Below are 57,671 nucleotides of genomic sequence, written 5' to 3'. Positions count from 1 at the left end.
GATGATTAGTCACTTCAACATGCGCCTCACCATAAGAGCGAAATCTCTGCTTTTCTTCTTCAAAACGAAACTCCGAGGCAATATCATCTAATAGAATGACAAAGGTTCTTACACCGATATCATAGAAGGATTTAAATTTGGTCTTAATCACATTCATATCTTGTTCAGAAGCATAGTTCATGGACACACCTGAACCTATGGAATAACAGAATTCCACGCCAACTTGTTTAGAGAGACTAACAGTCTGAGCAAACTCGTCCATTATTTCCTCTGGATAAGGCTCCCGCCATCTGGCCCGATGTTGACGATCATTTTTCGGACCGTAAATATACAAATTATACCCATGTTTTCCAATAAAAGAGATAAGATCATTTCGTTCAGGGGCGGTATAAAACAACCCATAAAACCCTTCTATCACACCACGAACTTGGAATGGGGAATGACTCATAACACCTCTCCTTTCTATCACCGACTCGGACAGTTTTTTCATCAACCGACATAGATGTTTCTATTTAAAGTGTGAATGCTGAAGCCCGCCCAGCACTGCCTAAAAAGTTCTCTATTTTTTCAGTGACTGTCGCTTCTACGGCCGCTTGTGCCACCTTTAAATCTTCTTCAGAAAGTGCTTGACATTCAGCATTGGTCATTCTCTCTTCGCGTCCAAGTGCCTTAAGAAGAGCAACCTCTAAGTCGGTGGCAATATTGACCTTGCTCACGCCGCCATTCGGTAATTGAATAGCATCCTTCACCATATAAGCCGGAACCCCTGAACCGCCATGTAAAACTAAGTGAACATCTGTTAAATCACGAATGGCATTTAAACGATCAAGATCTACCTTTGGTTTTCGGACTTCATAAACGCCATGTGCCGTCCCAACGGAAACAGCGAGGGCATCGCATCCCGTCTCATTCACAAATCTTAAAGCCTCTTCAGGGTCTGTATATAATTCTTCATCCTTATCCGTTTCAACAAAATCCGTTGTTCCAATTTTCCCTAATTCAGCTTCCACTGAAATGCCCTTTTCATGAGCATACTTAACGACTTCCTTCGTGATTTCTATGTTCCTATCAATCTCTTGCTCTGATGCATCAATCATGACAGAAGTAAACCCAGCACGAATACAGTCTTTTATAATAGAAAATTGCTTTGTATGATCAAGATGAAGGACAACAGGGACAGTGATCTTTTCGTCACTCATTGCTTGATAAAATGCCTCAGCAAATTCAAACGGTGTAATATGATAGCGATCCAATTCCTTTTGAGAGATTTGTACAATCAATGGTGACTGTGTTTTTTCTCCTGCACGTAAGATGGGTCGAATCATCGGTGTATATCGCGGTGAAAACGAACCGATGGCAAATCCACCTCTTTCAGCCGTTTCTAAGCCCCTTTTTAAAGAAATTACATTTGGATTCCCGATTTTGTTCGTCATTTATCCCATCTCCTGTTCGTTGGATCCCTTTCTTTAATGAAAGGACTTTTGTTTGTTATAAAACATTCTTAATGAAGTTTGCAGGAACTTATAACCTTCCTCATACAACACCTTATAGGCCATAGAATGCTCTTGATTCGGTGTTATGATGTTTCTCGGTATCATGTGTACTTTTGACATTGCCGCCTCTAAGTCTTGATAAATCTCGCAACCGATAGCAGCGACGATGGCAGCGCCCAATAATGTTGCCTCAGTGACTTGAGGAATCACCAACTCACATTGCGTAATGTCTGCCTTGATCTGTAACCAACTTGCATTTCTTGTTCCACCGCCAACGGCGATTAATTGCTTAATCGATAAACCCGTGCTTTCCTCAGCAACTCTTCGGATCGATTCAATCTCATAAGCGGTGCCTTCCAATACCGCCTTTAATAGCTCTCCACGGCTATGTGTTGAGCTAAGGCCAACAAAAGCGCCCTTAGTATGATGATCAGGCTGTGGAGCGCCACTCCCTGAAAGATAAGGATAATATAATATCCCCGTTGGCCCCTGTTTCGTTGCAGAAACAAGCTGTTGCATATACTCATAGGACATTTTTGGCTCTGCTAATTGCGCTCTCATCCATTCCACAGATCCCCCGGAGGAAGGTAGGCCACCCATCCAAAAATATTGACCCTTAATGACATTGCACCCATAGGATAGGCCCGAATGAAACTCAGACTGCCCTAGCGGTTTTTCAGAAAATGTACCACTTAAAGTTTCCGCAGTGCCCATGGAATCAAAAACCCTTCCCGGTTGATGAACGCCAACCGCTAGTGCCGCACAGACATGATCATGGCCTGCAATAGCAACCGGAATGCCTTCAAGAAGACCGAGGGGTTGACTCACTTCAAGTGAGACTTCTCCAATCTTGGTTCCACTAGGGTAAGCGGGTGGAAATAAATCCTTCGGCAACCCAAAACTTTTGATCCATAAATCATCAAACGTTTTCGTGTCGATACGAAAGGTGAATGTCCTGGCCGCTAAAGAGTAATCCGTGGCCATATTACCTGAAAGTTTATAGGCAATAAAATCTGCAGCAGAGAGCCAAACGGCATTTTTCAAAAGTTCAGGCTGCTTCCTCTGTAACCATAGAATTTTTGCTAAACCATACTTATAACTATTATGAAGTCCTGTTTTTTGAAATCGACTTAAGGGCGTATCCATCGCTGCAATTTTATGTAATTCACTTTCGCCACAACGACTATACCAAGGGATAATAGCCGTTTTCGTCTGTCCTGAGCCTCGATCGACCAACAGGCCTGTTTCGGCCATACTCGCAATACCAATCACATCGATCTTCTCTTTACAGTCGGTCGTTATTTCTTTTATACATGCTCTCACCTGCGTCCATAACTGATCAGGAGAGATGAAGGGATGTCCTTCTTGGTCTATAAATGACTCAGTAGGTCGAACCGCGATCTGTATTTCGGTGCCTTCATTATTAAAGAGTCCAACCTTTGTATGTGTCGTTCCTATATCAATCCCAAGAAGTGCCATACCTGCTTATCCCGTTCCTTTCATAGTTTGAGCTAACCGCTCCATTCCCAGTTCTGGACTTGTAATGAATTTATGCCTTTTTTCTACCGGAAGACTTTCCACCACTCTTGCCATCGACGCTTGGGCAAGTACAACAATATCTGTACGGTCACCCAACGCACTTAACACTTCAGCTAAGATGCGATCATGACCCTTGCTATCACCATTAATTAAGCATTTATATGCTTCTTCAGCTAATGCTGATTCAATGTCTACTTCCTTATTAATCCTTTTAGCCTCATTTTCTATCAACCTAAGTGTAGGATTCAGTGTTGTCGCTAACGTGGCTACAACCCCAATTCGCCCAGCATTCTGAACAGCGACTTCAGCCATGGCCTTGTCAATCCGAATGATCGGTATATGAACCGCTTCTGCCATGTGCTGAACCACTTCGCCTACAGAAGAGCAAGCATTAAGAATGACGTCTGCACCCACATGCTCAGCATTCTTGGCATACTGAATCAGACGGTCTTGAACAGCCGTGATGTCCCCACCATTCTCCCCTAATTCGGGTAAAATCGAATCATCAACGATATTAATTACTTTATAATCAGGAAGATATTTGGAAGCCAACGCCTTTAGGGAATCAATAGTGACTGGTGTTGTGTGAATAATCGCTAATTTCTTCTCCAAACCCCTCACTCCTTCTGTTCGATTACCTTTAAAATATTGTTCCAATCACCACATCATTTACAATGAAGACCTACGCTAAACCGTTAACCTTTGGTTCCTGCTGTAATATTCATTCCTTCGATGAAATAGCGTTGGAATATAAAGAACAGCACAAGTACCGGTAACAAGACTAAGAGTGAACCTGCCATTAAGTAGTTCCATTGTGTGGAGACCTGACCCTTAAATACGGATAATCCAATTTGCAAGGTATAGAGTTTCTCGCTGTTGACATATAACAATGGCCCTAGAAAATCGTTCCACGCACCATTGAAAGAGAAGATGGCCACTGTGGCAATAGCGGGTTTTGATAAAGGAACAACGATCCTCGACCAAATATAAAAGTGATTCCCACCGTCTATTTTGGCTGCCTCAATCATTTCATTAGGAATCGTCATGAAAAACTGACGAAGGAGAAAGATAAAGAAGGCATTACCAAAAAAGGCCGGAACAATTAGTGGGAAATAAGTATTCAACCATCCTAATTTTGAAAACACAACGTATTGTGGAATCATCGTAACAAAGCCCGGGATCATCATCGTGGCTAACACGATGGCAAAGAGGACATTACGTCCTTTAAATTGAATCTTCGAAAAGCCATAGGCGATAAATGTATTGGCTAGTACGTTTCCTAATACGACAAAAAAGGTGATGAAAATAGTATTAAGGAGATACCTTGTAAACGGAGCGGCCTTCCATGTCTCAATATAATTTTCAAAGTGCCATTTATGAGGCCACAACGTCGGAGGATACTGCATCGCTTCTGTCATACTCTTGAAGGATGTCGCTAACATCCACCATACAGGCGATAGAATTAATATGGCTCCTAAAATGAGTACGATGAGGATAATCGTTTGTTTAATACGTTTTTTCACCTTAACACTTTGGAAGTAATTGGCCTCCTTACTCATTTTTGATCGCCTCCTTGATAGTGAACCCAACGTGGTGCCAGCTTCAGATTAATTAATGTTAGGATGAGAATGATGATAAAGAGGACCCATGACATCGCCATTGCGTATCCCATATCAAACACATTAAAGGCTTTATCCCACATGTGGAGATTGAAGAAAACAAGTGAATTGGCAGGACCGCCATCACCATTATCCGTCATGACATAAGCCTCCTGGAAGACTTGAAACCCTCCAATAATGCCTGTAACAAATTCAAAGAAAATAACGGGTGAAATCATCGGTAATGTAATATGGATGAAGCGTTTAAAGGCATTAGCGCCATCAATTTCCGCAGCTTCGTATAAGGATTTTGGAACACCTTGGAGACTCGCTAAGTACAAAAGCATGCCGCCACCTAAACTCCAAAACTTCATGAAGATGAGGGCTGGCTTTGTCCAATTAGGATCCAATAACCAAGCCGGACCTTGTATCCCTATCCAACTCAACATCGTATTGACTAAACCAGTTGTTGGATTGAGCAATTGCATCCATAGTAAATAGACACCTACCCCTGAAAGGACCGTCGGGAGATAATAAATGGTACGAAAAATCCTTAAACCTGGAATGCCTTGGTTTAATAGCACCGCTAACAACACAGCTCCAAAGACGGTTAAAGGAACAGAAATGACAACATAGTAAATGGTATTCCCTAAAGAAATCCAAAACAGATCGTCGTTAGTAACCATTTTGATATAGTTACTCAGCCCAATAAAATCCATTCTTGAAGTCACATCATAGTTTGTAAAGCTACCGTACAAAGAGAAAAGTAAAGGACCTGCCGTGATGCACAAAAAGCCAATAATCCAAGGTGATATAAATATGTAACCTTGGAGTCCTTCCTTTTGCTTCAGGCTAAGGGTCTTTTTTGTTCTTGGTCGCTTTGTCTTTGTGTTTTTAGGAACCTCCGTATGCAACTCTTCCCTCTCCTTTTAAATGAAAAATAATCAGGGAGTGAATGTTATGTGATTCACACCCTGTTTATTTTTATGGATTATTTATTACTTTTCGCTAGTTTCTCAACTGCTTTCTGAGCATCGTCTAAGGCTGCTTGTGGTGACTTTTTACCTAACATGACTTTATCGATTTCTGGATTAACCAAGCTGGTGTAATCTGGTGCTTCAATAGGTTGTGGTGTGATTAAAGTTTGATCTAGGTTTTCCACAGCGAGTTGATAAACTTCTTTAGCTTTGCCACTTAAATCCTTGGCAGCATCTTTGGAACCTTGGATATTAGCAACATTATCGAAGTTTTTCGAAGCCCAATAAGCCTGCTCTTTAGCACTTGTTAAAAATTTAATAAATTCATAGGAAGCATCAGGGTGTTTGGCCCCTTTAGGAATCTCAGCAACAAAGCCTCCACCCCAGCTCGTATGACCGTTTCCTGAGGTCATTTCTGGCATTGGTGCTACACCAAAGTCCATGTTTTTACCAAAATCTCTGATCTGAGTATAGAAAGTCGCTGCATTCATCTCCATACCAAGCTTGCCTGAGATGAACGGATCGGCTTGTTCTGACCCAAATTGTGATTGGAAAGTGTTAATGACCTTTGATCCATAGTTAGCTTCATAGTCTTTGATCCATTGTAAAGCTTGAACTGCCTTCGGATCATTGATGACAGGTTTACCATTCTTATAATCCCATTCTCCAACACCCGTAGCATTGTCAATCCAAACATCAGGACCAATACCATATCGAGGTAAGAACCCTAATCGTGTATATTGGCTTCCTGACTTCTTGTCCAGTTTTTTAGCATCGGCAGCTAGTTCATCCCAAGTGGTCGGTGGCTTATTAGGATCTAGGCCCGCTTCCTTGAATAAGTCTTTGTTATAGAACAAAACGCGTGTATCAGTATTAAAAGGAATAGCATATGGATCATTTTTGTAAAGCACGGTGTTCCAAAGCTGTGGGTAAAATTGATCTTTCAAATCAGGGTCATTTTTCACGTATTTTGCGAGATTAACACTCTGATTCTTCTGTGCACGTTGTTGTACCGAGTTAATGTCATTGATAATAACATCTGGCGGATTGCCCGCGGCTACAGATGCTAGCTCTTTTGTCCAAATATCACCAAAAGGAAGATACTTATAAGTGACGTGGATTTTGTCTTGAGACTTATTAAAATCATCTACAATTTTTTCTATCACTGGTTTACGTGTTCCTGATCCCCAGAAAGACCAAAATTCAATTTCTGTTTTCCCCTTTTTAGAGCCTGAACTTGCTTCATCCTTTGAATCCCCACAGGCTGCTAACAAGGTACCCATCGCGAGTAAGAAAACAACTAGCATTACGGTTGATTTTTTAAAGAACCTCATTATAACTCGACCTCCCATTTTTGTATGTAAGGCAAGCAACATCAAAACACGCCAATCTATTTATATAAAAATCTTGAACAATAGAAACACCATGACTGATTTTCCATAAATTATGGGGTTTTTATTGGTTTGTTGTGTTTTGTTGTTGACTTCATATATGTAATATACATCGCAACCGCTTTCAAAGTCAACAATTATTTTAAAATTATACTAAAAGCACAAAACTCCCAATAAACCCACAAAAATAGTTCGAATTAAAAAGCCAGACAAAATGCCCGCTCATGTTGAAAGACTGAAGAAGTTTTTATCAGAAGGCAGTAACCATAAAAACTTAGAACATCTGAGGGCCATCAAATGCCTTAGGGGTAAAAACGTCACACCTGTGTGACAACACAAAACTAGCACATCACTCTCACTCTCATTGCGAGCCGAATACCGCTAACCCCTATCCTCAAAATAACAATAGATCTATTTGTGAGGATGATGCTCTGATAAGCTTTCCTTGGTTCTGTGGGTATGTATGTGGAAAGCAATCACCCGCTGAGGAGAGAGCCACATTCCTTCATCACTAGAATTTTTTTACACACAAAAAAAAGAATGCTAAATAACTTATGTCACTTAGCACTCTTTTAAATTCTTAGCTCTCTAAATTATATTTTCTAAATCCAAATAAAGCTGCCTTGGTCATGACCGCTGCACTCATACTGCCAACAAACAAAATCCCAAAGCCTGTCCATACGAGGAATACCACAAAAACCACAATAATCCCACACAACATCACAATTGTGATTACGGGTTGTCGAAGCGCTAGTACAAACGCTATCATAAACGTTTTTGGTAAAGTCGCCTCTAAATGGATAAATACAGGGATACAGTAGCATGTGATAAAAATGTAAATTAACGAGAGTGCAAAAAAAGCATATTGCGCAATTAAGAATATCCCACCTGTCTGCCTTTGAAGGATGATGAGGTCTAAATATAAAAACAAACCAATAATCAATAAGAGTCCTCCAAGGAGATAGCTCTTAAAAAAATATCTTTTAAACGCCTTGAAAAAAGCAGGAAAAACTTCGATGTCATTATCCTCAGTAAACCATTTATTCGCTACTGTAAACATAGCAAAAGTAGAAGGGATAATGGTCACTATAGCAAGGGAAAAGAGGAACCAGATTAGGTTTAACCAGATAAATCGCCAAATCCATTCCATCGCTTTCATAATTAGTTTGACTGCCATAACAATCTCTCCTGTTAACCCCTTAAAAGGTCTCTTTTATTATGTGTCTTGTGCCAAGATGTTCATTGAGAGAGTGTGAAAGAGTGGCGTTCTTCATTCGCCACCCATACCTTCATCCCGTTATGATTTCGATGGCGACCGCTTCCTCACTATGAGTACAATCGACGACGAATAAGTGCTCTTCTGCTAAAGTGACGTTTACTGGCTCACTATTGATAAGCACTTGCTCTACGATCCCCTCATAATAGAATTTGAAGGTTCCTCCTTCTTTTAACTCTACTATCGTTCTATCGGCCAAAGAATAACACTGATTTACCGTTCCTGGTGAGAGAAATTTATCAACATTCCCAATCGGTATAACTTCCTCAGCAAGTGGCAAGAGAATATATAAGGCCACACCTTCTTTTTCTAGGGTGAATGCTATCTTTTCATCAGCAGATATCACTTGAACCTGGCCGCTAAAGTAGTCATAGACAACATACTTTTCCCCTTGGAGGGTTGGGAGGTCAGAGGGACAAAGGGTGCCCTGTACGGGTTCATTTTCTAAATGAATATTGAACGCCGCCATGATGCCTGCATTATTAATAGTATTCCATACTTTTAAAGGGACCTTTTCCTCATTTGGGTTGACAAATAAACAATCCTCAGTGGGCAAGCCTGGTTGATCGGCTCTTAGAATCTGTCCATTTTTATAAATTAATGGCCGAATCACAGAAGGGTCAGTGTCTCCAACTTTATCACTAAAGTATACGGGTCCGCCACTTACCGCACGTAAGACCGCATTCTGGACAGCCTCCTCATGCTTGCTCCAGAACATATCCCAATCACCCCAATAAAATTGTCCGTGATAATAGGAATTATAAACATTCTGGAGGGCATGTTCTTTAAAGCTGATTTCCTCACCTGGCACGAAGTCATCACTATTTCGGGAAAGGGAAGAGATTGGTCGATGCCAAATATTCTCCGAGGCCATCCCCATACAATTGATCATACACTGGTCAAAATGAAGACCCGCTGAAGCTTCTAAGGCTGTGTGTATCCCGCTTGCGACTTGTCCGATAGGCTTCTCAAACATGAAGAAATTATTAATCGCACTTTGACTATCCACCTTGATAAAATCAATGCCTTGCTGTTTCAGAAGTGTGTGCCAGTGATTCCAAAACTTAAACCCCTTGTCAGCATTAGGATGAGGAACAAGCTTATGGCTATTTGTCTGATATAATGCCTCGTGATATTTAGTGGCTAATTCACTCTCTGGTTGGATTCCGCCCCAATAACCGGCAATCGTATGCCATACTCCTACTGAATTCACAGCATAATGGTCTTTTAATTTCTGAGTCACACTCGAAAGTCCCTGAGGGAACTTATTTTTATCAGCTTCAAAGGACTTTAACCGATCATTTTCAACATCAAGCCAGCCATCATCGATCATCACCCATTTTACTGGCAGGTGCTTTTCTTTTAACTCGTCCATCTTTTCTAGTAAGCCCTTCTCATTCACCTCATGATAAAAGGCATCCCAGCTACACCATCCTAAATAATCCAGGGTCTTAGGATAACGCTTCCTTTTTCGCGGTAAAGTCGGAAACCCAAGATGTTCAATTATTGAGGTGACGACGCTCTCTGATAAAGCAAAAGGATCCTTTCCTTTACCAAGAGCAAAGGCGAGAGTCTCACAGCGATCATAACCCCCAGCATATGAAGAAAGTCTAATGTCAAATCCTTGATCTGCCCCCACTAGCCTTGTGGTATATTCCTGATCTGTCACCGGTAAAAGGTAATAATAGCCACTATCTGTTTGCCACAATAAGGATTGGGTTCGTTCAGGGAGCGTTGATAGTTCCTTTGAAAAATAAGGTCGTGTCCACCAGTCCTTATGCTGATAATTTGCTAATAATCCCTTCATATGACCTAAACTTCTGACATTCATGATAATACTTTCCTCGGGGGCTAAATAATGATGTCGGCTCTGAACTCTTTCATTCGATAGCGTCAATTCCACATAACCAAGTGTTATATTTTCATACTCTTTAAGTCTTAATATCAAAGCCACTTTTTGATTTGGGTCACTAAAGTGATGATTGAATTCACTATATTCTCCATAAGCATCATGTTCATAGCTCTCTATTACATGACTATAGTCCAGATGTATTGTCTCTTGATTGTCCAACTTGACAGATAAGTTGATAGCCTTAAGAATTTCTTCTCCCGCAAGCATAAGATGAACAGAATTGGCTTGATTTAACGATGTCATTTGATGTCCTCCTAAGTCGATTGATTTAAGTTTTAAAAATAACTTGAGATAAAAGCCATTAGGACCTCTGGTAAACTAACTTGCCGCCTACCATCGTCCAAATCACTTCAAAATCCTCATTCATAAGAACTAAATCAGCATCTGCGCCTGATTCAATCCTCCCTTTATCTACTAATCCCAAAAGCTTGGCTGGAGTTTCTGTAGCCATCATGATTGCATCTGGAAAGGCAACACCGGCTTCGACAGTCTTCCTTAAGGCTTCATTCATGGTGACGGTACTAGAGGCCAGTGTCCCATCGGCTAATGTCGCAACCCCTTGTGAAACATTGACCTGATGCCCCCCAAACAAATAAGTCCCATCCCCCATGCCCATCGCTTGAAGAGCATCGGTAATTAACACCATATGATCCGGACCTTTTTCTCGATATAAGAGACGGACCATTGCCGGATGAAGATGGATGCCATCAACAATTGCTTGGACACTTACACGCTCATCCTCGAATGCCGCCAATATAATCCCTGGTTCCCGATGATGGATGGGGCGCATGCCATTACAACAATGGGTGACGTGGGTGGCACCGACTTGAAAAGCTTGTAGGGCTTCTTCATAAGTAGCATCAGAATGGGCAACGGCAGCAATAATCTCTTTTTCCTTTAGGTATTTGGTCAGTGCCAGTCCACCAGGAAGTTCCGGGGCTAAAGTCACCATCCGAACGAGCGAACCGGCTTTCTCTAAAATCAATTGCATCTCATCTAAATCTGGATGGCGTAAAAACCGTTCATTTTGCATGCCCTTCCGCTTTTCATTCAAATAAGGACCTTCAATATGGATACCTGCAATTAATGCTCCGGGCTCTTGATCCACAACCTGTGCAACATTAGAAATCATTTTCAGAAGATCCTCTAAAGAAGAGGAAACCGAGGTTGCTAGAAAAGAGGTACAGCCTGTTTGAGCACAAACTCTCGATACGGTTTCTATACTTTCAATCGTCCCATCCATCATGTCACGACCCTCAGCGCCATGAATGTGGACATCGATCATTCCTGGGATAAGAAGCTGACCCATCCCGTCAATCACTCGGTCAGCTCGTGAGATAAGCTCAGCCTCATTTGAGCCCACCTCTAAAATTTGCCCCTCTCGAATGAGTAAACACCCCAGCTTCGGTCCTGTTTTATCGATCAATCGAATATTACGAATTAAAGTAGATACCATAAACTTTCCCCCATCAGTTAAACCCCTTTTTGAAATCGCTTATATTTTCATTTTAAATTATAGACAATAATATCACACTATTACATCAAACAGATAATTTCATATTTTTACATTTTCTTAAATTCGACATTTTTGGGGGCAAAGTCTAGCAATTCTTTTTGGGTGGATGGCTTGCTCTTTTGTTAGTTTCAGCCTTTTTTTTGGTCCTTTTGAGAATAGAGGGATTTTTTCGGGCGATGACCTGCCTCGTTTGCCAGTACAGCTCTTTTTATGAGTACTTACTGTCATCCAAGTTAAAGTGAATGGAAAAAAAGAGAATGACCTATTAAAAAGTCATTCTCACATAAGTTATTAGCGATACTTTATCTTGGCCCTCTTCTTCGAGAAGTTCCCGATCTTCTAGAACGGCCGCTTGAACGACCTTGAGTAGGGTTCCGTCTATCGGATTCCGCTGAACCGCCACGGCGCCCCCCACCGCTACGCTTGGATTGGGAGCCACTGTCTCGTCTGCGCTTGCCTTCGGTTTGTCCTGATTTTGTCCGTGCTTTTTTATGACGAACAACACCCTTTGATTGAGGTGATTGTGATTTCGTTGACTCTTCTTTTTGATTAGAAGGCATGACTTCCTCTAAAGACTTCCGCTTAATAGGAGATTTTATGCCTTTTTCAATCTGTTTTAAATAAAAAGTGTCTCTTGAAGTAACGAAAGTCATAGCGATGCCTGTGCCTCCAGCTCGCCCTGTACGTCCGATACGATGAATGTAGCTTTCAGTATCATGCGGAATATCGTAGTTAAAAACATGAGTGACCCCTTCGACATCTAAGCCTCGAGCAGCCACATCAGTCGCTACTAATAGTTGAATTTTAGCCTGCCGGAACCGTTCCATCACTTGTTCACGTTTAGATTGTGACAGATCGCCATGTAATTCGTCCGTCTCATAACCCAAAGCTTTTAACGCTTCATTTAGCTTACTTGCTCTGCGCTTCGTTCGACAAAATATAATAGCAAGGAACGGACGATAAAGGTCAATAAACTTGCAGAGCGTTTCTTGTTTGGCACGATCAGTGGTTTCGACAATATATTGTTTCACCTCATCAAGGGTCACATTGGTACCACGCACATGAATCTGCTCTGGTTTTTTCATATAACGCCGAGCCAAATCTTGGACTTGGCCTGGCATCGTTGCTGAGAATAAAAGTGTTTGCCGCTTCGTAGGAGTCCTGCTTATGATTTCTTCAACTTCGCTTAAAAAGCCAATATGTAACATCTGATCCGCTTCATCTAATACAAGATAAGACAAATTAGAGAGCTTCAGGGTTCCCCGATCTAAATGATCAATGAGTCGCCCAGGTGTTCCAATAACGATATGGACCTTGCCTTTTAATTTCTTCACTTGTCGCTCAACATCTTGACCACCATAAGCCGCTAATACATGGATGTCTTCACGGTCAGCGATCATCCGTTTGACTTCCGTTGTAATTTGTAAGGCTAATTCTCTCGTCGGAGCAATGATCAGTGCTTGAGGATGGGTAGGCTCTGGGTTTAACCTCTCTAGGATTGGTAAAATAAATGCGAGTGTCTTCCCCGTTCCTGTTTGTGCTTGTGCAATGACATCCTGACCCTTTAAAATGAGCGGAATCGCCTTTTCCTGAATAGGTGTAGGTTGTCCAATCCCATTGGTTTTTAGGACTTTTTGAATCGCACGATTTAAGCCAAGCTGCGAAAAACTTTGCACGATGCTGTCCCTCCTTTTCTTGTGTTAATCTTGTTTTTCCTGTTGCTTTAAGTAAGTCCATCCCTCTTCTTGATAGACAGTACCCTGTTTCATTAAACGACCCAACGCCCGCTTAAATGCCGCCTTACTCATTTTAAATTGCCTTTGAATAATATCGGGTCCGCTTTTATCCCAATAAGGCATCGCCCCGCCTCGGTTTTGCAAATAAGACAAAAGCTTCTCAGCATCGGTATCCATTGCCTCATGGGCCCTTTTCTTAAGGGAGAGGTTCACGGTTCCGTCAGCCTTAACCTCAATAATCCGCCCCTCGATACGTTGCCCCAGCCGCAAAACGCCTTGACGCTCCGTTTCATGGTTAAAGCCCATAAAGCCTTCATCCGTAAAGATAGCCGTTCCTTCGCTTAGTAAATGATAAACGGTCCCTTGTACATTTTGATTAAAATTTTCTGCAGTCGCTTCAATGGCCTGTTCTTGAATCACATCAAAGGTTGCCCTTTTCGCAAACAATCGCCCTTTCTTATCGACCTCTAATTGGCAATATAACCGATCGCCTTTATTTGGCCATAATTCGATGTCTTCAGGAAGATCATCCTTCGACACAAGAACATCTTTTTTAGTACCAATGGAAACGAACGCACCATAACGTCGATGGGTTTCAACAACGTCTAACCAGTCATATTGATCGATGGCGAGCTTAGGAATCGTTAAGGTCGCTGCTAATCTTCCTTCATGATCTGTGTAAAGAAATACCGTTTGCTGTTCCTCTATAGTGATGTCATGCCCCTTGGGAATCTCACTATGATGAAGAAGCACGTCGTCTTCGCCATCGGATAAATAGAAACCAAAGGGCGCTTCCCTTTCCACGTTAAGCGTAAAGACCTTTCCGGCCTGTAATGCGCACATATAATCACTCTCTCTTTAAGGTAACTCTTTTAAAATTAATATCGTCCCCATATTGACGTATTATACCATGACCACTTCAGGGAAACCTGAAAATATTTATTACACACTTGATGCGGCGGGGAATCCTAATCAAAAGCAAAACTAACAAAAGAGCGCTGCCCACTACAAAAGATGCAACTGACTCACAAATGACATTCGCGACTCACAAATGACCGCCACTAAGTATAAATCGCAAGCTGGGGCCCGCGGAAAGCGAGCAATCTGGAGTGGAGATCAACCCTCTCTACCTTATTAGCATTCCAAAAAAATGTATTTTTTCAATAAAAAAGAGAACGGCATGAAAGCCGCTCCCCTTTTACATTAATAAATCCTCTTTTAAAGAGTGATATTTATCCACAATGAGTTGTGTTAGATCAGAATCTTTATCCAGCTTTGTATACCTTGTAATTGTGGCTTCAAGTCCCTCATTTTTTATGCTTTCCTGTAATTCTACGGCTTCTTCATCTTTTTCATAATCAAAAAGCAGTGCAGCAGCAATCCCTTTCGCTAAAAAGGCAGGCTCCTTGCCTACGCGTTCTTGATATTGCTTTGCAGGACTAATCAATCGGTCGTTAGGTCCTAGTTTACGGATCGGAGAACGTCCTACCCTTGTCACCTCATCTGAAATATGAGCATTCGTGAACCGGGCCAAAATTTTGTGAATGTATGCCTTATGAACCTCTGGCTTAAAACCGTACTTCTCAATAAGAACGGCCCCAGTTTCCTCAAGTGCCTGTTCCACCAACATCCTGATCTTCTCATTTTTCATCGCTTCATCTATCGTCTTAATCCCAGAGAAATATCCTAGGTACGCGGTAATGGCATGTCCAGTGTTGACAGTGAATAATTTCCTCTCAATGTACGGATTTAGATCATCGACATAGGTAATGCCTTTTACCGGTGGCTTTTCGCCTACAATTTTTGACTGATCAACCGCCCATTCATAGAAAGGTTCTACTTTGACCATCAGCTTATCTTCATTTTTTTGATTGGGTACAATGCGATCAACGGCCGCGTCTGGAAAACCATACTGACGGTCAAAAGCTTGTTTCTCCTCATCAGTTATTTTTTCATACACTTTTTCTTTTAATAATGTGCTTCCACCGATCATATTCTCACATGCAATAATGTTTAGGGGCTCGTTATTTTCTGAAAGTCTTTTCTTGAGACCTTCAGAAATCAATCCGGAAATAAGGGGAAGGATAGTTGGCCCTACAGCAGCCGTAACGAGATCCGCCTTGACGATTGCGTCAACCACCTTTTCAGGGTCTGTTTGACTATTGATGGCCGTGACATCTTTGATGATGTTTTCTTCCTGAGAATCATCTGCTAAAACCACTCGGTATTGTTGCTTTTCATTGATTAAATCAACGATTTCTGCATTAACATCAACAAAACATGTACGATACCCCGAGTGATACAATAGATTACCGATAAAACCTCTCCCGATATTCCCCGCACCAAAATGGACCGCTAACATCCTTATTCAACCCCTTCAAATAATGCTAAAATTTCCTCTTTCGATTTAGCCTTCACTATTTTTTCCACATTTTCTTCCTCTGAACAAACAATTGCAATGTTAGAAAGAATATCAAGATGTTCATTGCCTTTACCCGCAATTCCGAAAAGAACTTTAACCGTATTCCCGCTTCCAAAATCAACACCTTCTGGCACTTGAACAACCGAAATCCCCGATGCCTTCACTTCGCTCTTTGAATCCTCAGTCCCATGGGGGATAGCGACATAATTCCCCATGTAAGTGGAAGTTAACTCTTCTCTTTCCAGCATTTTATCAATGTAAGAAGGCTCAACATACCCTCTATCGACAAGGACCTGCCCCGTTAATCGAATCGCACTTTCCTTGTCGGTAACCTGTTCATTTAATAAAATATTTTCTGCTGTTAAAATTGAAGTCATTATGCATTCCTCGTTTCTGCGATTTTTTCCAAAAAGAACTGCTCAAATTTTGTGGCCATATAGGATAAAATAGGCTCTTTTTCTTGTGAAGCAAATAATGTCATACTAGTATTATTCTCAATGATTAAAGAACTAATGAAGCTGAGAACTTCCATTTCTTGTGGAGGAGCCAACTCAGGGGCTAATAATAAGAGCAGCTGATCAACGTCAAGCCAAGAGTCATCCATTGCCTTTATCTTTAGTGGTGTCGGTAAAACATTTATAGTAAAAACGGGCTGCTTCACGTCAGAGCTCCTTGAATGAAAAAGCGCCAATCTTGTATTAGGAATCCCTAATCCTCCAAGTTTTTCACGCATCAATAATGACGTCACAACTTTTTCTACATCCTCTATGGAGCCATCGTCAACTAATCCTTCACACACCTCTAAAAGAGCCGCTTCTATCGTCGACGCCTCCTTAACAGTCTTCACCTTAAAGCCCTGCAATATGGCCAAAATCGATTGTGTGTAGTGATTGATTTTGGTTAACCCCTCTACAACAGCACTTACCCTTTTCTTTTGAAAGGGAGGTAAGGGTTTTGGCCATGTCTCACTATAGATATTAGACTTTCCTTTGATAAAATCCTTAATCTGTTTAATTTCATTTTCAGTCAACATCGGGCTCACTAATATATAGTGGTCTGAAAGATTAGGTAGCCTGATTGTTGAAAGGACCAAATCAAAATCAGAAGTGTTAATGTCTTCCAATTCAAATAAAGACACATTTTTAATCGCTTTTATTTCTGGAATTTCTTGTGTCAATCGCGTGCTTAAGATTTTTGAGGTCCCTATCCCAGTGGAGCAAATGACTAACGCACTGAAATTTCCCATTTGCTTATGATTCATTAAAGCAGAACCAAAATGCAAAACTAAGAAAGCTATTTCTTCATCTGGAATGCTCAGCTCCGGGAAAACAATACCCGCCTTTTTCTTTATCACCGCAAATAATTCTGCATAATCTTTTTTAATCCTTTCATATAAAGGATTATGTATCCGCATTCGTTGTTTAATCCTGTGAAGCGCGGGTGTAAGGTGAACAACAAGCCCTTGAAAAAGGGAGTAGTGAGACGTTAAATCAACATCCAGCGCCTGGCCAACATGTTCAATGAGCTGCTTTGCCTTATTGGCAATTTCCATATAGGGACTTTCAAACGCATACTCATTTTCGTATCTTAACTTTGCGCCTTGCAAATGCATAGTAATGTAGCCTATTTCCGCCTCCGGAATCTCAATATCAAACACTGTTTCAATTCTCTCAATCATCTTATGGGCTATTTTATATTCCGAGGTCAATTTTAGGCTTTCTAAAGTTGCCGGATCCATGACAATATTTTCACCTTGCAAAATCCGTTCAATCGCTAATGACAAATGGACCACTAAGCCAATAAAGGCACTGTCGGCGATAAAATAATCGAGTTCACTGTTAATTTCATCAACAATTTTCTCAACAATAATAAGCTTTTCCTTTTCAACTAAGCCCAACAACTTCTCAGAAAGCGTATCCGTGTAATGACTCTCTTTATTTTGAATGTTTTTTCTAACTAAAGAGAGAAATTCGCCTTCGTCTAGATTCTGAGCAATGATATCGCTCATAGCCTTGCGCTTAGCATCTTCTGTTCCCTTGAGCTCAATCCCATAGCCTCTTTTTTTAATTAAAGTGAGATGATACGCTTTCAAACGTTGGTCCAACTTGTTTAAGTCATTACTAATGGTCACAATCGTGACATTTAACTCATTGGCAAGAGCAATAATTTTCATCGGTTCGACAGCCTCTAATAAGTGGCACAAAATAATAGTTTGCCGTTCCTCAGGTGTATAGTCATTGTGTGTCTGCCTATAAAGGGTTAATTTTAATGCCTCAATATCAGAAGACTTACCGTTAATCCTGATACCGACTCCTGCCTTTTTGATTAAGCTTAAATGATGCGCTTTTAATATCTCTTCTATCCCTTTGAGATCCCTATGAACCGTTCGCTCACTAATGTTGATTTGCTCGGCAAGACTTTTTATAGTGATATCGGCATCAACTGATAACAATATCTCTAGTATCACTCTTTCGCGTGCAGTGATGTACATGACAACCACCCCGTTAGGAATATCACTCATTTTATCTGCTCAAAGATAATGACATGATTTTAAAATATACTCCTACCTGCTTATTTTATTTCCCCTTACTTATAAAAAACAACACTTAAAAATGCTAATTTAGGCATTTCACTTGTTGACACAATTTTATATTAAAAGAGCCTGAGATAAAAGTATATAAGACAAAGGAAAAACCGAATGATTTTGAAAATCATTCGGTTTTTCTTTGTACGTAAGGTCGCTCCATCAAAACACTTCGTTTTCCGCGGGCACGGCCTCAGCTCGTGCTATTCCCGTAGGAGTCTACGTATTTTGACTAGCTACGTCATGACACTTACTCATATTTATACATATAATTGTTCGTCTTTGGACTTAACTTATTTCTTCGTTATGTCCGCGACTCCTTGTTTATGTTATTTAAGCTTTTCAATGAGCTCATCATATTTTGGACTGCCTAAGAAATTATCGACGGACACATGGGTCGCATTTGGTAACTTCACTTTGGCACGATCCGTTAAATCTCTATGGGTAACAACAATATCTGCATCAGAAGGCAGATTATTAATCGATGTATTGGATACCTCGATATCTAACCCGGCAGCTTTTACCTTTTTCCTCAAAATAGAGGCTCCCATCGCACTAGAACCCATACCGGCATCACAAGCAAAGATAATTTTGTGTACATTGTCGTAATGATCTTCATCAGCGGAAGCTTCTGGTATCTCTTCCGTAAGCTCGCCTTCACCTTTCAGATCAGCGATGAGCTCATCATACTTAGGACTCCCTAAGAAGTTCTCAACAGAGATATGTGTTGCCTCAGGTAACTTCACTTTGGCACGGTCTGTTAAATCTTTATGGGTGACAACCACATCAGCATCAGAAGGTAAATTATTGATCGATGTGTTCGTCACCTCGATATCTAGACCTGCTTCCTTTACCTTTTTCCTTAAGATGGAGGCTCCCATCGCACTAGAACCCATACCGGCATCACAGGCAAAAACAATTTTATCAACATTTTCAGCAGTAAGAGCGGTTGTCTTTTGAGTACCACCCGTGAGGCTTGAAGCCACACTGCTTTTCTTCCCTTTCATTTGTTCCATTTTTTCCGTCGCAGCCGAAAGGTCATCGGATTCACCTTTGTCTTTACTTGTTTTAATGATAAGTGAGCTCAAAATAAAGGAAACAGCGGCAGCAACTAAGACCCCGGCTATCACGCCAATGTAGTTCATGACCCCTCTTGGTGTCATCGCCAAGAGTGCAAAGATACTTCCTGGTGAAGCGGCGGCTGTTAACCCTGCATTAAAGAGAGAGAAGGTGAGCGTCCCGCACACACCACCAGCCATGACTGCAAAAATAAGCATAGGTTTCATTAACACATATGGGAAATAAATCTCATGGATACCACCAAGGAATTGAATGATGATGGCACCTGGTGCTGATTGTTTAGCAGAGCCTTTAGCAAATGCCCAATAAGCAAGAAGCATTCCTAATCCGGGACCTGGATTAGATTCAAGTAAGAACAGGATCGATTTACCAACATCTTTCGATTGATCGACACCCAGCGGGACTAAAATCCCGTTCCCAATGGCATTGTTTAAAAACAGAACCTTAGCCGGTTCAATAAAAATATTGGCTAAAGGAATCAAATGGTGATGAACTAAAAAGTCAACCCCATCCGCTAAGACATTACTTAACCCTTGCACCGCAGGACCAATTAAAAAATAAGCAATAATCGCCAAAGCCCCACCTAAAATACCAGCTGAAAAGTTATTGACAAGCATTTCAAAACCTTGGGGAATGCGATCCTTAAACAATTTGTTATCAACTTGCTTAATGAGATAACCACCCAAAGGACCCATAATCATAGCTCCTAAGAACATGGGAACGTCGGAACCAACGATAACCCCCATGGTGGCCACCGCACCAACAACTCCCCCCCGAACATCGTGAACAATTTTACCGCCTGTATACCCGATAAGTAGTGGCAATAAATACTTAATCATTGGATCAACAAGCTCGGCTAGATGTTTATTAGGAATCCATCCAGTCGGGATAAAAAAGGCTGTAATAAGCCCCCAGGCAATAAATGCACCAATATTGGGCATAATCATACCGCTTAAAAAACTACCGAAGCGCTGAATCTTAACTCTTACCGAACCTGAGTTAGAAGCATTTTCACTAACCGTTGTCATATGAGGTTGACCTCCTTGTTTTTAAAACGTTTTCATATTATGGAATGCGATAGTTTTTATCTTTCACTATCTAAAGTGTAATATTCAGGTCCCTGTATCCTACATTATAAAAAGGACTTAAGCACTAGACAATAAAATCTAAGTCGTGATTTGTCAAACACATTGTTGTCATTATTTAAGTTATGAAACATCAGATCATTATAAAAATTTAGACTTATAAGCGAACCATAACCATGGATTTAATCACCAATGATTCCTACAAAGCTAAAGCTCTGTCTGACCCTTAAGCAAATCTTTAATCTTCTCTTACCCTTTCCCTTGCCAAAAGGCGTTTAAACGTTTACCGACATTTTTTGCGACTCTAATCCTCTAAATGAAACTGAGGCTGAAGCAATGGAAAGGTAAATACCCTGTTATACTCCAACACCATCGCCTGTTTCAGTCCAAATAAACCCGCTTACTCCGTAAGTCTGTATTTATATTACCCGGGTAATAAATTCTCCTCTTTCCGACAAAATTCTTGAGACTCTGGGACAATGAACCTGTCCCTTCGTCCCTAAAATAACCTTTATACAGGATAAGTGTCCGTTTCAAAATATGGCTTAGCGGCATGTAATAATGTATAAGTGTTCAGGAGGTGATTTAATGTTCGGGCCTCATCCCGTTTGTTGTCCACCACAACAAATTGTTAGAGACTTTTATACCCCCAGGGTCGTTCCTTTTATTCATCCTGTGGAAATCATTAACCGTCAAAACATCGTGAATATTCCTCGACATATCTATCAACCTTATGTGAGAAATGTCGTTGTCGACCCAGGGTACCCTGATCGCTGTTGTTAAGAAGGAGAGCCACGCTTAAGCGTGGCTCTATCTTTTTATCAATTTGACAACTCATGGTGATTTGATTACTATCTAATTAGACAATCATTAAATTAGTAGGGGGTAAACATGCAGTTAGAGAAACTTGTTCATTTTCACAAGATAATGGGAGACCCTACGCGAATTAAAATTCTTGCTTTATTAAGCCATGGACCGCTACACGGGCAAGCCATTGCTGGAAAATTAGGTAAGACAGCCCCAACAATAACCCATCACATGACAAAGCTAAGAGAAATTAATGCCATCCGAGAGCGTCGTGAGAAAAACACCATTTATTTCGAGTTAAATCTAGACAGTTTAAGAGGACAGACTACCGCTTTATTGACACTCATTCAAGGAAAGGAAAGAGAGATGGAATCCATGACATTGACCGCTGAAAAACTTGCTGTTGTTCGGAACTTTTTAGACAAAGAAGGCCGATTAAAAAATATTCCCGCACAGAAGAAGAAAAAGCTCATGGTGCTTGAATACCTTGTGCAAGGCTTAGAATTAGGGAAAAGGTATCCGGAGAGAGAACTGAATGAGTATCTGAAGCAGTATCACGAAGACTTTGCCACCCTCCGGCGCGAATTCATTATGCACCAATTCATGTATCGAGAAAACGGGATCTATGAGCTCAACCCACCTGAAATGTGGGACAATAAACCTGTCCCTTCGTCCCACTAAACATGGTATGATGACAGTAACTGAACTTAAGGGAGTGGAGAAAGGTGAAGGAAGAAATCATTGAAAGATTTACCTCTTATGTAAAAGTGGATACACAATCAAATGAAGAGAGTGAAACCTGTCCTTCAACACCAGGCCAACTGGTCCTTGGCAATCAATTAGTAGAGGAACTTAAAGCCATTGGAATGACGGACGTAACAATAGATGACAATGGTTACGTTATGGCGACGCTACCATCCAATACGAGTAAAGAGGTTCCTACCATTGGATTTTTGGCTCACATGGACACAGCAACTGACTTTACAGGAGCGGGCGTGAACCCTCAATTGGTGGCCAACTATGATGGCGAGGCTCTTGTTTTAAATGAAGCCTTACATATTATCCTCTCCCCTGAGCATTTCCCGGAGCTTAAAGGGTATAAAGGGCATACGTTAATCACGACGGATGGAACGACTCTCCTTGGTGCTGATAACAAGGCAGGTATTGCTGAAATTATGACTGCCATGGCTTATTTAATTGCCCATCCAGAGATCAAACATGGTAGAATCCGTGTCGCTTTTACACCTGATGAAGAGATTGGGCGAGGCCCTCACAAATTTGATGTGGCAGCTTTCGATGCAGCCTATGCTTATACCGTAGATGGTGGACCACTTGGTGAATTAGAGTATGAAAGCTTTAATGCTGCGGCTGCAAAAATAACGATCAAAGGGCAAAACGTGCATCCCGGAACGGCCAAAAACAAGATGGTGAATGCCACAAAAATTGCGATGGAATTAAACAGTAAGCTTCCAGCCAAAGAGGCTCCAGAATACACAGAGGGCTATGAAGGGTTCTATCATCTCATTTCATTTAATGGCGATGTTGAACAAACTCAGCTATATTACATCATTCGTGACTTTGATAGAGAAAAGTTCGAGGCTAGAAAAGCAACATTGTCCTCCATCGTGAATGATCTAAAAAAGGTTTATGGCGACAATGCCCTTCATCTTGAACTGAAAGATCAATATTACAATATGCGTGAAAAAATTGAACCTGTTAAAGAAATTGTGGATATTGCCTATGAAGCGATGGAGCGCCTGGAGATTGAACCCAAGGTGTCACCTATCAGAGGCGGTACCGACGGCTCGCAATTATCTTACATGGGGCTTCCTACACCAAACATTTTCACAGGTGGCGAGAACTTCCATGGGAAATTTGAATACATTTCGGTAGATAATATGGTCAAAGCAACGAATGTGATCATCGAAATCAATAAATTAACCGAAGAAAAAGCCTAAGGCTTTTGAACGTTTGATTAAGAAGAGCTCATGATTGGGCTCTTCTCTATTTCTTTCGTTCCTGATTTACTTCTGTCAGATGATTTGATACTATTTTAATTATTTAGTAAGTAGAAAGGAAGATTCCCATGGTACTCAATACAGATCGTTCACTTGAAACGCAAGCCCCTCCTTTCCGTGCTGATCAGGTTGGCAGTTTACTAAGGTCAGAGCGAATAAAAGAAGCGCGTCTTCAATTAGCCTCTGGTGCGATTAGCCCCAAACAATTAAGACTCATAGAAGATACCGAAATAACACGCATTGTGGAAAGGCAAAAAGAGATTGGCTTGCAAGCTGTTACAGATGGCGAGTTTCGCCGAGCTTGGTGGCATTTTGATTTTCTTGAAGGTCTTGATGGTGTAGAAGCCTTTGAAGCAGAAGAGGGCCTCCACTTTAACGCCACAACCACCAAAGCCCGTGGCATTAAAGTGACTGGGAGAATTGATTTTACCGATCATCCTATGCTTGAAGATTTTAAGTTTTTATACAGCCTCGCTGGTTCTCATACAGCAAAAATGACGATTCCCAGTCCAAATATGCTTTATTTTAGAGCAGATCTTAAAGACATGCCTTATGATGACCAAGAAGAATTTTTCCATGATCTTTCTAAGGCTTATAAAAAAGCCATTAAAGCTTTTTATGACGCGGGTTGTCGGTATTTACAACTCGATGACACCGCTTGGGCTCACCTCTGCTCCGAAGAACAAAAGGAACAGCTCCGCGCGAAAGGGCTCGAGCCCGATAAAGTCCGTGCAACTTTCGCCCAGCTCATTAATGATGCAGTAGCTGATAAGCCCGGCGACATGAAAATTACCATGCACATTTGTCGTGGGAACTTCCGCTCAACCTTCATGTTTTCCGGTGGTTATGAACCTATTGCTGAGACGATTTTTGCAGATCTCAATATAGACGGGCTCTTTTTAGAATTTGATAATGATCGTTCGGGTGGATTTGAGCCTCTGCGTTTTGTAAAGCGCCCCGATCTTCAGATTGTCCTTGGGCTTATCACCTCTAAGTTCGGTGAGTTAGAAAATCCAGATGATGTGAAACGCCGTATTGATGAAGCCTCTAAGTTTGTGGGGCTCAATCAATTATGCCTCAGTCCACAATGTGGATTCGCCTCCACTGAAGAAGGCAATCTACTCACAGAAGAACAGCAATGGGATAAATTGCGCCATGTTATTGCTATTGCACAAGACGTCTGGAAGTAAGCCCATCATATACAGTAATACTCTCTGTTTTTGAAGAGCCTTTTATAGGTTAAAATAAATCCCCTCATGTGTGAGGGGATTTATTTTTTTGTGAACACAATGGTAACCTCTCTAAGAGTCATCTTCTCATTGACACCTTACCCTCTCTAGTTATACAATGTGTAAATACTTAAATGACATATGGATAATTACTCGTATAATCTTGGAAATACGGTCCAAAAGTTTCTACCAAACTACCGAAAATGGTTTGACTACGAGAAGCATTAGAGGTCTATGTCATTTTGCCCTCTCATGTTCTTCTCTATGCCAAAACCTGGAAAAACTAAGGTTTTATTTTTTTAGGCTGAGGAGATGACTTACACTGAATATGACAGCAGAACACCTCAAAAAAAGAATTGCAGTAGCAAACCAACAAATCCCTGCAGATCTCGTCATTAAGAACGGACGCATTATCGATGTGTTTAACCTCGAAATCATAACAGGGGACCTCGCAATTGCCGATGGCATGATTGTCGGAATAGGCGCGTTTGAAGGTCACCAGGTGATAGATGCAAAAAACCGCTATGTCAGCCCAGCTCTTATTGATGGACACGTGCACATCGAATCCTCTATGGTCACCCCTAGTGAATTTGCAAAAGTTGTTCTCCCACACGGGGTCACGACAGTTATAACGGATCCCCATGAAATTGCAAATGTATCAGGGATAGATGGCATTCGCTTCATGATGGAGGATGCTGAACATCTCTCCCTTAATGTTTACTTTATGCTCCCTTCCTGTGTCCCTGCGACCCCTTTTGAAAATTCTGGCTCAACCTTACTTGCGCATGACTTAGAAGCATTAATGACCCATGAAAAAGTTTTAGGGCTCGCTGAAGTTATGGACTATCCTTCACTTCGAAACGCTGAGAAACACATGATTGATAAATTTCTTTTAACGTTTAAAAATAATAAACAAATAGACGGTCATTTGGCTGGTTTAGAGACAAACGCTATCAATACGTATAGAACAAGCGGTGTTCTCACAGACCATGAATGCACCACAGTCGAAGAGGCTTTAGAGCGGTTAAGACGAGGCATGTACCTTTTAATTCGCGAAGGCTCCGTTGCCAAAGATTTAAACGCGTTACTTCCTGTAGTAACCTCTGCGAATGCCCGTCGCTGTCTGTTTTGCACAGATGACAAACACTTAGATGATCTTATCCAAGAAGGCAGCATCGACCATAATATCCGGTTAGCCATTCGTTATGGGCTCGATCCACTTTTAGCGATTCAGATGGGGTCCCTTAATGCTGCTGAATGTTATGGATTAAAAGATAAAGGGGCACTTGCTCCAGGGTATTCTGCTGATTTTCTTTTGATTGACGACCTTGCATCCATGACGATTTCTGAAGTGTATAAAAATGGGGAATGCATTGCGCAAAATGGCACTTTTATTGAAAAAGAAGACAAGAAGCCAACCCCACCCCCTCATCTTATGTCTTCTGTGACTATTCCCACCATGAATGAGGATGATCTGCGCATTTTAATTGGAGAAACAAAGCAAGCACATATTATCGAAATCATACCGAACCAATTAAACACGATTAAGCTTCAAGAAGAGGTTACTGTTTCCGAAGGGCATTTTGTTCCTTCCCTGACACAGGATCAATTAAAAATTGCCGTCGTTGAGCGTCATCATCATACAGGGAATATCGGATTAGGTATTGTTAAAGGCTTTGGCTTACAGCGCGGTGCTATCGCAACAACCATTGCCCATGATTCCCACAACATTGTATGTACAGGAACGAATGATCAGGATATGCTTGTAGCCATTCAAACACTCCAAGATATTGGCGGTGGACTTGTGATTAGTCAAGAAGGGAAAGTGGTCTCTGCCCTTCCCCTTCCCATTGCTGGACTCATGACAAACTGGCCTCATCTCTCTGTGAATGATGCATTAAAAGATATCTCCGTCGCTTTAAAAGCACTCGGTTTCAAAGGTAAATTTAATCCCTTCTTAACACTTTCGTTTCTGACTCTACCCGTTATTCCGGCTTTAAAGCTGACCGATCTCGGCCTTTTTGATGTTGAACAAGCCCGTCATATTCCCGTCCAAGTTTAAACATTAGTTTTTTCATGTCGGTGTCTAAAGATCACTTTATAACAAATAAAAATAACCACAATCATTCCGAGACTGATTAATAACCCGATGCGTTCATTTGCATGAAAGAGCGCTCCTGATATTGCGAGTAAGATAAAGACAATGCCTGCAATGGACGTTATCGGGTAACCAAAGGCTTTAAAGGTCCCTTTATTCTTGCTGTAACTCGGATGGAGCTTGAGATGTGACGCTAGAATGATCACCCAATTTAAAATCAACATGACGCCGGCTGCTGTCGTAATATATTCATATACCGTATTGGGGAGTAAGAAGGAAAAAACAATGGAAACAGCTAATCCTGCTGCCGTCAGTAACAAAGCCTTCCAAGCAACACCACGGCTATTTTTATCTTTCAATGCTTTAGGGGCATCACCGCTTTTGGCCAAAGAAACCATGACATGACTGATTGAAAAGAGTGCCCCCACCATGGTTGAAAAGGCAGCACTAATGATGATGATATTAAATATTGAATCCATATAGGGAATGTGAAAAGCGGATAACGCTGTTACAAAAGGACTTTCAGATTCATCAATCTCTGTCCAACTCACCATATTCAAGACAAAAAATAAAGAAAATAAATACATAGCCACAAGGGTAATAATTAAACCCACACCGGCCTTCGGGATATCTTTTTTACTTTTTAATTCAGAAGAGGCAATCCCAACCACAACAATCCCACCAAAAGTAAAAAAAATAAAAATAAGCGCTGACCACAAACCTTTCATTCCATTAGGAAACATGTTACCCAGTACCGTGTGGTGAGAAGTAATAACATCCTTATCATGAATGACCCCAAATAAGACAAGGGCTCCAAATAAAATAAAAATCACTAAAGTCGCGATCTTAACGACCGCAAAAAGCGATTCAATCTTTCCAAAATTGCTCACACCTAAAAAGTTGATCCCAAATCCTAAAATGGCAAAAAGGATGGAGAATATCCACAGCGGGACATGAGGAAACCAAAATTGCATAAAGGTTGAAAGAGCGACAATTTCACTGGACATAATTAATAAACCAGAAAGCCAATACATCCAACCAGAGGTAAAGCCCATTGAACGTCCATAGGCCTTACTGGCATAAGCCCGAAATGAGCCAGGCTCCGGATCATTCACACTCATTTCACCTAAAGCATTAAAAACGAAAAAGGTCGTTAACCCAGCAATTAAATAACCGATTAAAATTGAAGGGCCTGCTGTTTTAATGGATAGCCCTGTCCCGAGAAAAAAACCCGCACCCATAATAGAACCAATACCGATTAAGGAAAGCTGCCACCACTCTATGTATGATCCCTTCCCCTTTTTCTCTTGCTTTTCTTTATTATTTTTAACCATTTGTTTGACCACATGGTGATTATGCATAAAAAGTCCTCCTATAATCAGTTAGTTATAGGCTTTCCCACACGAAGAGGTAATATGAATGGTTGCATTAAAGCAAAAACGATGCAGCCGCCGCTTTTGAAAGTAAAAGGACACCCCATCAGGAGTGTCCTTTCTATGATCTACCGCGCGCTTCGATTGTCACAGTGCCTTTATTCAATAGCTTTCAAAAAGCTTTGTCCATGCTTTGGCATGGGAACATTAAAATTATCCGCTATGGTTGCCCCAATATCAGCAAAGGTCTGCCGGATCTCAAGGGATCTTCCTTCAGTAATTTTATTATGATAAATGATTAACGGGACAAACTCTCGAGTATGATCTGTCCCATGATGAACAGGGTCATTGCCATGATCAGCAGTGATAAGAAGCAAATCATCCTCTTCTAATAATGCTAAAACTTCCGGCAGGCGAGCATCAAAAGCTTCTAACGCCCGTCCATAGCCAATAGGATCCCGGCGATGCCCATATTTTGCATCAAAGTCCACAAGATTAAGGAAACTTATCCCTGTAAAATCCTCTGATAGTGTGCCAATGAATTTATCCATTCCATCCATATTGGATTGTGTCCGGATGGAACGAGTGACCCCTTCTTCATCATAAATATCTGAAATTTTCCCAAGGGCGATGACATCGTATTGATGATCTTTTAATTCATTCATGACCGTTCTCCCAAAAGGCTTTAAGGCATAATCGTGTCGGTTAGGTGTGCGCTCAAAGTGACCTGGAGTCCCTATAAAAGGACGGGCAATCACACGTCCGATCATGTACTTGTCATTTTTCGTTAAAGCGCGTACCGTTTCACAAATCTTATAAAGCTCCTCTAATGGTACAATCTCCTCGTGAGCACAAATTTGTAGAACAGAATCCGCCGAGGTATAAACAATCAGTGCTCCCGATTTAAGGTGCTCTTCACCCAGCTCTTCAATAATTTCCGTTCCTGAGGCAGGCTTGTTTCCAATCACCTGTCTACCTGTCTCTTCCTCAATTGTCGCAATTAAATCTTGTGGAAAACCATCCGGGAATGTTTGAAAAGGTTGGCTGATGTTAAGCCCCATAATTTCCCAATGCCCGGTCATCGTATCCTTGCCATTGGAGGCCTCTTGCATTTTGGTGTAATGAGCCATCGGCTTCTGAGCTCTTTCAATCCCTTCTATTGAACGGATATTGCTGAGTCCTAGTTTCCCCATGTTCGGCATGTGAAGGCCACCCATGCGCTCAGCAATATGTCCAAGTGTATCAGCACCTCTATCGCCAAAGGCTTCTGCATCTGGTGCTGCACCGATTCCAACTGAATCCATCACAATTAAAAAAACCCGTTTATAACGATGTTGAACCATCCATGATCCACTCCTTGAATGCGTAAGTCGTAAGTCCTTACCTCTCCATCAGACATTCATTATACATTTGCCTTTATATTTCGTTTAGTTGTCAGACATCCTACATCTAAAAGCATTATAACAAACCCAAGGGTGTGTGTAAATGATGTCTAACCTGTAAACAGCTTATGCCTAAGAAAACTCGAGCTCGACTGAAAACCTTCATTTGGCAAGACACATCCCCCGCTATGAGCAACCACCCTTTATACATTCTTACTTCTTGAAAAAACACACGAGAATTCAATGAGAATTTCGTGTGTTTCAGTATCATTGTATCGTTTGAACATTGCCTATTGGGGTCTTTTCCTTAAGACGTTAAAACTAAATTGATCAGATCGAAAATAATTAATAGAATAAAGAATCGGCTCGTCAGTTGTACTAAAATGAAGTTGTTTTAACACTAAAAAGGGGGTTTCTTTATCGCATTCCAATATCTTAGAGATCTCTTCATCGTACCCAGCCGTTGTAATATCTGCTGTAGCGTAACCAATGTTGACGTCGGTTTCCTGCTCCAAGAAATTAAAAAGCGAGCCGCCTAATAAGTGCGATTCTTCCTTAAACAACTTTGCTGGCACCTTATCAATACAATAAACAAGTGGACGTTCATCTGCCGTTCGAACCCGTTTTACTAGCAAGACTCTTTCCTCATCTTGCAAATGCAGCTTCTGCTTATCTTCTTCAGTGGGATCCATATATTTAGATAATAAAACTTCTGTCCCTGGCCGTTTTCCCGCTGATTGAATCATTTCAGTAATGCTATGAAGTTCCTCAATACCACTCGAAAAGATAGGTTTATTATTAATGAACGTCCCTATACCATGTTTTCTTGAAATAATATTTTCTTCTTCCAACATCCGAAGCGCTTCTCTTAAAGTGGCTCGACTAACCCCAAGCTGCTTGGCATAGGCATTTTCCGATGGCAAACGATCTCCAGGATTCAGTGTTCCGTCCTTTATTTCTTGCTTAATCCTTTCCATAACTATGAGATAACGCGATTTTTGAAAATTCCCCAAAGACATAAAGGTCCTCCGCACATACTATTTTTATAATTATTTTACTCTTCCCAATCTACTTGTTCAATAGAGCATGAAGACCAACAATGATGATTTACATCACACGATCATAGATTAAAGTTGGTTTTTCTGCCTTGTCTTTAATAAGAATACTGCGCTTAATGAGGGATTGGACCTCAGCAATATCTTCACTATTCGAATGAATCGTTAGTAGTGATTCCCCTTTTTCTACTTTATCGCCAACCTTTTTATGAAGGACAATCCCCACCGCTAAATCAATTTCAGATTCCTTGGTTGCACGTCCAGCCCCTAGATGCATGGCAGCCACACCCATTGAATCGGCAATAATTTCCGCAACGACTCCTGTTTCTTCAGCAGGGAAATCAATGTGATAGCGGGCTTGGGGTAGTTTTGACGGATCCTCAACAATGGTAGGGTCACCACCTTGAGACTCAAGGAATCCCTTGAATTTTTCTAGTGCTTGTCCATTTTTTATCACTGCTCTTAATTTGTTCTCTGCATCCTCTAGAGAATCAGCCTTACCCGCAAGATAGACCATCTGACTGCCTAAAGTTAAGCAAAGCCTTTCTAAATCCTCTGGCCCCTGACCTTTTAATGTTTCAATCGCTTCCTTCACCTCTAAAGCATTACCAATCGCATATCCTAGAGGTTGGCTCATATCAGAAATAACAGCCATTGCCTTCCGGCCAACACTATTGCCAATGTTAACCATTGTCTCTGCCAGCAAACGGGCGTCTTCTACGTCTTTCATAAAAGCCCCTGCGCCTGTTTTGACATCTAATACAATGGCATCAGCGCCGGCTGCAATTTTTTTACTCATAATGGAGCTGGCAATCAGCGGAATGGAACTCACCGTTGCCGTGACATCACGCAGAGCATATAACTTTTTGTCCGCAGGGGTTAAATTCCCACTTTGACCGATCACCGCGATTTTATTTTTATTGACATTTTCGATGAATTCCTCTTTATCGAGCTCAACATGAAAACCTGCGACAGATTCCAGCTTGTCGATTGTTCCTCCTGTATGTCCAAGACCACGTCCAGACATTTTAGCTACCGGAACATCTAACGCCGCCACTAATGGTGCTAAGATCAGGGTTGTTGTGTCACCAACACCGCCTGTGGAATGTTTATCTACTTTCACACCTTCAATGGAAGATAAATCGATCGTTTCCCCTGAATGGACCATGGCCATCGTGAGCGTCGACACTTCTTCTGTTGTCATGCCTTGAAAATAAATCGCCATCGCTAATGCGCTCATTTGATAATCAGGAATACTCCCATTGGTATAACCTTCTATTATGAATTGAATCTCTTCTGTTGTGAGTGCTTTTCCGTCTCGTTTCTTTTCTATTAAATCAACTATTCTCATCGATAACACTCCTTATCTGAAATTACGTTGTCAGACATCCTACATATATAGATTAGACTATAATCCAATCAAGCGCAAGCCTAATGTAAACGTTACCGGATGAATAAGCCCTATCAATTGCTGGCTATTAATAATAGTATGATTAATATAAATCCTTATATACACTTGACTTAATACGTATTATTCTTTATAGTATGGAATCAAGGTCGGACATCCAACAACATGTTTAAATAGTCTTTATTTTGTAAGCGTTATTGCTTTTTAAAATATTTTTAACCATAAGTCAGACATCTTATTCTCTATAACTTTCTTCTTTTTGAAAGGGGTGCACACATGACAACTTATGCAAAATTAATTGATCACACATTGTTAAAGGCTGATGCTACCAAAGAACAGATTGTTCAAGTATGTAAAGAAGCCTCCCAATATGGCTTTGCTTCGGTCTGCATCAATCCTATCTGGGTAAAAACAGCTGCCGAATTACTAAAGGAATCTGATGTTCTCGTCTGTACTGTCATTGGCTTCCCATTGGGCGCAACAACATCAGCCACTAAAGCCTTTGAAACAAAAGAAGCTATACAAAATGGTGCTAACGAAGTAGATATGGTCATCAATATCGGGGCATTAAAAGCCCGGGATCTAGACAGGGTCAAAGAAGATATTCAGGCCGTTGTCACCGCTGCAAGTGGCCAAGCCCTCGTAAAAGTGATCATCGAGACCTGTCTTTTAACAGATGAAGACATTGTCCTCGCCTCAAAACTAGCCGTTGAAGCTGGGGCTGACTATGTCAAAACCTCGACAGGGTTCTCGACAGGTGGGGCAACGGTTGAAGCTGTGAAACTCATGAGGAAAACGGTGGGTCCAGATATAGGTGTGAAGGCCTCTGGAGGCGTTCGTTCCCAAGAGGATTTACTCGCAATGGTTGAAGCTGGGGCTAGTCGGATTGGGGCAAGCTCAGGTGTTCAGATTATCCAAGGTCTTCAATCTGACAGTCAATACTAAAGGCCTTCAAAAATTTATAGAGGAGCAAGAGATTCGAAAACCTAGCTTTCGGCAAGCCTTAATGACGAAAGCTAAGTTGCTCTATTAGTCTTCCGCAACGTGATAAAAATCTCTGACTTCCTCTATCTTTTACCCTTGTGTTGTAAGCGTTTGTAAGTATAATGCCACATAAATAGGAGAAGATAGTTTTATGAAATATTTAATATTCATTCTCGGACTTATTGTCGTTTTCGGTCTCGCCTTTATTGCGAGTAACAATCGAAAAAAAATTAAATATCGCCCCATTATAGTAATGATCATCCTTCAAGTGATTCTCGCCTTTCTATTACTGAATACCGGTGTAGGTGGCGCCCTTATTAAAGGGATTTCTGATGTTTTCGCTAAGTTATTGGATTACTCAGCTGAAGGCGTTGACTTTGTTTTCGGAGGGATTGCAAACAAAGGACAGGCACCGTTTTTCCTTACCGTCCTGCTTCCTATCGTTTTCATCTCCGTAATCATCGGGATATTGCAATACCTTAAGATTCTCCCTCTTATCATTAAATGGATCGGATGGGTCTTAAGTAAAGTCAGCGGTCTAGGAAAAATAGAGTCCTACAACGCGGTTGCCGCAGCCATGATCGGTCAATCAGAAGTCTTTATTTCTGTGAAAAAGCAGCTCGGTCATTTACCTAAAAACCGTTTGTATACCCTTTGTGCTTCAGCGATGTCGACGGTGTCCATGTCCATTGTTGGTTCTTATATGACGATGCTCGAACCTAAATATGTCGTTACGGCTATTGTTTTAAACTTATTCGGAGGTTTTATCATCTCCTCGATTATTAATCCTTACACTGTTAGTCCTGAAGAGGATATTCTTGACATTAATGGCGAAGAAGAAAGCGAAAAGCAATCCTTCTTTGAAATGCTTGGCGAATATATCATGGATGGATTTAAAGTCGCAATTGTTGTCGGCGCCATGCTCATTGGGTTTGTTGCCTTAATGGCCGCGATCAATAATATTGTGGATATGATTTTCGGTATCTCTTTCCAAGACATTTTGGGCTACATCTTCTCACCAGTTGCCTTTATCATGGGGATTCCTTGGGATGAATCTGTCAAAGCCGGAAGTATTATGGCGACTAAAATGGTCACGAATGAATTTGTTGCCATGCTCGACTTCTCTAAGATTACGGATCAATTCTCTGCACGCGCAGTCGGGATTGTCTCTGTCTTCCTCGTGTCCTTTGCTAACTTCTCCTCAATCGGAATCATTGCCGGAGCCGTTAAAGGCTTGAACGAGAAGCAAGGCAATACTGTGGCGCGCTTCGGTCTAAAACTTCTTTATGGCGCAACCTTGGTCAGTGTTTTATCAGGTACCATTGTTGGATTGATTTTATAAGAGTGAATACGTGAAAAATGTCACCCTATATCGGGTGGCATTTTTTCGCTTTATATTACTAAGCCTGCTCTCCTGCTGCTTCTGCCTGCACCTTCGTTTTCAAAACCCCGATAGGAAAAGCAAACAACGCCACTGTCGCCATACACGTTATTCCACCTGCCACGACGAGAATCCACATTACTGAAACACGTGTGGAAATGAACGTTAAACATAAACTTGCCATTAAACCTGAGCCTGCCTGCAAAGACGTTACGATTCCGATCACCCTTCCGAGCACTTCATGTGAATTGACGAGCATGAAATAAGTGGGAGCGGTGATATTTTGAAAGGACTGGACCAATCCTAATAAAAAGAGAGCCACAACCACCATCCAATAGTGGGAAGCAATGCCGAGCACAAGAGTGGAAAGCCCCATGATAAGAAAATTAAATAAGAACATTATGCCGTAGCCAAAACGAGCCACGATGCGTTTAATCAGCGCGCTACAAAATAATCCACCCATTATGCCACCAAGCATTTCCACAGCATAGGCAAATCCAAATTCAAAGGTATTCGCATGCAAGCGACTGACCAAAATCAGACTCAAAAAGGCCCCAATCGGAAGGGTTGTCGCCCCAATAATGGCAACCCCCCACGAGAGACGAGCAGTCAACCGATCATGATGAAGTGCTTGCCAGCCTTCTACCCATTCCTTTATCGAAGAGCGCTTGGCCTTTGACGTCTTGCTTTCCTCTGTTTTTACAGGCAGATGAATGCCCACTATACATAAAAGATCAAGAAAAAACGTACACGCATTGGCGACCGCAACACCCAACGGATGGATAATGATGAACAAAGCTGCCCCAAAAAAACGCCCGCCGAGTTTCAATGAACTTTGAATCGCGTGCAACATACCGATAATCTTTGAACGCTTCTCTGGTGATATAATCCGTGACGTTAGAGACAGACCCGCAACAGAATTCACCGTAGCGAACATCTCAAGCAGAAAAATGATCACAAGCAATTGTGGAATTGATTTAAAGGACCACATTAATCCCAAACAAAGAATAGCTTGAGCTAATCTAGCCATAATCATCACTTTTTTAGGTGAGCTTCGATCGGTAAATACACCGATCAATGTCGCGAACACGCTCGGAATCGTTAAAAGGAGTGTCGCCAGCGATAAATAGAAGGCTGCCTCCTTGACCTGAGAAAGATAGTACATTACCGCCGTACTAAAAAGACTATCTCCAGCTATCGAAAGTAGACCACCGGTAATCAATAGATTTTGGTTGTTTTTTTCCTTGTTCATGCCTCAATCCCCCTGTCTTTTTCACCCATTACCACCTCGCTCACAACACCTTTAAGAGAGCTAACGTCTAATCGTGTTATCTCTCGTAGCGTAACACGCTCACTACTCTATCGGGATTTAACATATGTTATGGAAATTAACATTTAAAAGTAGTAAGCTTAAGATAAATCAAGAAAATGGGGAGAGTTGATCGATGTCTTTTGGAAAAAAATTACGTGAATTACGTCTCGAACGTGGCCTATCACAAGCTGATTTAAGCGGTCCCGGTGTCTCAAGATCCCTTGTTAGTCAGCTCGAACGTGAACAAATTCGACCGACGCCACAAGCCATACAAACCCTCTCTGAAAAGTTAGGTGTCAGCTATGATTTTCTTCGTGATGCTGTTGTTCCGATAGAAAATACCTGTCAAGTGTTACTCAAACATGCATGGAAAGCCATAGAAAAAGGTGATATGGCGGATAGCTATGAGTTGTCTGATCAGGCCGTGAGTGTGGCGATGAGCATAGGAGATCGCGAATTAATCAGTCACGCACAGCTCATCCGTGGCTGGGCCTTGATGTTGAAAGGCGAACCGGCAAAGGCACTAAAGGATATCGCACAGGCTGAGAGTCACTTTATTAAACCGCAGTCCATCCCCTCTTTCCGTGTTTTACAATCGATGGCCATGTCCGCGTTTTACAACGATTATTACGGCCTTGCAGAATCGTACTTTGAAGCAATTCTGAATAGAGTGCCCCCACGCAGTCTTGAGAGTGCCAATGCCTACATGTACTTAGGGGTAGTTCGACAAGCACGTTATGGAAATGCCGCAGGGATTGAGGAATTTTCCAAAGCTGAAGCATTAGCGGCCTCCTTAGGGGAAAGGCATATCGAGGCCTGGGGACTCGTGGGACAAATCACAGCTGCGATTAAACAAAATCTCTCATCCCCTACTGAAAAATGGTCGCGGTTAAAAAGTCTCTTAAATGATAAAGATCGCCCAATATCTGAAATACATATCGACTTACTCATTGCCTATGAACAACGTCAACGCGGTGATTATAAAACATCTATTGACACCCTCCTTAAATTTCAAGCCTCCAGTTCGGAAAAGAATCAAGTGAACCTCCTTGATACCGCCTATGAATTAGCACGAAACTATGTCGCAATAGGGGACTATGATTCAGCTCAGGCTATCATTAATAGAGGACTAGAGGATGTGCCTTCTACCCGTCGTTCGTATATTGATATTCACCTTTGGATGGTACAAGCGCGGCTCTTTTTTTACAAAGGACAAACAACAACGGCCATTCACACTTTAAAACCCTTAGTACCACTTGCTCATATGATGTCCCTTGATCGGTTCGAATCCAAGATCTCTAAGTGGCTGAAAGAATGGGAGTAACCTCAAAGGACCTACCTATCAATGTGTATACCGCTTTCCTCTCTGCCATCATTGTCGAGGAAAGCCCTTCTTTATCTTTGGACAACAATTCATTAAATACTCTTAACCTTTTCTACATCAATTTATTGTACAATAAAAAGAAAGCGCTTAAATGAATCGGAGGAGTGTAGACATGGGGAAGTTCTCAAAACAAGAGACAAGTTGGATTTTCTATGATTGGGCGAACTCTGCTTATTCTATTATCATCACAACCGCTGTTTTTCCGATTTTTTATAAAGCAGCTGCTACCAAAGCGGGTGTGAGCGCAGCAAATTCAACGGCCTATCTCGGGTATACGATTGCAATAGCGACCTTTATCTTGGCCATGTTGGGACCTATTTTAGGGACCATTGCCGATTATCAAGGCTTTAAGAAACGCTTTTTCAGCTTCTTTTTTGCCATTGGCGTTGGTTTCACTGCCTGTCTTGCCTTTGTCCCCGATGATCAATGGTTTTTACTTTTAGTGTTTTACACTCTTGCCACGGTTGGATCTGCCGGCGCCAATGTTTTCTACGATGCCTTTATTGTCGATGTCACAACAGAGGAGCGGATGAATCGCGTCTCTGCCCGAGGGTTTAGCATGGGTTACATCGGGAGCGCTATTCCCTTTCTAATCAGCATTGCTATTATTGTGTTAGCCCAAAGTCATATTCTTCCTCTTTCCACTGCATTCGCCAGCAAGCTTGCTTTTATCATTACCGCATTATGGTGGGGACTCTTCACCATCTCCTTATTTAAACATGTTAAACAGCGCTTTTACATCGAGCGCCAGCCTCATCCGGTTAGAAGTAGCTTTAAACGTCTCGGACACACCTTAAAAGCAATCAAGAGCTACCGTGCATTATTTTTATTTTTATTGGCTTATTTTTTCTATATTGATGGTGTCGGTACTGTGATTTCCATGTCTACAGCATACGGGACAGACCTAGGGATTCGTTCAACCCATCTATTGATTATTTTATTTGTCACCCAAGTTGTCGCCGCCCCTTTTGCCCTTATTTATGGCAGACTCGCTGAGACATTCACTGCAAAGAAGATGTTGTATGTTGGGATCTGTATTTATATCCTTGTGTGTATTTATGCTTATTTCTTAAAATCAACCTTAGACTTCTGGATTTTAGCCATGCTCGTGGCCACCTCACAAGGGGGAATCCAAGCCTTAAGTCGCTCTTATTTTGCTAAACTCATCCCTAAAAACAAAGCGAACGAGTTCTTTGGTTTTTATAATATCTTTGGTAAATTTGCCTCCATTATGGGCCCGCTTCTCGTTGGAGTCACCGCTCAGTTAACCGGTCGCTCAAATATGGGAGTCTTCAGTCTGATCCTTTTATTTATTATTGGTATCATTATTCTTAAGGGCGTCCCTCAGCCTGAACCTGCCTCTCACTATGATAAAGATCTTAATGTTGGGGGATAGGAAAAATTAGAAGTTCTTCCAAAAAGTTTTACATTCTGACGTTATAAAACAACACGTGCCCTATTCATTGAGGCACGTGTTGTTAAAAATGGGACTTATCGTTTTTATAATGTATCGCAGACTAGGCTAGGGCAGTGTCTGCCCTCTTCACCTTACGTACTCTTTCCTTCTTAATTTGCTTGCTTCGCAGTTGACCACAAGCGGCATCAATATCTGTACCATGTTCCAGGCGAACGCCACAATTAATGCCTTGGCCTTTCAATGTTTCATAGAAAGCTTGTATCGCTTCTTGCTCACTACGCTCGTATTGAATATGCTCATTAACAGGATTATAAGGAATAAGGTTGACATAAGCAAGATGGCGAATAGAACCGAGTAATTTCGCTAGCTGCAACGCCTCTTCTTTATGATCGTTAACATCCTTTAATAAAATATATTCAAACGTAATGCGACGGTTGGTCTTTTTTAAATAATAATCGACGGCCTGCATCAATTTTTCTAATGGGAAGGCACGGTTGATTTTCATAATCTGTGTTCTAAGCTCGTCGTTAGGAGCATGCAGGGAAATCGCTAAATTCACCTGAAGATTCTCATCAGCAAATTCATAAATCTTATGAGCAAGGCCACTGGTAGAGACCGTAATATGTCTAGCACCAATGGACAGACCCTTTTGGTCATTAACCACGCGCAAGAACGTCATCATGTTCGTGAAGTTATCAAAAGGCTCTCCAATCCCCATGATGACAATATGACTGACACGTTCACCTTGACCCACTTCATCAAGATGCTTTTGTACATTCATAATTTGCTCGACGATTTCTGCACCTGTGAGATCGCGATTTTTCCGGAGTATCCCACTGGCGCAAAAGGTACAGCCAATATTGCAGCCAACCTGAGTCGTTACACACACAGATAGCCCATAATGATGGCGCATCAAAACCGTTTCTATAAGATTACCATCCTGCAGTTTAAATAAAAATTTGATCGTCCCGTCTTTAGATTCCTGCTTAACAGCTTCTGTCAAAGTATGAATAGAGAAATGCGCCTCTAATAATTGTCGACAATCCTTATTGATATTGACCATATCCGAGAAATTTATGACACGTTTTTTATATAACCAGTCCCATACTTGAGTCGCACGGAACTTTTTCTGTCCATGTTCAACGAGCCAAGCGGTTAATTGTTCTATTGTTAATCCAAAAATGGAAGGTTTCGTCATCATTTATAGCCTTCTTTCTAGGAGCATGCTAGCCCTACTCTATACTACTGAAAGATGCCCAATCTATCAAGGTGTTTCTTCTGGAAAAAGGCCCTTAAGGTGTCTCCCCCATTACGTGATCTGGATCAACAAGGCCTGCAAACTGCCATGTCGCTCCTTTATCCTTAGACGTAAATTTCCCAAGAACATTACCACCTTGGAAATCGCCATTAGGTCCTTGATTTACAAGAAGTGTGCCTTTACCCTCTTTAAAAGTGGGCATTTCCGCTACTGTAAATATACCGTTATACTTTGCTGGAATTGGCACCTGCACTTCTGTCCAATCTTTACCGCCATTGGTTGTCCGATAAAAAATAGGATGTGCTGGAGTGCCCCTTGAACCAAAGGACATAAAGCCTCGTTGATCATCGATGAACCCACCATCTGTTGCAAGATAATCGACAGGTGGCCCTCCAATTTTACGCCATGTCTTCCCACCGTCATGTGTTTTTAAGACCACGTGACCCTCAACAGTCATTGTGCGGTCTCCAGTTAAAATGAGATAGCCATTATCTTTGGAAGTAAAACCAAGAAGACGCAGGCGTATACCCTGAATGGGGCTTTGGATAGGATAGTTATGCCAAGTTCCACCCTTATCGGTCGACACAAGGAGGGTTAAGTCCGTTCCACTGCCGACAACGAAGGCGGTTCGCTCAGGTGTCAGGACATAACTCCCCTCAATAAGGGTATCCTTCGGGCCACTGTAATCGCCTTTAAATAAATCATCAACGGCTACAGGGGCAATGATCCAGTGCTCACCATAGTCATATGTGAGCTCCAGCTTCCCTTGATCAATCATGTAACTGGTTTTCTCTTGGGTCCCATGAGCCCCTGTTACGTATTGGGTGTTATTGTCTTCAGAGCTTGTCCCTGGCTCCTTATTTGCGGCCGCCGGCTTAATATGCTCAAGGGCATACTGACCTTTACCCGTTTTGACTATGTCTAAAGTCCAACGCATATTTTCAATCAATCCATCCGCCCGGATTTTCCCCCAAGAGCGATGAGTTGTCCAGTTCTTATTGGCAACTTTGGTGTTAAACGTAATATCGATAGAGAATTTTTGCAGATCGCCTTGATAGGATTGAAACTTCAAATAGCGCGGATCAATTTTTTTCAGAGGATTCTTTGTCTCCTTATATGGATCCATGTAGTGAGACCATAAAACATAGGCAATATTCTCAGGACTTTTAAGATTCTTATCTACTTTAACCTCAATTGGCAAAGGTTTATTAATGTCCTCTTTGTAAACCTTCCCATAATATACCGTCAAACTGGCGACCACGATCAGCCCTACAATAACCACAATAAAAAAAAGAGTAAGGAAGACTCGACTTTTCTTAGCACCGAACATTGAATAAACTCCCCATCTATGCATAAGAGCGTTTTCTTTAATACTAACACGTTCAAATGCGATGAGACATTAAAACATCTTATCCTCCTAGACCTTTGGACTCGTGCGTCTTTTTGTTAGACCCTAAAATCACCAAAAGGCACTTGGTATCATAAACCCTTTTAACAGCAGACAACTTGGCTAATCCATATACGACAAAGGAAGACTGAAACTAAAGCGTTCCCTAGTCTCAGTCTTCTCATTATTAATCAAGATAAGTATTCACTTTGAAGTTAAGTCCTCCCGATCAATCACTTCAGGGGGCTGCTCCATCCATCCTTTTTCAATCATAATATTGGCGCCATCCTCCACGTAAAGCGAAACATCTAACATACACTTGCCATAAAGACTACCGATATCTCTTCTACCATTAAGTGAGGCACCGTTGGCATAAGATCTTATTTTCATTGAAAACATATCAATTTTATGGAAGGTCATGAGTTTATCTGAAAAAGGTGACGTGGTCGATTTCGTGACTAAATGATCTAACAGTGGCGGTGAAGGTAAATGAGCTTCACTCAGTTTTTGTGATAATTTCTCTATATGTTTTCGATTAATATTTTCTCCACGCTCTAAAAATTTCTTTACCTTTTCATCCTTTGCCACTTGCATAAAGCCATTAATCAATGCCTTGCTCGTAATATCATTGTTCAGATTGTCAAAAAGATGAGCAACTTCAAGGCCGTGAAGCGGTCGCACGTCTCCTATAAACCCATTTAAAAAATCTTGCTTTTGCACAAAATGAACACCTTTAGGTGGAGGCATAGGAGGAGGCGTATTTAAAGTTCCTTTTGACTTTAAGAGGTCATGAACATCACTGAGTAACTTCACAGTACCATCAAGCGCCTCAGCAAAGAATTGCCTCACATCTTTTCTTGTCACCAAAGGAATGGCGGCACTATATATACTCATCCCTGCCTTTGCTAAGTACTGCATATAATGAAGGTAAAATTCATCGTAAAATAATCTTGGGGCCTCTAAATTAACGTCTTCCTCAGTCAACCCAATAGGGGTTGGGAAATTTTTCTTTTGAAAAAGATCTTCCATCTTTTTTATATATTTTTCACTTAATCCCATGGCATAGTCTAAGACCTTTTTAATATCGGAATCATCAACATGCTTGAGGAAATAACTTATCACACATTTACCTAAGGTGTTGCCAACATAGGTGGCCCAAAGTTTACCCATTTCTGCCGCGCTTAAAAAATCATTATAATTTACTTCTTTATTTGAATGATTCGCTTTAATCTCTCATCACTCCTTTAGCTTTTTATTCCTTTGAATTCCAAAGGTGACTTGAGGTCCCATAATTAGAGAGGAACCATCTATGCTTGAGTGTCTGAATAAATATGTAGAAGTTTCTTTTTAAAAAATAGGACCAATAAGAATGTCTATTGGCCTGCCTGTTTAAAATTATAAATAATACAATGACCAATAAACTGAATAAATATTTCCGCACACACTTTCCCCCTCAGTATTATCAATCAAGAATTTTATTGCATTTTTTATTATGCCCTATAGAGATATTTAATATGTATTAGGAAACTTGGCTTATCGCTAAGCCGTAAGGCGATAAGACTAAGTTGCACTTATAAGGACTTCCACTAAGTTACAAATTCTGACGTTACAAGCAAAAACCTACGGCCTTAAGAAAAAGGAGGACTTTCTTGTTGTCGGCGCCGCGCTATAAAAAGCCGTTTTGTAAAGAAAACAAGACTACTCAGTCCCAATTTTAGTAACGAAAACACTAACACTAAGCTGACCATTACCAATAAATAATAGCGACAGGCGTCCACCAACATCAGCATCATGTCATTCCCTTTGCCCCCCAGTAATAAGGTTGCCACTGCATTCACGATCACAAAACTGATCGACACTGCCAGTAATCCACTCCTTGCCCCCCTAATATCCTCTTTACTTAAAGCAATATGTGAAGAAATACTCATCCCAAGGAAAAGGAAGCACCAAAAGGACAAGGAAAAAAGATGTTGAAGTGTGAAAAGCGCCTTTACCATTACTCCAATAGCAGGGAGGGTTATACTAAAAAAATGCGCATGATCAGGCACGTTATTTTGAAAAACTTGGGAAATCGGAACAAAGCCCTCCGGAACTAAAATGTGCATCAAAAGCACTATTACCATCACACCCCCAACGATGGGCGCAATTCCAATGAATAAGTTTCCAGCGCTTTGATAAAAACTTCTTTTATTATAGGCATGGGAAACATAACCCAATGTGCCATCAGAGCTCCTCAATTGAAGAAGCTTGATTTCAATAATTTTATGCCCAAAAATAAGGCACATCACCGCATGATTGAGTTCGTGCACCGGGGTTCCTATCCAAGCAGTCACAAGGACACCCTTTCTTCCGAATGTCGCGATCAGTTGTCGGTTCGCCACCCTTTCTATCATCCCCAATACAAGTCCGAAAAACACCAATATCCCTATCAGCGAACCGATCTCTATTAGACTTTGCACAATGGAGTATAAAATTAAATGTAACACCAGTCCCATTTTAACGTTCCCCTCATCCTACTAATGACTCTTAAACCACCTCAGCTTAAAACTCAGTATGTCCAAGAAAGCGCGAACACTAACACGCTTATATTAAAGGCCAGCAAAAAGACGTAATCCCTGTTTCGATATTGAAAAAGTCTTTTTCTGAAAGGCAGTGTCACAGTAAGCCCGTTTGGGACAGAAAAAAGGTCAATTTACTTTCCATAGCCCTCTTCTAGAATATTGGCCTGACGGAAGGCCCTCCCCTTCTCAACGTAATGATTCGCTCCTGCAACCATTCTTGAGAGATGAGCATCGGTTAAGTTTCGTCGCTTTTTGGCGGGGACACCGGCAGCTAGCGTTCCGGCTTCAATGACCGTCCCTTCAGTGACTAAAGCCCCCGCTGCAACAAGAGCCCCTTTTTTAACAACAGCACCATTAAGAATCGTTGCCCCCATCCCAATCAGAGCGCCCTCTTCAATGGTGCAGCCATGTAAAGTCACATTATGACCTACTGTTACATTTTCACCAACAGTTACTGGAAATCCAGCATCAACATGGACAATGGTACCATCTTGAATATTTGAGCCCTTGCCAATATTAATAGCATCATTGTCCCCACGCATGACGGCATTGAACCAAACGGTCACGTCCTCTCCCAATGTCACATCTCCTATGATTTGGGCTCCGGGAGCAATATAGACGCTATGATGAACAACAGGTGTTTTACCTTGAAAATCATACTTCATGGATGACACTCTCCTTTATCGTTTTACAACTCCAATAATCGGGTTTTATACTTATTTATAACACTAATCAATAAGATTTTAATACAGACGTTTGAGAAAACCTGACTTAACGCCTAGCCTTAATGCGGTCAGCCAAAAGGACGCTTATATGGTCTTTCGCAAAGTTAGACATTCTGAGGTTATCAAGAAAAATTTTCAAAAAGTGTTGAGGGGGATTTTAATGACCAAGCTTCTATTACTACTTGTGGCATTCTTTTTTGCTTTGTCTCTAGGCTCATTTACGACTGTCCATCACGTGGCCTCAGCCGCGGCCGGTGGTGGATCTGCTGGAAGTGGTGGTGGCGGTAGCGGAGGAAGTGGTACTCGAGGAGGAAGAGGCGGAAGTCCAGGGTATGTAAATACTCCTAGTCATCAGCAAAGTAGTAGCAAGACCTCCTTTATTACACTCTTACTCTTCGCCGGTGTTTTTGTGGGTATAGCAAAGGCGACAGGCAACCTGCGCCCACTCGGACTGTCCAGCCGCGTTCAACACAAGCCTAAAGGATTAGATCCAGAAGTCGATGCCTTTTGGCGTGATAAAAAGTTACGGAGCCGTATTGATACCTGCTATATCAAAATCCAAAAAGCGTGGTCAAAACAAGATCCAGACCTCGCTGCCGCTTATATGTCTGAAGGATTACTTCAAGAACATAAAGCCCTTATTGCAAAAATGAAAGAAGATAAGGAACGAAATGTTGTCGCTTTAGTGAATGTCGTACAGGTCAAATCCATTTATGCCTCGCCGGATCGTCAAGAAATGAGAGTATCGATCACCAGTCGAATGATCGATTACATTATAAATACTGAAACTAAGAAACTCATGAGTGGACGCAAATTTCAAAAAGGAACTTTAGAAGAGCGCTGGTGGTTCGTCAAACGTCATGGCGAATGGGTGGTTGACCAAATCTTTGGTTAATAATGATTAACTCAAAGCAGCGTTACCCTATTGTCACTCTTTAGCTAGTGCTCGCCCCGTTTGCCTCCCTGAAAAGAGGCAGCCGCCAAGAAAAGTCCCCTCTAGCGATCGATAACCGTGGACACCACCGCCACCAAAACCAGCGGCTTCGCCTGCTGCATATAAACCCGTAATAGATTGCCCTAGTGTATCGAGGACTCGCCCTGATAGATCCGTCTGAAGACCTCCAAGTGTTTTTCGACTCACAATGTTTAGGCGCACAGCAATCAAGGGGCCGTTTTTAGGATCAAGGATTTTATGAGGGGAAGCCACTCTGATGAGACGATCGCCTTTATAGTGACGGGCTACGCGCAAGGCAGCCACTTGTAAATCTTTAGTAAAAGGATTCTCCATTTCTCGATCCCTGGCTTCGATTTGCTGTTTTATCTTGTGTAGGTCAAGCCTCTTTTCCCCAGTCAGTGCATTCATTCTTGAAACGAGCTCTGTTAAAGTATCGGCAACAACAAAATCCTCCCCCTTATCCATAAAAGCTCGAACCGGTGCCGGTGCGCCCGATCGCGCTCGGGAAAGCACCCCCCTAATACTTTTCCCCGTTAAATCAGGATTTTGTTCCGAACCTGAGAGGGCAAATTCCTTCGCAATGATTTTTTGGGTGAGGATGAACCAAGAATAATCATAGCCAGTATCCATGATGGCTTTAAGTGTCCCTAAAGTATCAAACCCTGGGAAATTCGGCGTTCGGAAACGGTTGCCATTGGCATCAAACCATAGAGACGAGGGCCCCGGAAGAATACGGATCCCATGCATAGGCCAAATCGGATGCCAATTCTTAATACCTTCCGTATAATGCCACATCCGATCGCGGTTGACGATACGCGCACCCGCCTTTTCAGAGATGGCCAACATGCGTCCATCCACATGATCAGGGACTCCAGAAATCATGTGTTTGGGGGCCGTCCCCAGCCACTTTGGCCAATTTTCTCTTATGAGAGCATGATTGCCACCAATACCGCCACTTGTGACCATAACCGCTTGAGCATTAAACTCAAAATCTGCAATCCTCTCCCGATTGCTCTTTTCACCACGCTGTGCGTCACTCGGAGCCAAGACCGTCCCATGAACGCCCATCACTGCAGCGTCTGAAGTAATTAATCCATCCACGCGATGCCTTGGACGATAATCAACAAGTCCTTTTTTCATCGCCTCTCGCACGCGAACTTCAAAAGGTTTTACAACCCCCGGACCCGTTCCCCACACAATATGAAAACGCGGGACCGAGTTCCCGTGACCATCGGCAAGATAGCCGCCGCGCTCGGCCCAACCGACAACTGGAAAAAAGCGAATGCCCAAGCTTCGAAGCCACGCCCGTTTCTCCCCAGCCGCAAATTCAACATAGGCTTCCGCCCACTTTTTGCCCCAATAGTCCTCATCTTCTTCACGATCAAACCCTGCCGTGCCTAGCCAATCCTGCCATGCCAAGTCACGGGAATCCTTGATCCCCAACCGCCGTTGTTCTGGGGAATCCACAAGAAACAATCCGCCAAAGGACCACCAAGCTTGACCCCCGAGTGAAGCCTCGGGCTCTTGATCTAAGAGAAGAACCCTCTTTCCGCCTGCCACTAGCTCAGTAGTAGCAACTAATCCCGCCAGTCCTGCCCCAACAACAATCACATCATAATCCACTGTTATCCCCTCACCTTCACGACATGAGTGACTATTCATTCATTTGAAAGATATACCTATAACTTTATTCACTAATTGTCGGTAAAATTCCTTTTGTATGTCCACGTTTTTGTTCAATATAAGAATGTAAAAGGTTCATGTTATCAGCGGCGGTGTAGATATTCGCTTCAGAACGCTCGCCCGTTCCCGAAGGAGCTCGAGCGTCTTCCACTCCAATCCACTTGGTGCTAAGGGTGCATTTTGGCAAAAATATTTTTATGCCTGACTGGATGAGGACCGGCCCTCTTTTGCCCGTGTTTTCTTGTTTTAAAAGACCCTCTTGTTGCCCTATCCTCTTCTTTTATTGCCGTGTCTCCTGATACGGGCCTTTTCATGATAGACCATTAATTATTAATCTGGTCAGCCACCCATTTTCCATCACTTTTAATAAAGGTCCATTTCTCTTCTGAGCTTTCCCTTCGTGCTAGAGACCTTAGTGGTTTACTAGTGACAGCGTCAGAGTGATAAACACTCTTCCGACCTACAATAGAGACACACATTTCTTGTCGATCAGGTGTAACATATAATGCCTTAACCCTAATAACACGGTCTCTTAAATAGATTGGCTGTTGTGTCTCTTCAGGATGCTGTTTAACAAGCGCTTGATTCACTTTAAGCAAGCGTTCGGACATATAATCGGCTGCATACTCTGGGTTCGCTTGAGATAACGCCTTATGTATATTGAGATAGCACCTATCAATGCGCTTTCGCAGACGTTTGTCCTTCCAAAATTTTCGTTCTTCAGGACTTAACCCATTAGAATCACTCTCCACACGTTTAGAGAACAGGGTTTCCTTTATAAATAAGATAAGGAATATTGCTGCCGCTATACAAATAATGGTCACCTGCACGTGCGTATCTTTTGCAGTAAGTGGCTGATCATCCGTACCACTCCCAGGGCCTGGTATCCCCCCACTCCCTACCGCCAGAGCCATACGACACTCAAAAGATATCCATATTACAAAAAAAGTAAAGACAAGTGTCAATAAACGCATTCCTTTTTTCATGACTAAACCTCCATGAATCCGGCTTAATTATTCAGACCTTAACTACCCGTGCATTTAAAAATTCACATCATTAGTTATTGTTTTTTTATCTCATCTCTATATTACCATTTTTCTGGGATTTATTGAAAGCATCCTCACTTTACAAACGGCTTAAAGAGCCTTACATTCATTAATAAAAGGAGTTTTTTATGCAAGCCTCAGACTCTATTAAAATTATTCCCATGCAGCAAAAACACATTGTTGACATTAATAAAACGAATGAGCCCTTTACTGTTTTTGGACGACTTGTTCCTTGTTTACATCATGACATATGGTCTTATGAAGAAGAACTTTTTGATACACCCCACGATATACAATTTCCGGATGATCACTTAAACTGGGAGTCCTATATTAATCAAGAAGACAAAGTGATCTTCATGGCCTATCTTGGCAAAGCCTGTATTGGTCAAATCCGCTTAGTGAAGCAATGGAACAAATATGCCTATATTGAAAATATCGCTGTGTGTCAGTCTCATCGCAAAAGCGGCGTTGGTCGGCAGCTCTTTAATAAAGCTGAGGAGTGGGCAAAAAAGAAGCAGTTGCTCGGACTCTCACTAGAAGCTCAGGATGATAATCTAGCAGCCTGCCGTTTTTATATCAAAAATGGCATGGTGTTAGGCGGTGTCGATACAATGACTCACGCCTTTAATAAAAATATCGATAAAGCCCTCTATTGGTATAAGACTTTTTAGCAATGGAGATAAAAAACTACCATTCAGACATTCTAAATGGTAGTTTTTGTATTTCGGAATATTAAATTTAAATTAAGCAAGTGACCCCATTGGATCCCAAGGTTTGAGTTCGATAGGTTCTTGCTCTAATGCTGCTTTCAGATCATCAGAAAGGTATTTTTTATTCACAACCACTTGATAGGTATATTCGTCCATCCATTTATCACTCATGACGAAGTAGCCTTTCTTCCCGGCCTTTTCACCCCAGCTATTTTCAACCTTCCAGCGGGTAGGTTTGCCTTCGACCAAGTTAACGCCTGTTAGAACCATCGCATGTGTCATAATACTGCTTTTATAATCAAGTCTTTCCGCTTTTGTCATTTGGAAAGGGAAGCCAAAGGCCTCTTCATATTGATAGAGGTCTGTATCCATAATCCCGTACTGACTATTGGAGTATTTGCCTACGTCACAACCAAACCAGACACTTTCGTTGTCCTTAATCTGGTTAATGGCCACTTGTTTTAAGGTCTCCATATCGACATTGAGATATTTAATTGGCTTTCCGCCGACGACATTCCCAAGAAATTGAACGGTATAGGTTTTGCCATACGGTTTATCTTTTGTTGGCGCATTAATAATGCTGACATAGTCATCAAGATTAAGACCAACATATTTTTGATAGAATGCCTGCGGTGTAATCCCTTGCTCTCTATGAAACTCGCCATCTTCATCTCTGAACTCAAAATCAAAGGCCGTTGGTGGCTCACCTAAAGAAAGGCTAAGAATTTTGTAAATATCGGCAAGCATATCTTCTTTTACATTTTGGATTTCTTCCTGAGAACGTCCTTGGCTATGTAAGCTTCTGAGCTTCAAGGCATCTTCTCTCAGCGTCGTATTCAGGATAGCGTTAAGTCTTCCTGATCTTTCACTTTGGAAGGTTTCTGGCATGACTTGTTTTGGCACGACGCCGTATTTTTGAACGAGAGAAACGAGCATATCCCACTGACCGCCATCTTGCTGAGGGGTCGAAAGCAGATGAGAAACTAAACGTCCCTCTAGAGGTTCACTTGCTGTTTCAATAATGCTTTCCAAAAAGAAATTAGACTTCTCAAATTTATCCCAGAAGTTAGTGTGGTTTTGGGATAATTCGAAATCTTTAAGATTGAAAAGATCCGTAAGATGATGGTTGAACGTATTAAGCGCAGCGAACATCCAACATCGACCGCTTTGTTTCTGATTGGTCACTTTACCTGTTTTAATTTCTTCAGAAAAAACTTGATTCATCGCGACAATGGCTGCATTATTTTCCGTTGCAGCATCAATACCATTTTTCATAATGGCATTCTTAATTGTTTGATTTAACCCCTGTGCTCGGTTATTATCCGAGAAGCGCTTCACCATTTCTGGAGAAATTCCATTCATTTTTGCTGATAATTCATTTGCCATCTGTTTCTCCTCCTATTCATCCTATAGTTTTATTTTATCCTTATTTGCAAATAAACACAAAGGTTCTGAATTATTTTTTCAACTTTACATATCCTAACGAGAGCGAGGCGCCGTGGTGATCTTGACTTTACCTCACACCACTGTTTACGGGGCCTGATCCCCATTTCATTTTTAAACCTTTTTAAAAACAAGGCATTGTCAATACATTTTTGTAAACGTTTTCTTCTATATTTCTGAAAACTGCCCCAATCGATTGCTTCTTTTCCTTCTCGAAATGTTGATTTCCTAAACTCAAAAAAGAGAAGAACCCATGTGCAAAAGCTTGGTTCTTCTCTATAATTATTTTTTCCTATTCTCTTATATACCAACAAAATATATATTATTGGTTCAATGCCGTTTCCAAAGCAACAGTGATCATCTCATTAAAGGTTTTTTGGCGCTCTTCTGAAGTCGTTTCTTCTCCAGTGATAATGTGGTCGCTGACGGTCAATATCGATAAAGCATTAACCCCGTATTTAGCAGCTAATGAATAAAGGGCCGTTGTTTCCATTTCGACAGCTAACACACCATAATCCATAAATTTTTTCACAACAGACGTGTCGTCACGATAGAACATATCTGAGGAAAAAACATTACCGACATGAATCGTAAAATCTTTTGTCTTGCCAATGTCGTAAGCTCTGCGAAGCAAGTCAAAATTAGCAACAGGAGCAAAGTCATAGCCGCCAAAAACATGGCGGTTCATGCTGGAATCGCTACTTGATGCCTGTGCCAAAACAAGATCGCGGACTTTGATCTCCTCCTGCATGGCACCACAGCTTCCGACACGGATAAGGTTTTTTACCCCGTATTCTGAAATCAATTCGTTCACATAAATGCTTATCGACGGAATCCCCATGCCTGTCCCTTGAACGGAAATGCGTTTTCCGTTATAAGTTCCCGTAAACCCAAGCATGCCACGCACTTCGTTATAACAGGTCACATCTTCAAGAAACGTTTCTGCAATATATTTTGCGCGTAATGGATCGCCGGGAAGTAAGATAGACTCTGCAATATCCCCTTTATTTGCTCCTATATGTACACTCATTTGTGACACTCCTTATATCTAAAAATTTCTCTTGTGTCTTCTATCATACCATGAAATGCCATGCGACATACTTGAGAGAAATATAGAGCACAGGATGCTCCCTTTTTTTTGATAGAAATATTGGAAAAACCGGGTAAAAAAAAGCATGCCCGGTCCTCATTCAGCTGGACATTATAATATTTTTTACCAAAATGCTACGTCAATATCGAGCGGATTGGAGCGGAAGACGCGAGACTCTTTCGGGAACAGCAACCAGCGTTACTTCACGAGTGAACTTCGAGTTGTTCCGAGAAAGCTGACGACGAAGTAATACGAGTAGACGCAGGAACAGGTGACTTTTAATCATAAATACTTTGGAACACAAATCATCCATTCCAAAATGAGCTGAGGCCACTAAGGACGATCGGCTAAAACCGTCACGTCCTGTGACAACGCCGACCCTACCCACATCGTGTGGGCATGAGGGAAGCAAGCGCTCTGGAGCGGAGATCTCCACCGGCCTAATGACCGGAAAATTTCTTATAAAAAAACATTTTCCTGTTAAAGCCCTCTACTTTTCCTCTATACTTTTCAATGTAAGCTTTAACAGCTCGTTGAAGAATAACATCCATATTTAACATTGAAAAGGGGAGATAAAATGGATCGTTTAAAAGACAAAGTCGTCATTATCACAGGAGCTGCTGGCGGGCAGGGGTCTCTAGAAGCAAAGGTGTTTGCAGAAGAGGGGGCAAAGGTTGTCTTAACCGATATTTCTGAAGAGGGTCTTAAGCGTGTTGCGGCTGAGGTTGAGGAAAAGGGCGGCGAAGCATTAACCCTCGTGCATGATGTCTCTTCAGATGACGACTGGGCAAAGGTAGTACAACACACCTCGGAGCGTTTTGGAGCAGTCCATGCCTTAATTAATAATGCTGGCATTATTACACGTGAGGGCATTGATGGAACAACATTAGAAATGTGGGAAAAGATCCAGTCCGTGAACTCCCGAGGCATCTTCTTAGGGATCAAGCATACTGCACCAGAAATGAAAAAGGCGGGTGGGGGATCGATCGTCAACATTTCCTCTATCTGGGGCATCGTCGGAAGTGGAGGCTCTGCGGCTTATCATGCTTCTAAAGGGGCCGTCCGCTTACTCTCTAAAACAGCCGCTATTGAGTATGCCAAAGACCATATTCGTGTCAATACCATTCACCCTGGAGTTATCGAAACCCCGATGCTAGCCACCAATAAAAACGTGGACAAGCTTCGTGAACAAACACCATGGCCACGATTAGGAAGGCCAGAGGATATCGTGTACGGTGCACTCTACCTTGCCTCTGACGAATCCACATTTGTCACAGGTACCGAGTTAATCATCGACGGCGGCTATACCGCCCGATAAGCAGCTCTGAGGCGTTTCTCTTCATTTCTCTTTTTCAACCTACTTTCTAAAATGCCCATTGACAATCTCAATGAATACCATTAAGGTAATAGTCAGACAATAATTGAATAACTTTCTTATCCAGAGAGGTGGAGGGACTGGCCCTTTGAAGCCTCAGCAACAGGTTTTTATTTAACACTGTGCTAATTCCAGAAGCGTCAAGCTTGAAGATAAGAAGAGTGGCTATCACGGACATCGAACCTCTTCTTACTTTAAGAAGGGGTTTTTTAGTTTTACTAGATTCATCGTTTTCTAACCTAAATCAGAGAGAGAAGGAATGAAGTATATGTCTAAACCTTTGACACCCGCTCCCTTTAGGGCTGATCATGTTGGGAGCCTTTTACGCCCCGAGCGTTTGCAACAAGCGAGAAAAAATTTCCAAGCGGGGAGCCTAAGTGCAAGCCAGCTTCGTGACGTGGAAACCGCAGAAATTAAACGCATCGTAGATAAACAAATTGAGATTGGACTTGAAGCCGTCACCGATGGTGAATTCAGACGCACCTGGTGGCATCTCGATTTTCTAGAGCATCTTAATGGTATTGAAGGGTATGTCCCGGACAAAGGCCGTCCCTTTAGTGGTGGTGTAGAAACGGAGAGATATAACGTTCGAAATGTAGGTAAAGTTTCCTTCAATCCTGACCATCCCTTTTTAAAGGACTTTATTGAGTTTAATAAGATCGTTGATGGTCGGGCCGTTGCCAAGCAAACGCTTCCCAGTCCAAACCAACTGTTTAGTGCCGGAATCCGTAATGAGTCCCTCTATCCGAATATCAAAGACTATGCGGAGGATGTCATTCAAACGTACCGTGACGCTTTGCGTGCCTTTTATGATGCAGGTGTCCGCTATTTACAACTTGATGATGTCTACATTGCCAATCTCTCTTCGCCGGATCATCCCTATAGCACTGGGGCGTTTTCAAGAGAGGCCTTAATAGACTTAGCCTTATATGTTGTCAATAGTGTCCTTGAAGGCAAACCAGAAGATTTAGTCGTCACAACGCATTTGTGCCGAGGAAACTATCAATCGACTTGGGCCTTTGAGGGGAGCTATGCGCTTATTGCTCCAACACTACTAGCTCAGGAAAAGGTGAATGGCTTTTTCTTAGAATATGATGATGAACGTTCAGGTGACTTTAAACCCTTAGAACACATTCCAGCAGGTGAAGCAAAGGTTGTTCTCGGTCTCGTCACCTCCAAGACAGGGGAGTTAGAAAATAAGAAGGCCCTTATCGCACGCATTAAAGAGGCCTCTCAATATGTGCCCCTTGAGCAATTATGCCTGAGCCCACAGTGTGGCTTTGCTTCCACACATCACGGCAATAAATTAACCGAAGACCAACAATGGGAAAAATTAAAGTTCATTGTGGACATCGCTAACGAAGTTTGGTGACTATACAAAAAATTTTAAAATTTATCTTGACAACTGAACAGAACAAAGATAATCTAATAATCAAGCAATTTGCTTAACAAATTTAATAACTTTCTTATCCAGAGAGGTGGAGGGACTGGCCCTTTGAAGCCTCAGCAACAGGTTTTTTAAAATACTGTGCTAATTCCAGAAGCGTAAAGCTTGAAGATAAGAAGAGATAGATACTGGCAAACCAACCCTCTTCTTATTTTGAGAAGGGGGTTTTTTATATGCGTTGCATCACATAATAAGCGTTTTTTCAGTTGAGACAGGCTATATCAAACAAAAAAATAATGGAAAGAAGGAAAAATCAAATGACAAAAGTATTAACTCAAGCTCCATTTAGAGCCGATCACGTGGGAAGTCTATTAAGACCTGTAAACTTACTAGAAGCGCGACAAGACTTTCAGGAAGGGCGAATCACAAAAGAGCAATTACGTGAGGTCGAAAACAAAGAAATCAAACGCATTGTCGATAAACAAATTGAAATTGGACTCGAAGCCGTCACCGATGGTGAATTCAGACGTCGCTTTTGGCATACCGATTTCTTAGAACATTTAAACGGGATTGAGGGGTATGTCCCTGAACAAGGCTACCTGTTTAGCCAAGGGGAGACAGAGCGCTATAACATCCGCAACACTGGTAAGGTCACCTTTAATCCTGATCATCCTTTTATTAGAGACTTTATTGAATTTAAAGAAATCGTTGGTGACCGTGCAGTCGCCAAGCAAACGATTCCGAGTCCGAACCAACTCTTCCATGTAGGATTGCGAAATAAAGACTTTTATCCGACGGTTGAAGATTATGCAAAAGATGTGATCAAAACCTATCAAGACGCTTTACAAGCCTTTTATGATGTGGGTGTTCGCTACTTACAACTTGACGATGTATTCATTGCAGGGCTCTCGTCTCCAGACCACACAGAGTTTGACGATGGCTATACAAGAGAGCAAGCGATTGACCTCGCCTTAAGAGTGCTTAATGGGGTTCTCGAAGGTAAGCCTGAAGATTTAGCTGTTACTACGCATCTATGTCGTGGAAATTACCGCTCAGATTGGGCTTTTGCCGGAAGCTATGATCTCATCGCCCCCAATTTACTCGCAAAAGAAAAAGTCGATGGCTTCTTCTTAGAATACGATGATGAACGTTCAGGTGACTTTAAACCGTTAGACTATATCCCTAACGGTGGTGCCCGTGTGGTGCTCGGCATTGTCACTTCAAAAACAGGAGAATTAGAAGACAAAGAAGCACTTAAAGCGCGCATTAAAGAAGCTTCTCAATACGTGCCGCTCGAACAGCTCTGCTTAAGCCCGCAATGCGGCTTTGCCTCGACGCACCACGGCAATAAATTAACCGAAGACCAACAATGGGAAAAATTAAAATTGGTCATTGATGTGGCCAAAGAGGTTTGGTAAGAAAACTTGGCTTCAAGTCTTAATCAAAAGTGGACAAAAGATTCTACTCATACATTTTACTTTTAGGAGCTTTTTGAACAATAACATCATTCTTTTGCTTGTTCGGGCGTCGCTTTTGTTCCTCCACTCCATCCTTTTGGTGGTAGGGCGCCTTTATTTGCTGGGATTTTGTTCATATCGTCTTTCTTTTGCTTGTTCGGGCGTCGCTTTTGTTCCTCCACTCCATCCTTTTGATGGTAGGGCGCCTTTATTTGCTGGGATTTTGTTCATATCGTCTTTCTTTTGCCTGTTCGGGCGCCGCTTTCGTTCCTCCACTCCATCCTTTTGATGGTAGGGCGCCTTTATTTGCTGGGATTTTGTTCATATCGTCTTTCTTTTGCTTGTTCGGGCGTCGCTTTTGTTCCTCCACTCCATCCTTTTGATGGTAGGGCGCCTTTATTCAGTGGACGCTCTTTTGTTTAACAGACAGATATTGCTCATTTAAACGAGGACACAGATAACAAAGGCCTGCACAAGCAGGTCTTTATTATGTAAAACATGGGGCTGAAGCTTCGCTAATCACACCTTTCCCAATACCATAAAACATTTGATTAGACCGTTTTCACTTCTCTGTTGTATAGTAAATTCAGAACAAACGGTTTCACATAGAAAAGCAAATGAGGAGGAATCGGAATATGCAGTATCGACGATTAGGGAAAACAGGCTTAAAGGTTAGTGAGATTAGTCTAGGCAGTTGGCTGACATATGGGGGCTATGTGGAAGAACAGAAAGCCGTCGCCTCCATAGATAAAGCCTATGAATTAGGCATTAATTTCTTTGACACTGCCAATGTCTATATGCGCGGGGAAGCAGAAAAAATAGTGGGAAAAGCCTTGAGGAAGTATCCAAGGAGTTCTTATGTTCTCGCCACAAAGGTCTTTGGAAAAATGGGCGACGGCCCAAATGACCAGGGACTCTCTCGTAAGCATATCCTTGAACAATGCGATGCCAGTCTGACTCGGCTTGGGCTGGATTATGTCGATATTTATTACTGCCATCGCTTCCATCAAGAAACGCCTTTAGAAGAGACGCTACGAGCCTTAGACGATCTAGTTCGCCAAGGTAAAATTCTTTATATCGGCGTCAGTGAATGGACCGCTGAACAAATTTCTGAAGCTGTCCATCTTGCTGATAAGAAACTCCTTGATCGCATTGTTGTTAACCAACCGAATTACAGCATGCTGCACCGGAACATTGAAGCAGAAATTATTCCCGTAAGTGAAAAGCATGGCATTGGCCAAGTGGTGTTCTCTCCATTAGCCCAAGGTGTCCTAACAGGAAAATACAAAAAGGGTGAACAAGCCCCAGCGGGTAGCCGAGCTGCACAAAAGGATCTTAATCTCTCACGGCTTCTTACCGATGACAACCTTGATAAAGTTGAACAACTCAAATCAGTCGCTGCTGAAGAGGGACTATCATTAGCTCAGCTCGCCCTCGCCTGGATATTAAGACAAGAAAACGTCGCAAGTACGCTTGTTGGTGCAAGCCGTCCAGAACAGCTTGAAGAAAACGTCAAAGCCTCTGGTATCACATTATCAAAGGAAGCCCTTGATCACATCGAGACAATCCTTTCAGTCTAATCCTTTAGCGGAGGGGCAGTTTGCTTGTCCCTCTGCTAAATCACTAAGTAACTTTCGCAACCCCTCGGGCGAAATGACTAAAAAGAATATCCTCAATGACCTCATTCTGAGAATCATCACACTCGATAATCAAAATAACTTCGGATTGTTGTCCCTTCAATACTTTCTTTTTTTTCTTTAAACATTTTTCTATAAACAGTCTAATGGGGAATCCAACAGCAAAACCAACAGCAGCCCCAATTAATCCCCAATATATAGGCCCCCAAGCCAATTTAAATCCGATACTCGCACCGATGACAGAAAAGGCTGTGCCGAGTACCATTGCGATATCAATGAGTGATGTGCCATCCGATCGATGAATCGTATCAAAGACTTTTCGACTTTCCTGACGATTATCCAATGGCACCGCAAATATCTTCTCTTTAGGAATTCCCTTTTTCTCTAATTTTGTGATCGCTAATTCTAAATAAATACTATTCTCAAAGGTAGAAAATATTGGCTCTATTATATATGTTGGGGTTTGTAGACAATTTACAATGCTGTTTTGGTTAAGTGAA

At 41.8% G+C, this 57,671-nt stretch carries 47 protein-coding genes and 3 riboswitches (1 of these 50 running past the window's edge); of the genes, 15 read left to right on the top strand and 32 right to left on the bottom strand.

Features of this window, described 5'->3' with window-relative positions; genetic code table 11:
* The 16 genes from IEV91_RS14165 to IEV91_RS14090 all read right to left on the bottom strand — a co-directional run.
* On the bottom strand, nt 1-448 hold the 5' portion of the coding sequence (locus tag IEV91_RS14165; RefSeq protein WP_188498071.1) for a protein O-GlcNAcase. 917 nt of this gene lie to the left of the window's left edge; only the first 448 of its 1,365 coding nucleotides appear in the window; its start codon is at nt 446-448; the stop codon falls past the left edge of the window.
* A gap of 64 nt (nt 449-512) precedes the next feature.
* Nucleotides 513-1,433: a class II fructose-bisphosphate aldolase gene (locus IEV91_RS14160; protein ID WP_188498070.1), complete on the bottom strand. Its 921-nt coding sequence runs from the start codon at nt 1,431-1,433 to the stop codon at nt 513-515.
* A 33-nt stretch (nt 1,434-1,466) separates the two neighbouring features.
* On the bottom strand, nt 1,467-2,972 hold the full coding sequence (locus IEV91_RS14155; RefSeq protein WP_188498069.1) for an FGGY-family carbohydrate kinase: 1,506 nt from the start codon (nt 2,970-2,972) through the stop codon (nt 1,467-1,469).
* Between the two features lie 6 nt (nt 2,973-2,978).
* Entirely contained in the window at nt 2,979-3,644 is a 666-nt protein-coding gene (locus tag IEV91_RS14150) for an aspartate/glutamate racemase family protein (RefSeq protein ID WP_188498068.1), read from the bottom strand.
* 83 nt (nt 3,645-3,727) lie between these two features.
* Entirely contained in the window at nt 3,728-4,591 is an 864-nt protein-coding gene (locus IEV91_RS14145) for a carbohydrate ABC transporter permease (protein WP_188498067.1), read from the bottom strand.
* Nucleotides 4,588-5,544 (bottom strand): carbohydrate ABC transporter permease, encoded by a 957-nt coding sequence (locus IEV91_RS14140; protein ID WP_188498066.1) that lies wholly within the window; start codon nt 5,542-5,544, stop codon nt 4,588-4,590. The genes IEV91_RS14145 and IEV91_RS14140 overlap by 4 nt, the downstream gene beginning before the upstream one ends.
* Before the next feature lie 77 nt (nt 5,545-5,621).
* The gene (locus IEV91_RS14135) at nt 5,622-6,941 is read right to left on the bottom strand and encodes an ABC transporter substrate-binding protein (protein WP_188498065.1); all 1,320 of its coding nucleotides are present in this window, start codon (nt 6,939-6,941) and stop codon (nt 5,622-5,624) included.
* 637 nt (nt 6,942-7,578) lie between these two features.
* Complete coding sequence (locus tag IEV91_RS14130) at nt 7,579-8,175, bottom strand: YesL family protein (RefSeq protein ID WP_188498064.1); 597 nt, start codon at nt 8,173-8,175, stop codon at nt 7,579-7,581.
* Nucleotides 8,176-8,287: 112 nt separating this feature from the next.
* A complete protein-coding gene (locus IEV91_RS14125; protein WP_188498063.1) occupies nt 8,288-10,429 on the bottom strand; it encodes a Sip1-related alpha-galactosidase in 2,142 nt (713 codons plus the stop codon).
* 58 nt (nt 10,430-10,487) lie between these two features.
* Nucleotides 10,488-11,642 carry an N-acetylglucosamine-6-phosphate deacetylase gene (gene nagA, locus IEV91_RS14120; protein WP_188498062.1) on the bottom strand — a complete coding sequence of 385 codons (1,155 nt, stop codon included), beginning with the start codon at nt 11,640-11,642 and terminating at the stop codon, nt 10,488-10,490.
* Nucleotides 11,643-12,004: 362 nt separating this feature from the next.
* Complete coding sequence (locus tag IEV91_RS14115; protein WP_188498061.1) at nt 12,005-13,378, bottom strand: DEAD/DEAH box helicase; 1,374 nt, start codon at nt 13,376-13,378, stop codon at nt 12,005-12,007.
* Between the two features lie 24 nt (nt 13,379-13,402).
* Entirely contained in the window at nt 13,403-14,281 is an 879-nt protein-coding gene (locus IEV91_RS14110) for a CvfB family protein (protein ID WP_188498060.1), read from the bottom strand.
* A gap of 355 nt (nt 14,282-14,636) precedes the next feature.
* Nucleotides 14,637-15,800: a mannitol-1-phosphate 5-dehydrogenase gene (locus IEV91_RS14105; protein WP_188498059.1), complete on the bottom strand. Its 1,164-nt coding sequence runs from the start codon at nt 15,798-15,800 to the stop codon at nt 14,637-14,639.
* 2 nt (nt 15,801-15,802) lie between these two features.
* Nucleotides 15,803-16,237, bottom strand: a complete 435-nt coding sequence (locus tag IEV91_RS14100; RefSeq protein WP_188498058.1) for a PTS mannitol transporter subunit IIA — start codon at nt 16,235-16,237, stop codon at nt 15,803-15,805.
* Nucleotides 16,237-18,381, bottom strand: coding sequence for a BglG family transcription antiterminator (locus IEV91_RS14095; protein WP_229745605.1), 2,145 nt, complete (start codon nt 18,379-18,381; stop codon nt 16,237-16,239). Before IEV91_RS14095 ends, IEV91_RS14100 begins: the two co-directional genes overlap by 1 nt.
* 392 nt (nt 18,382-18,773) lie before the next feature.
* Nucleotides 18,774-20,552 carry a PTS mannitol transporter subunit IIBC gene (locus tag IEV91_RS14090; protein WP_188498057.1) on the bottom strand — a complete coding sequence of 593 codons (1,779 nt, stop codon included), beginning with the start codon at nt 20,550-20,552 and terminating at the stop codon, nt 18,774-18,776.
* A 645-nt stretch (nt 20,553-21,197) separates the two neighbouring features.
* Between IEV91_RS14090 and IEV91_RS14085 the strand changes: the two genes are divergently transcribed.
* The 5 genes from IEV91_RS14085 to ade all read left to right on the top strand — a co-directional run bounded on the left by IEV91_RS14085 (nt 21,198) and on the right by ade (nt 26,725).
* On the top strand, nt 21,198-21,392 hold the full coding sequence (locus tag IEV91_RS14085) for a hypothetical protein (RefSeq protein WP_188498056.1): 195 nt from the start codon (nt 21,198-21,200) through the stop codon (nt 21,390-21,392).
* A 108-nt stretch (nt 21,393-21,500) separates the two neighbouring features.
* Nucleotides 21,501-22,097 carry a DUF2087 domain-containing protein gene (locus IEV91_RS14080; RefSeq protein ID WP_188498055.1) on the top strand — a complete coding sequence of 199 codons (597 nt, stop codon included), beginning with the start codon at nt 21,501-21,503 and terminating at the stop codon, nt 22,095-22,097.
* A 44-nt stretch (nt 22,098-22,141) separates the two neighbouring features.
* Nucleotides 22,142-23,374 carry a peptidase T gene (pepT, locus tag IEV91_RS14075; protein WP_188498054.1) on the top strand — a complete coding sequence of 411 codons (1,233 nt, stop codon included), beginning with the start codon at nt 22,142-22,144 and terminating at the stop codon, nt 23,372-23,374.
* A 128-nt stretch (nt 23,375-23,502) separates the two neighbouring features.
* A complete protein-coding gene (locus tag IEV91_RS14070) occupies nt 23,503-24,624 on the top strand; it encodes a 5-methyltetrahydropteroyltriglutamate--homocysteine S-methyltransferase (RefSeq protein ID WP_188498053.1) in 1,122 nt (373 codons plus the stop codon).
* A 172-nt stretch (nt 24,625-24,796) separates the two neighbouring features.
* Nucleotides 24,797-24,898: riboswitch (purine riboswitch) on the top strand.
* Nucleotides 24,899-24,991: 93 nt separating this feature from the next.
* Nucleotides 24,992-26,725 (top strand): adenine deaminase, encoded by a 1,734-nt coding sequence (gene ade / locus IEV91_RS14065; protein WP_188498052.1) that lies wholly within the window; start codon nt 24,992-24,994, stop codon nt 26,723-26,725.
* Here ade and IEV91_RS14060 read toward each other — a convergent pair.
* The 4 genes from IEV91_RS14060 to IEV91_RS14045 form a co-directional block, all read right to left on the bottom strand.
* Nucleotides 26,722-28,122 carry an amino acid permease gene (locus tag IEV91_RS14060; protein ID WP_188498051.1) on the bottom strand — a complete coding sequence of 467 codons (1,401 nt, stop codon included), beginning with the start codon at nt 28,120-28,122 and terminating at the stop codon, nt 26,722-26,724. The two genes, ade and IEV91_RS14060, sit on opposite strands and share 4 nt — an antisense overlap.
* Nucleotides 28,123-28,292: 170 nt before the next feature.
* Entirely contained in the window at nt 28,293-29,477 is a 1,185-nt protein-coding gene (gene deoB, locus IEV91_RS14055; RefSeq protein ID WP_188498050.1) for a phosphopentomutase, read from the bottom strand.
* Between the two features lie 329 nt (nt 29,478-29,806).
* On the bottom strand, nt 29,807-30,535 hold the full coding sequence (locus IEV91_RS14050; protein ID WP_188498049.1) for a GntR family transcriptional regulator: 729 nt from the start codon (nt 30,533-30,535) through the stop codon (nt 29,807-29,809).
* An 88-nt stretch (nt 30,536-30,623) separates the two neighbouring features.
* The gene (locus IEV91_RS14045) at nt 30,624-31,922 is read right to left on the bottom strand and encodes a pyrimidine-nucleoside phosphorylase (protein ID WP_188498048.1); all 1,299 of its coding nucleotides are present in this window, start codon (nt 31,920-31,922) and stop codon (nt 30,624-30,626) included.
* 333 nt (nt 31,923-32,255) lie between these two features.
* On the opposite strand from IEV91_RS14045, the gene deoC reads away from it, so the two are divergent.
* Nucleotides 32,256-32,924 (top strand): deoxyribose-phosphate aldolase, encoded by a 669-nt coding sequence (gene deoC, locus IEV91_RS14040; protein WP_188498047.1) that lies wholly within the window; start codon nt 32,256-32,258, stop codon nt 32,922-32,924.
* A 190-nt stretch (nt 32,925-33,114) separates the two neighbouring features.
* Entirely contained in the window at nt 33,115-34,305 is a 1,191-nt protein-coding gene (locus IEV91_RS14035; protein ID WP_188498046.1) for a NupC/NupG family nucleoside CNT transporter, read from the top strand.
* Nucleotides 34,306-34,363: 58 nt separating this feature from the next.
* Here IEV91_RS14035 and IEV91_RS14030 read toward each other — a convergent pair whose 3' ends face one another.
* Nucleotides 34,364-35,596: an MFS transporter gene (locus tag IEV91_RS14030; RefSeq protein ID WP_188498045.1), complete on the bottom strand. Its 1,233-nt coding sequence runs from the start codon at nt 35,594-35,596 to the stop codon at nt 34,364-34,366.
* A 193-nt stretch (nt 35,597-35,789) separates the two neighbouring features.
* On the opposite strand from IEV91_RS14030, the gene IEV91_RS14025 reads away from it, so the two are divergent.
* Nucleotides 35,790-36,980 carry a helix-turn-helix domain-containing protein gene (locus IEV91_RS14025; RefSeq protein WP_188498044.1) on the top strand — a complete coding sequence of 397 codons (1,191 nt, stop codon included), beginning with the start codon at nt 35,790-35,792 and terminating at the stop codon, nt 36,978-36,980.
* A 172-nt stretch (nt 36,981-37,152) separates the two neighbouring features.
* A complete protein-coding gene (locus IEV91_RS14020; protein WP_188498043.1) occupies nt 37,153-38,436 on the top strand; it encodes an MFS transporter in 1,284 nt (427 codons plus the stop codon).
* Between the two features lie 121 nt (nt 38,437-38,557).
* On the opposite strand, the gene rlmN is transcribed toward IEV91_RS14020, so the two are convergent.
* The 5 genes from rlmN to IEV91_RS13995 all read right to left on the bottom strand — a co-directional run bounded on the left by rlmN (nt 38,558) and on the right by IEV91_RS13995 (nt 44,328).
* Nucleotides 38,558-39,655 carry a dual-specificity RNA methyltransferase RlmN gene (gene rlmN / locus IEV91_RS14015; RefSeq protein WP_188498081.1) on the bottom strand — a complete coding sequence of 366 codons (1,098 nt, stop codon included), beginning with the start codon at nt 39,653-39,655 and terminating at the stop codon, nt 38,558-38,560.
* Between the two features lie 94 nt (nt 39,656-39,749).
* Entirely contained in the window at nt 39,750-41,045 is a 1,296-nt protein-coding gene (locus IEV91_RS14010; protein ID WP_188498042.1) for a WD40/YVTN/BNR-like repeat-containing protein, read from the bottom strand.
* A gap of 261 nt (nt 41,046-41,306) precedes the next feature.
* Nucleotides 41,307-42,332, bottom strand: coding sequence for a DUF3231 family protein (locus IEV91_RS14005; protein WP_268236401.1), 1,026 nt, complete (start codon nt 42,330-42,332; stop codon nt 41,307-41,309).
* 398 nt (nt 42,333-42,730) lie between these two features.
* Nucleotides 42,731-43,597 carry a hypothetical protein gene (locus IEV91_RS14000; protein ID WP_188498040.1) on the bottom strand — a complete coding sequence of 289 codons (867 nt, stop codon included), beginning with the start codon at nt 43,595-43,597 and terminating at the stop codon, nt 42,731-42,733.
* Between the two features lie 197 nt (nt 43,598-43,794).
* The gene (locus IEV91_RS13995) at nt 43,795-44,328 is read right to left on the bottom strand and encodes a gamma carbonic anhydrase family protein (RefSeq protein ID WP_188498039.1); all 534 of its coding nucleotides are present in this window, start codon (nt 44,326-44,328) and stop codon (nt 43,795-43,797) included.
* 220 nt (nt 44,329-44,548) lie between these two features.
* On the opposite strand from IEV91_RS13995, the gene IEV91_RS13990 reads away from it, so the two are divergent.
* Complete coding sequence (locus tag IEV91_RS13990; protein WP_188498038.1) at nt 44,549-45,283, top strand: TIM44-like domain-containing protein; 735 nt, start codon at nt 44,549-44,551, stop codon at nt 45,281-45,283.
* 33 nt (nt 45,284-45,316) lie between these two features.
* Here the strand turns inward: IEV91_RS13990 and IEV91_RS13985 are convergent, their stop codons facing one another.
* From IEV91_RS13985 to IEV91_RS13975, 3 genes are all read right to left on the bottom strand, one after another.
* The gene (locus IEV91_RS13985) at nt 45,317-46,966 is read right to left on the bottom strand and encodes an FAD-binding dehydrogenase (RefSeq protein WP_188498037.1); all 1,650 of its coding nucleotides are present in this window, start codon (nt 46,964-46,966) and stop codon (nt 45,317-45,319) included.
* A 64-nt stretch (nt 46,967-47,030) separates the two neighbouring features.
* Entirely contained in the window at nt 47,031-47,177 is a 147-nt protein-coding gene (locus IEV91_RS13980; RefSeq protein WP_188498036.1) for a hypothetical protein, read from the bottom strand.
* Nucleotides 47,178-47,349: 172 nt separating this feature from the next.
* Nucleotides 47,350-48,012 (bottom strand): hypothetical protein, encoded by a 663-nt coding sequence (locus IEV91_RS13975; protein WP_188498035.1) that lies wholly within the window; start codon nt 48,010-48,012, stop codon nt 47,350-47,352.
* A gap of 188 nt (nt 48,013-48,200) precedes the next feature.
* Here IEV91_RS13975 and IEV91_RS13970 point away from each other — a divergent pair, with 188 nt between their 5' ends.
* Nucleotides 48,201-48,743 carry a GNAT family N-acetyltransferase gene (locus IEV91_RS13970; protein ID WP_188498034.1) on the top strand — a complete coding sequence of 181 codons (543 nt, stop codon included), beginning with the start codon at nt 48,201-48,203 and terminating at the stop codon, nt 48,741-48,743.
* A gap of 72 nt (nt 48,744-48,815) precedes the next feature.
* Here IEV91_RS13970 and IEV91_RS13965 read toward each other — a convergent pair whose 3' ends face one another.
* Nucleotides 48,816-50,168, bottom strand: coding sequence for a C1 family peptidase (locus IEV91_RS13965; RefSeq protein ID WP_373284450.1), 1,353 nt, complete (start codon nt 50,166-50,168; stop codon nt 48,816-48,818).
* Nucleotides 50,169-50,547: 379 nt separating this feature from the next.
* Nucleotides 50,548-51,255 (bottom strand): purine-nucleoside phosphorylase, encoded by a 708-nt coding sequence (deoD, locus tag IEV91_RS13960; protein WP_188498033.1) that lies wholly within the window; start codon nt 51,253-51,255, stop codon nt 50,548-50,550.
* Between the two features lie 637 nt (nt 51,256-51,892).
* Here deoD and IEV91_RS13955 point away from each other — a divergent pair.
* From IEV91_RS13955 to IEV91_RS13940, 4 genes are all read left to right on the top strand, one after another.
* Nucleotides 51,893-52,633, top strand: a complete 741-nt coding sequence (locus IEV91_RS13955) for an SDR family NAD(P)-dependent oxidoreductase (RefSeq protein ID WP_188498032.1) — start codon at nt 51,893-51,895, stop codon at nt 52,631-52,633.
* Nucleotides 52,634-52,746: 113 nt separating this feature from the next.
* Nucleotides 52,747-52,849, top strand: a riboswitch (SAM riboswitch).
* 109 nt (nt 52,850-52,958) lie between these two features.
* Nucleotides 52,959-54,062, top strand: a complete 1,104-nt coding sequence (locus IEV91_RS13950; RefSeq protein WP_188498031.1) for a 5-methyltetrahydropteroyltriglutamate--homocysteine S-methyltransferase — start codon at nt 52,959-52,961, stop codon at nt 54,060-54,062.
* Between the two features lie 91 nt (nt 54,063-54,153).
* Nucleotides 54,154-54,255, top strand: a riboswitch (SAM riboswitch).
* A 139-nt stretch (nt 54,256-54,394) separates the two neighbouring features.
* Entirely contained in the window at nt 54,395-55,495 is a 1,101-nt protein-coding gene (locus tag IEV91_RS13945; RefSeq protein WP_188498030.1) for a 5-methyltetrahydropteroyltriglutamate--homocysteine S-methyltransferase, read from the top strand.
* 674 nt (nt 55,496-56,169) lie between these two features.
* Nucleotides 56,170-57,114 (top strand): aldo/keto reductase family protein, encoded by a 945-nt coding sequence (locus IEV91_RS13940; protein ID WP_188498029.1) that lies wholly within the window; start codon nt 56,170-56,172, stop codon nt 57,112-57,114.
* A gap of 43 nt (nt 57,115-57,157) precedes the next feature.
* On the opposite strand, the gene IEV91_RS13935 is transcribed toward IEV91_RS13940, so the two are convergent.
* Nucleotides 57,158-57,619, bottom strand: coding sequence for a hypothetical protein (locus tag IEV91_RS13935; protein ID WP_188498079.1), 462 nt, complete (start codon nt 57,617-57,619; stop codon nt 57,158-57,160).
* Between the last annotated feature and the right edge of the window lie 52 nt (nt 57,620-57,671).

This window comes from Pullulanibacillus pueri, from assembly GCF_014639255.1.
Taxonomy (GTDB): domain Bacteria; phylum Bacillota; class Bacilli; order Bacillales; family Sporolactobacillaceae; genus Pullulanibacillus; species Pullulanibacillus pueri.
This window is presented reverse-complemented; position numbering and strand designations above follow the sequence as displayed.

Bases quoted from the DNA above. Each gene is read 5' to 3' on its own strand.
- IEV91_RS14100 (WP_188498058.1), bottom strand. From the start codon at position 16,237: ATGACTTCAATTTTAACAGCAGAAAATATTTTATTAAATGAACAGGTT.
- IEV91_RS14000 (WP_188498040.1), bottom strand. From the start codon at position 43,597: ATGGGACTGGTGTTACATTTAATTTTATACTCCATTGTGCAAAGTCTA.
- IEV91_RS14010 (WP_188498042.1), bottom strand. From the start codon at position 41,045: ATGTTCGGTGCTAAGAAAAGTCGAGTCTTCCTTACTCTTTTTTTTATT.
- IEV91_RS14090 (WP_188498057.1), bottom strand. From the start codon at position 20,552: ATGACAACGGTTAGTGAAAATGCTTCTAACTCAGGTTCGGTAAGAGTT.
- deoC (WP_188498047.1), top strand. From the start codon at position 32,256: ATGACAACTTATGCAAAATTAATTGATCACACATTGTTAAAGGCTGAT.
- IEV91_RS14105 (WP_188498059.1), bottom strand. From the start codon at position 15,800: ATGTTAGCGGTCCATTTTGGTGCGGGGAATATCGGGAGAGGTTTTATC.
- IEV91_RS13940 (WP_188498029.1), top strand. From the start codon at position 56,170: ATGCAGTATCGACGATTAGGGAAAACAGGCTTAAAGGTTAGTGAGATT.
- deoB (WP_188498050.1), bottom strand. From the start codon at position 29,477: ATGGTTCAACATCGTTATAAACGGGTTTTTTTAATTGTGATGGATTCA.
- IEV91_RS14080 (WP_188498055.1), top strand. From the start codon at position 21,501: ATGCAGTTAGAGAAACTTGTTCATTTTCACAAGATAATGGGAGACCCT.
- IEV91_RS13955 (WP_188498032.1), top strand. From the start codon at position 51,893: ATGGATCGTTTAAAAGACAAAGTCGTCATTATCACAGGAGCTGCTGGC.
- IEV91_RS14030 (WP_188498045.1), bottom strand. From the start codon at position 35,596: ATGAACAAGGAAAAAAACAACCAAAATCTATTGATTACCGGTGGTCTA.
- rlmN (WP_188498081.1), bottom strand. From the start codon at position 39,655: ATGACGAAACCTTCCATTTTTGGATTAACAATAGAACAATTAACCGCT.
- IEV91_RS14060 (WP_188498051.1), bottom strand. From the start codon at position 28,122: ATGCATAATCACCATGTGGTCAAACAAATGGTTAAAAATAATAAAGAA.
- IEV91_RS13990 (WP_188498038.1), top strand. From the start codon at position 44,549: ATGACCAAGCTTCTATTACTACTTGTGGCATTCTTTTTTGCTTTGTCT.
- IEV91_RS14145 (WP_188498067.1), bottom strand. From the start codon at position 4,591: ATGAGTAAGGAGGCCAATTACTTCCAAAGTGTTAAGGTGAAAAAACGT.
- IEV91_RS14070 (WP_188498053.1), top strand. From the start codon at position 23,503: ATGGTACTCAATACAGATCGTTCACTTGAAACGCAAGCCCCTCCTTTC.
- IEV91_RS13995 (WP_188498039.1), bottom strand. From the start codon at position 44,328: ATGAAGTATGATTTTCAAGGTAAAACACCTGTTGTTCATCATAGCGTC.
- IEV91_RS14135 (WP_188498065.1), bottom strand. From the start codon at position 6,941: ATGAGGTTCTTTAAAAAATCAACCGTAATGCTAGTTGTTTTCTTACTC.
- IEV91_RS14095 (WP_229745605.1), bottom strand. From the start codon at position 18,381: ATGAGTGATATTCCTAACGGGGTGGTTGTCATGTACATCACTGCACGC.
- IEV91_RS13970 (WP_188498034.1), top strand. From the start codon at position 48,201: ATGCAAGCCTCAGACTCTATTAAAATTATTCCCATGCAGCAAAAACAC.
- ade (WP_188498052.1), top strand. From the start codon at position 24,992: ATGACAGCAGAACACCTCAAAAAAAGAATTGCAGTAGCAAACCAACAA.
- IEV91_RS14025 (WP_188498044.1), top strand. From the start codon at position 35,790: ATGTCTTTTGGAAAAAAATTACGTGAATTACGTCTCGAACGTGGCCTA.
- IEV91_RS13950 (WP_188498031.1), top strand. From the start codon at position 52,959: ATGTCTAAACCTTTGACACCCGCTCCCTTTAGGGCTGATCATGTTGGG.
- IEV91_RS14050 (WP_188498049.1), bottom strand. From the start codon at position 30,535: ATGTCTTTGGGGAATTTTCAAAAATCGCGTTATCTCATAGTTATGGAA.
- IEV91_RS14085 (WP_188498056.1), top strand. From the start codon at position 21,198: ATGTTCGGGCCTCATCCCGTTTGTTGTCCACCACAACAAATTGTTAGA.
- IEV91_RS14155 (WP_188498069.1), bottom strand. From the start codon at position 2,972: ATGGCACTTCTTGGGATTGATATAGGAACGACACATACAAAGGTTGGA.
- IEV91_RS13965 (WP_373284450.1), bottom strand. From the start codon at position 50,168: ATGGCAAATGAATTATCAGCAAAAATGAATGGAATTTCTCCAGAAATG.
- IEV91_RS14110 (WP_188498060.1), bottom strand. From the start codon at position 14,281: ATGTGCGCATTACAGGCCGGAAAGGTCTTTACGCTTAACGTGGAAAGG.
- IEV91_RS13975 (WP_188498035.1), bottom strand. From the start codon at position 48,012: ATGAAAAAAGGAATGCGTTTATTGACACTTGTCTTTACTTTTTTTGTA.
- IEV91_RS14020 (WP_188498043.1), top strand. From the start codon at position 37,153: ATGGGGAAGTTCTCAAAACAAGAGACAAGTTGGATTTTCTATGATTGG.
- IEV91_RS14125 (WP_188498063.1), bottom strand. From the start codon at position 10,429: ATGACATCGTTAAATCAAGCCAATTCTGTTCATCTTATGCTTGCGGGA.
- IEV91_RS14045 (WP_188498048.1), bottom strand. From the start codon at position 31,922: ATGAGAATAGTTGATTTAATAGAAAAGAAACGAGACGGAAAAGCACTC.
- IEV91_RS14130 (WP_188498064.1), bottom strand. From the start codon at position 8,175: ATGGCAGTCAAACTAATTATGAAAGCGATGGAATGGATTTGGCGATTT.
- nagA (WP_188498062.1), bottom strand. From the start codon at position 11,642: ATGGTATCTACTTTAATTCGTAATATTCGATTGATCGATAAAACAGGA.
- IEV91_RS13945 (WP_188498030.1), top strand. From the start codon at position 54,395: ATGACAAAAGTATTAACTCAAGCTCCATTTAGAGCCGATCACGTGGGA.
- IEV91_RS14035 (WP_188498046.1), top strand. From the start codon at position 33,115: ATGAAATATTTAATATTCATTCTCGGACTTATTGTCGTTTTCGGTCTC.
- IEV91_RS14160 (WP_188498070.1), bottom strand. From the start codon at position 1,433: ATGACGAACAAAATCGGGAATCCAAATGTAATTTCTTTAAAAAGGGGC.
- deoD (WP_188498033.1), bottom strand. From the start codon at position 51,255: ATGAGTGTACATATAGGAGCAAATAAAGGGGATATTGCAGAGTCTATC.